Below are 57,671 nucleotides of genomic sequence, written 5' to 3'. Positions count from 1 at the left end.
TCGCCCCCGCGATCGAGCCGCTCCCGCCGCTGCGCGGCTTCGAATCCGCCCGCCCGGCCTCCACGCCCGTCCCCGCCGCCGAGCCCGAAGGCGAGCCCAGCGCCCGCAGCAGCGACCCCGACAGGGCCGCGAGCTAGTTCCGCCTCGGGGCTCCGCCCCGAACCCCGCGTCCGCTTCGCGGCCGCCCCACCGCCCGAGCCCCCTCCCCGGGGCCGATCGGCTCGTCCGTCCGCCTCCGCTGGCCGCTCCCCCGCAAGCCGGCTATGAGACCCCGCGCCCCGCGCAGGAAATCAGCTCCACGACCTCGATGAAGACCCCCGGCAAACCCACCCCGAAGAAGCAGAGCCCCAAGCAGCAGCGCGAGCAGGCCATCGCCGCCCTCCGCAGCGGAAAGCCCGCGGCCGACCCGCTCTCCCAGCTGAACCCGCGCTCGCTCGCCATCCGCGTCGGCATCCCGGCGCTCATCGTCTGGGCCATCGCCCTGGCCATCCCGGGGGTCTGGCCGAAGGCGGCCGCCGGCGTCCTGACGGTCATCGTCGGCGGCGTCATCGTGTGGGCGCTGCGCTTCGCGACCCGGACGCGCGCCGTCGCGCAGATCGTGCAGACCGCCGACTCCGCCGAGGCCCGCAAGGACGCGATCGCCAAGCTCGACACCGAGTTCAAGAAGGACGACGCGGCCGCGACCTTCGCGAAGGCGCAGCTCCAGATGCAGGAGGACCCGCGGGCCGCGCTCCGGACGCTGGAGACCATCAACCTCGACAAGGTGATGGCCCCGATGGCCGACGAGGCGCGCGCCCAGCGCGGCATGATCCACCTCATCCTGAGCGAGACGGACGAGGCGCGGGCGCTCGTCGACAAGATCGACATGACCCGCCACAAGGAGCCGAGGATCCGCGCCATGATGGCCGCCATCGTCGGCGAGGCGTGGGCCCGGACCGGCCAGGCCGGGAAGGCGGTCGAGCTGCTCGAGACCTTCGATCCGAACGACGAGGCGTTCGCCGAGCTCAAGCCGCAGCTGCTCCGCTCGCGCGCGTTCGCCTATGCGTGGGCGAACAACACGAAGCAGATGAAGACCACGCTGCGGAGCCTGAGCGCGCTCAACCCGCAGTACCTGAGCGGCTTCGTCACGAAGAAGAAGAGCCCCATGGGCGTCCCGCCGCGCGGCGTCCACCCGATGCTCGAGAAGGAGGCGTTCGAGATGCTGATGCGCTCGGGCGCCATCCCTCGCAAGATGCAGCAGGTGCGGCGCGGCTGACGCGCGGCGCGTGGTCGACCAACGAGCGGCCGAGGCCGACCGGCGCCGCGCCTCGCAGGTCGACGCGCCGAGCTCGCCCGCCGAGAGCGGCCCCTTGACGCGAGGCGCGGCGAGCGGCTCAGATGCGCGCCCTCATGAGAGGGACCGCGCTGCTCTACAGCTCCCATAACCGCTGCAACTTCATCCACGACCACTACATCGCGCAGCGGGCGCTCTCGGGGCGGGACAACAAGCGCATCCTGTTCCTGCCGATGTCCGAGGCGCCCCGCGACGGCAACGAGCGCGAGCGGCAGGAGTTCGCGTACGGCAACTTCAGCTGGTTCTTCCGGTTCTACGAGCGGTTCGGCCTCGAGCACGTGCCGTTCTACTGGACCAGCAACCTGCGCAGGGAGGACGTGGACGTCCTGTGGCGCTACCTCGCGTCGTCCGAGGTGGTGATCCTCGGCGGCGGCTACAGCACGACGGGGCTCTGGCGCTACAAGCAGCTCGGCGCGATGTTCGACGGAGAGCCCGGCAAGTTCGGGCGCCTCCTGCACGAGCGCCGGCAGCGGGGCCTGCTCACCGTCGGGTTCTCCGCCGGGGCCGATCAGCTCTGCCAGCACCTCTTCCGCCGGGTGTGGGACAGCCCCGGCGACAACGACGCGTTCGGCCTCGCGCGCGACACGCTCGTCACGCTCCACCACGAGCAGAGCCGCAACGGCGATCTCTGGCACGCGGCGCGGCGCATGCCCCGCTGCTTCGTCTTCGGGCTCCCGAACGACTCCGGGGTCCAGGTGGACTGGGGAGTGCTGCCGTCCGGCAACATCTGGCAGGTCTACGAGCTCATCATCGACACCTCGTGGGACGATCCCTCCGACGCGCTCCACGTCAAGACGCGGCAGGGCGCGCTCATCGACCACTTCGACCACACGGGCCGCCACTGGGCGTTCCACGGCGGCGACCACGTCGTGCGCGTCACGTCGCAGGACGGCGGCTTCGACAGGGCCTGGATGACGGCCGGCGGCCTTCTCCTGGACTACTGGACGCGCGAACCTGCCACCTACGGCTCGATCGACGCCATCCTGGCCAGCCACTGATGGCCGCGGGCCCCCAGCGCAGCAGCGCGCGCCCAGCGTGGCCACGGCCGCGCGCGCACTGCGTGGCCGTGGCCGCGGGCGCGCGCCGCTGCCCGCGCGGCCGGCATTGACGCCAGGCAGGCCGCGCGGCATCGAAGAGCGCGAGGCTCACCATGCCGTCCCGCCCCTGCGTGTTCTGCAGCATCGCCCGGGGCGAAACGCCGGCCCACGTCGTGCTCGACGAGCCGGAGGTCCTGGCGTTCCTGGATCACCGCCCGCTCTTCCCCGGCCACTGCCTGCTCATCCCGCGCGCCCATCACGAGGTGCTCACCGATGTTCCCGCGTCGCTCGTCGGTCCGCTCTTCGCGACCGCCCAGCGCCTCGCGCGCGCCGTCGAGTCCGCATGCTCCGCAGATGGCTCCTTCGTCGCCATCAACAACCGCGTCAGTCAGAGCGTCCCCCACGTGCACATCCACGTGGTCCCGCGCCGTCGGCGGGACGGTCTCAAGGGCTTCTTCTGGCCTCGTTATAAATATGCGGGTGAGCACGAGATGCGCGGCTTCCGCGACGCCATCGTGACGGCATTGACGGCGGGTTGAATTCTGTCGCTGGTACGGGTATTTGGACGTGACGCCGTGCTGGCTCAGGCGCGAGACGTCCGCCCCAGATCGGGACATTCTGCCCCACACGATCTGCACCTCGTTGTGTCTTGCGACGAACCGAGACCGCTGCCAGGTTAGGGAATAGACAGGGCGCGTCCCTGGTTCCCGCGGCCGACAGCCTGTCACTCCTCGAACGATGCTGGCCCTCCGGTCATTTTTCCCTCGGATCGCGCTGCTCTTCCTGCTGATCCTCGCCCCCGCTGCGCTGGGACGGACGAATATCAGCAGCATCGAAGCCGGCAACTCCGATGTTTCGGGATCGTTTCGTACCGGGGCCAGCGAGAACGACGGTGTGCTCGAGGCCTTGCAGCCGCCGGCCCGCGACGGGGCCCGTCGTTCCGTCGCCTCCCGATCGGCGCCGCGCGCCGGCGCGGCGCCGCCGCGCGCAGTTCTCGTCGCCGATCTCCGGCCCGTCCGCGTCCCGTCCCCCGTCCCCCACCCTCCCCTCCGTCATCCTCCACCACGCTTCCTGAACTGATAGGCTAGCTCCGTGGCCGAGGCCGCTCGCGGTCCGGCTCGGAGTCGCTGGAATCGGAGGTGTTCACGACGGCTGCCGCGCCGGATCGGCGCGGCCAACGAGAGGGTTTATTCCATGCAGAAGCTCGCTGACGGGTTGCACAAGTTCCATGCCGAGGTGTGCGGTACACATCAGGACCTCTTCCGCCACCTGGCGAGGGGTCAGCGGCCCGAGGCGCTGTTCATCACGTGCTCGGACAGCCGCATCAACCCGAACCTCATCACGCAGACCCAGCCGGGCGACATCTTCATCGTGCGCAACGTCGGCAACATCGTGCCGCCGTACGGCGCCAGCAACGGCAGCGAGGCCGCCGCTATCGAGTTCGCTGTCGCGCACCTCGGGATCAAGCACATCATCGTCTGCGGCCACACGCTCTGCGGCGCGATGCGCGGGCTGCTCGATCCCTCGGGCCTCGACGAGCTGCCGGCGGTCAAAGCGTGGCTCCAGCACGCGGAGCTGACGCGCCGCCTGGTGCAGGAGAACTACCCGCACATCGAGGGGGCGGATCGGCTGACGATCACGGTGGAGGAGAACGTGCTCGCCCAGGTCGAGAACCTCCGGACGCACCCGACGATCCGCGCGCGGCTCGCGCGCGGCGAGCTCTCTCTCTACGCCTGGGTCTTCAAGATCGAGACCGGACAGGTCTTCCAATTCGAGGCTTCGACCGGCCAGTTCGGGCCGATCGGTGACGCGGCGCCCCCGTCGGCGCTGCCGGAGACAGCGGTCTACCGGCGGGCCATCTGAGCGCCTGTTCGACACCGATCCACATCTTAACTCGAATCGAGAGGGCCCGTTCGATGCAGCTTCCGAATCCTATCCATGCAGGCGCGGGGGTGAATCCCGCCGGCGCCGTGGCGCTTAGTTCCGAGAGCCCGGGTGCGAGCCGGGAATCGCCGCCCGCGGAGAGCGCGCCGCCGCTCGATCCGCGCCTCACCGCGAACCTCAAGTACGACATCCCGGCCGGCCTCGTCGTCTTCCTCGTCGCCCTGCCGCTCTGCCTGGGCATCGCGCTCGCGTCGGGGGCCCCGCTCCTCTCCGGCATCGTGGCCGGCATCGTGGGCGGGCTCGTCATCCCGCTCGTGAGCCGCGCTCAGCTCAGCGTGAGCGGCCCGGCGGCGGGGCTCGCCGCCATCGTGCTCGCGGGCATCACCAGCCTGCAGAGCTTCCAGGCGTTCGCGATGGCCGTGGTGATCGGCGGCGTCCTTCAGCTCGGGCTCGGCCTGCTGAGGGCCGGCGCGATCAGCCATTTCTTCCCCTCCTCGGTCATCAAGGGGATGCTCGCGGCCATCGGCGTCCTGCTCATCCTGAAGCAGCTCCCCCACGCCGTCGGCTTCGACAAGGACAACTTCGCCTCCGAGTCGTTCAAGGCCGACGGCGGCAACACCTTCACGATGATCGGCCAGGCGGCGCAGGCCATCGAGTGGGGCGCGTTCCTCCTCAGCGCCGTCTGCCTCGCCATCCTTGTCGGGTGGGAGAAGTCGCGCCTCGCGAAGATCTCCTGGCTCCCCGCGCCCCTCGTCGCCGTGCTCGTCGCGACGTTCGGCAACGAGCTGTTCAAGGCGGCGATCCCGTCCCTCGCCCTCGAGCAGAAGCACCTCGTGACGCTGCCCACGGGCGACCTGGTCAGCGCGCTCCAGCTCCCGGACTGGTCGGCGATGCTGCGGCCCGAGGTGTGGGTGCTGGGCGTGACGCTCGCGATCGTGGCGAGCCTCGAGACGCTGCTCAACCTCGAGGCGGTGGATCGGATCGATCCGTGGCACCGCAAGTCGCCGCCGAACCGGGAGCTCGTCGCGCAGGGGCTCGCCAACATGCTCTCCGGGTTCGCCGGCGGTCTCCCGGTCACGTCGGTCATCGTCCGCAGCAGCGCCAACACGAACGCCGGCGCGCGGACGCGGCTCTCCGCCTTCACGCACGGCGCGCTCCTGCTGCTCGCGGTGGTCTTCGCCGCGGGGCTGCTCTCGCGCATCCCGCTCGCGTGCCTCGCGACGATCCTGCTCGTGACCGGCTACAAGCTGGCCAAGCCCAAGATCTTCGCCGAGATGCGCCAGCTCGGCTGGAACCACTTCATCCCGTTCGTGGTGACGATCGTGGCCATCGTGCTGACCGATCTCCTGAAGGGCATCGCGATCGGCCTGGCGGTCGGCGTCCTCTTCGTGCTGAGGACCCAGATGTCCCGGGTCTTCGACGTGATCCACGAGGGGGCCCGGGTGACCATCCGGTTCAACAAGGCGGCTTACTTCTTCACCCAGGGCAAGCTCGTCACGCTGCTCGAGCGGCTGCCGAGCGACACCCACGTGGTCGTGGATGCCCAGGGGGTTTCCTACATCGACCATGACGTCGCAGAGCTCCTCCGGCGCTTCCAGCAGTCGGCGCACCGGCGCAACATCCACGTCGAGCTCCGCGGCTTTTAAGCGATACTCAGACACCTGCCCGTCGGCGCCCCGCGTAAGAGCCCCCTCCCCGGGGGCTCTTACGCGTTAACCAACGCTTCGCGCCGCGTTCTCCTACATCTCAACGTTTACGTTGGTACGAGCTTGGTTAACGCCGCTGCCCCGGGGATCTACGGCTGAAACGCGAAAACAGCGGCTAATTTGGCCCTCCGAGCCGCCACGAGCGAAGCTGGTGGGATGCGCGCTGCTCCCGATTGGGCCAGGACGACGGGCGAGGTTCATTTCTGCCAGCCGTCGGGTTGAACATGGTCGCTCGATTCATCGGCGGGTCGCCCTCGGGCTCCCCTCGCGAAGACGAACGCGGCGGCGCCGGGCTCGCCCACGTCGGGGAGGCGCCGCTGGCGCCACGGATCGACGAGATCCGACGGAGACCTCTCTTCTCGCTCCAGGGCTACAGCGGGCTGCAACGATCGTGCGGAGACGTGTACTTTCCGGCGTCGGTCGAGGAGCTCAGGGTGCTCTTCCGCATGGCGAGGCGGACAGGGCGCAGGGTCACGTTCCGCGCCGGAGGCCAGTCGTTCGACGGCCAGGCGCTGAACGACGACATCGTGATCTCGATGCACCACTTCAGATCCATCGAGATCGACACGCAAGGAGCACGGATGACCGTGGGCGCCGGCGCCACCTGGGGAGCCATCGCCCGCGAGCTCGCCGCCCGCGGCTTCGTGCCCTACACGGTCGTCTCGACGAGCCACGCCACCGCGGGAGGCACGGTCTCGGGGGACTGCCTCTCGCGCTTCTCGGGCATCGCCAGCAAAGAGGGACACTACGTCGAGCGGCTCTCCCTCCTCCGCCTCGACGGACAGCTGCTCTCCCTCAGCCGCGATGACGCGACGAGCGCGCTGTTCCACGCGGTGATCGGCGGGCTCGGCTACCTCGGCGCGGTGATCGATGTCACGTACCGCATCGCGCGCGTCGCCCCGGCAGGGACGCCGATCCGGGTCGTCACCCAGGCGACGCGCTGCACCTCGCTCGAGGAGCTCGCGACGGCGCTCCTCCCACGCCCGGAGCAGCTCCTGCAGTCCGAGGGGGGCACCGCGGTCGAGGACGGGTGGATCCCGGAGGCGCTCTTCTCCATCGCCTTCCATACCCTGGACGGGAGCAAGGGCATGGTCCTCCGGTCGCGGTACGTCCCGGGGACCTCGCACGAGCTCCGCCCGCTGCTGATCCATCGCCCCCGGCACGTGCTCCGCGTCCCGATCGAGTGGCTGATGCGCGCGTCCGTGGTGAGCCGGGGCCTCTGGACCCTCATCGACCGCTTCCTCTTCGATGTCTCACGCCCGTACGTCGATGAGCTCATGGGCTACCTGTTCTTCATGGACGGCAACGTCCGCGCGAAGCGCATCGCGCAGACCTTCGGGATGCCCATGCTCACGGTGCAGCAAGCGTTCATGATCCCCTACGACCCGAGCGCCCCGGAGGACAGCCTGCGCCGGCTCGTCGATTTCCTTGGCAAGGTGGATGAGATCGCTACCCGAGACGGAATACCGCCGCTCCTCCTCGACGTGCTCCACATCCAGGGCGACCAGTTCCTCCTCTCGGCGAACCACGGGACCGACGGGTTCGCGGTGACGCTCGCGTTCGAGGTCTCGGAGGAAGAGAGCGCCCACCGGCTCCGCCTCCGCCTCAGCGAGCTCAGCGCGCGTGCGCTCGAGCTCGGCGGCCGCGTCTACCTGGTGAAGAACGTCCACGCGACAGCGGAGCACCTCCATGCGATGTACGCGCACGCGCTCCCGGAGTTCGTCCGCCTGAAGCGGCTCGTCGATCCCGACGGGCTCCTGCGCAACGAGTTCCTCGAGCGGGTGTTCCCCGCGCACTTCGGCCCGGCGCCACGGCCCCCCAGTCCATGAGCGCGACGCGCCAGGGATGGACACCCTCCCTGCTTTCCGGTGAGTTCAAGGCGCAAGGACGCCGCTCGGGCTCGCGAGAGACGGAATTGCGAGGCGCAGCGAGATAGAGAGAAGAACGCCCTCCGCGCCCGCCTCGCCCCGGTCATCGCCGCGCGCCGAACAACGGCCCGGACAGCGGCGGGGAATCGGTGGTTGGGATCTTGCAGCTCTCGGCGTGAGCGACGTGAACTGACGTGAACTGACGTGAACTGACGTGAACTGACGTGAACTGACGTGAGCCACGTGAGCACGCGTGGTGAACGCGCAGAGGACACGCGGAGGACGCCGGGGCCATGCATGGCAGTCAACAGCGGGATCAGCCCCTCCGGACGCGCGGCGCGTACGGGTGGGCTCGACGCCTCTCAGGGGTGCTCACGCCGCTCGTCCCGCTGGCGGTCAGCGCGTGCCGCGGCGACTGCCCGCGCGTCGAGGCCTCGCAGCAGCGCGCCGAGGACATGCAGCAGCGCGCCGAGGACACGCAGCAGCGCACCGGCGCGCCGGCGAGCCCGGCGGCGATCACAAGGCCAGAGAAGCGCGACAAGCGGTCGAGCCGCGCGCCGACGGCCACCTCCGTCCCGGCGCCCTGGCTGCTCACCATCCAGCCGACCACCGGGGAGGGCGCGAGGATCGCGAGCATGGATATCCGCAGCTTCACATCCCCGCTGCTGGAGCCGGGCGACGTCATCCTCGCTGTCGATGGGCAGCCAGTCCACTCGCTCGCAGGCCTGGAGAGCTACCTGCGCGCCCGCGTGCCCGGCGACATGGTGGTGGTCACCGTGCTGCGCAACGAGACAACGATCAACTATGCGATGCTCCAGGTGCCGGCCGGCGACCCTCCGGTGCCCCCGTCGGCCGCGGCGACCGGGGCCAGAGGCGGCGGCTGACCGCCTCGCGCCCCGCCCGCGGACGCGGCCCGGCGCGTGGTCATCAGGGCGGCGGCGCGCGGTCGATGACGAGCGCCTCGATGCGCGCCGCGAGCGCCTCGATGTCCCCGTCCGTCGTCTGCGGGTTCATGATGACGAGGCGCAGCCACGACTCGCCGCGCAGCGTGGTGCGCGTGATGTAGAAGCTCCCCTCCTCCACGATCTGCCGCCGGACGCGATCCTGCGCGGCCGAGTCGCGGCCGACCCGGAAGCAGAGGATGTTGGCCTGCGGGGCGCCGAAGCACTCGAACGCCGGCCGGCGCGCGAGGAGGCCGTGGAAGCGCCGGGCGGCGTCGAAGAGGCGCTCGACGTGCGCGGACATGCCCGCCTCGCCGACGAGGGCGAGGTTGAAGAACAGCTTGAGCGACAGCTGCGCCTTCGTGCACTCGAACGTGAGCTTGGACAGATCGACGCCCTGCCGCTCGTCGTCGCCGTGCAGGTACGGCGCGTACTGCTCGTAGGTGCCGGCGAGCGCGGCGGGATCCTTGACGAGGACCGCGCAGGCCAGCGTCGATGTGCCGAGCATCTTGTGCATGTCGCAGACCAGCGAGTCGGCGAGCTCGACGCCGTCGAGGAGGTCCCGGTAGCGCTCGGTGAAGCGCGCCGCCGCGCCGTGGGCGCCGTCGACGTGGAGCCAGAGCCCCTCCCGCCGGCAGAACGCGCCGATCTCCCGCAGCGGGTCGAAGGCCCCGTTCGGCGTCGCGCCCGCGTTGGCCACCACGGCGAGCACCCGCTTGCCCGCCCGCTTCACCTCCTCGTACGCCCGCGAGAGCGCCCCCGGGACGATCCGCAGCGCGTCGTCCACCGCGACCTTCACGACGGCATCGCCGCCGAGGCCCATGATGGCAGCGGCGCGCGCGACGGAATAATGCGCCGCCTCGGAGGCGAGCAGGACGAGGCCGGGCGGGACGCCCGCCTTGAAGCTCCCCGGGGCGACGCGCTCCCTGCACGCGAGCAGCGCGCTCAGGTTGCCCAGGCTCCCGCCGTGGGTGATGACGCCGTCGCCCTCGGCGCCCCAGCCGATCTTGCCCCGCATCCAGCGGAGGAGCCCGCGCTCGATCGCGGTCCCGGCCGGCCCCATCTCGTAGACGGCCATGCCGTTGTTCAGGACGCCGTGCACGAGGTCGGCGAGCGACGACGACAGCATCGGCACGGCCACCTGGTGACCGAAGTAGCGGGGATGGTGCAGCCGGTTGCTGTTGTCGAGGACGGTGGCGACGAGGGCGGCGAGATCCGCGCCGCCGTGCGCGACCGTGCGATCGCAGTCGAGCGCGGCGAGGATCTCCTCGATCGATCGCTGCACCAGCACCGGCCCTTCCCGGCGCTGCGCCCTGCGCACGTGATCCGCGAGCAGCGCGCCCAGGCGGGCCGCCTCGCGCTCGAGGAAATCGGGGGAGAGCGCGGTCGTCAGCGCGTCCTTCATCGCGATCCAGCTCCGCGCCCTCTGCCGGGCGCCTTGTCGCCGCCTCGCCTGCCGCTCAGGAACGCGAACGCCTTGTCGACCTGCTCGTCGGTCATCGCGTGCCCCGCGCGCGGCTTGCCGAGCGACCTCGAGGGCCACTTCAGCCTGCGGAGCATCTTCGCGAGCGCCACCTGGTCCTGGTGCGCCGGGTCCTTCCCGCCCCAGCCGACGAAGACCGGCGCGCGCAGCTTCGTCTGCGCGCCCGCCCGCTGCAGGTAGCGCGCGCCCGATCCGCCAGCGAACGCCGCGTAGCCGTCGACCGGCAGCCGCCCGCGCATCGCCAGCGACGTCGCGTAGTACGCCCCGTTCGAGAAGCCGAACACGAGCACCCGCTCGAAGCGCCCGCCCGCGCGCCGCTCGAGCTCCGCGCGCGCCGCGTCCCACTCGGCGATCAGGGCGTCCTCGTGGGCCGCCTGCGCGGCGGAGGCGGTGGGCCAGCACCACCAGTCTTCCATGGCCTTCGGACCGATCCCGCGCCGGCCGCGCGGCATCATCACGGCGACCCCGTGCCGGGCGCCGGCCCGCGCCGCGCCCCGCTGCTGCGCCCACTGCCACCCTGAATCGGGCTGAACGACGCCGTGCAGGAAGATCACGAGCACCCGGGGGCCAGGCGCCTCCCTGGCCGGCAGGAACGCGCAGACCTCACCGGGCAGCGACGCGAGCTCCGGCGCACACCAGCGGGCCGCCGCCGCGTCCTGCGGGGACGCGGGCGCGCTCGCCGTGGGCGCGGCCGCAGGAGGAGCGCTCGCCGCGGGCGCGGCCGCAGGGGGCGGGCTGGTCCCGTCGCCGTTGGCCGAGGCGGATGCGCCCGCGGCCAGGAGCGCGGCCAGGGACAGCACCGTCACGAGCGAGCGCATGGGCGCGCAGTACCATGTCCTCGCTTCCGCCGGGAAGTTCCCTCGCCGCCTCTCTTTCGCGTCTTTTCCCGCGTCCTGGCGTCGAGCGCTCGCCGCCGCGGTGGGCTCGGCGCGGGCCGCGCGGCCTCAGAGCCGCACCTCGATGCCCGCGCCGGACGCGCTCAGCCATGGCGTCACGGAGCCCGTCTTGGGCGTGCTCGGCGCGGGCTGCTTCAGCAGCAGGTAGAGCCCGACGCCCACGGTCGCGATACCGGTGACGCCGAGGACGTCGCCGGCGATCCCCTTGGCCCGCGCGGCGCCCGCGTCCGCGCCCGAGCTCGAGCGGGCATCGCCTGCCTGCTTCACGCCGGAGAGCCCGAGGATGGCTCCGCCGGCGAAGAGCGCGCCGCCCGCGCCCAGAACGACGAACGGGAGCGTCCGGCTCGGCGATGCATCGGCAGCGCCGGCCACAGGAGGCAGCGCGCCCCCGGCAGCCGAGGCATGCCTCGCCTCGGTCGTGGCTCGCGCCAGGGCGATCGGGACCTCGACCGAGCTGCCCGCGCCGACGCTGAACCGGGCGACCGCAGCGCGGAACCCTGGAGCGCTCGCCGAGATCTCGTGAGCGCCCGGCTCCAGCTCGATGACCTGACCAGGCGCCGCGCGAAGCGGCCGCCCGTCCACGGCCAGCGCAAGCCCGTCGATCTCGGCAGGCTTGAGGGCGATCGTCGCTCGGCCGATGCGCCCTTCGAGCGCTGCGACCGCCTCGCGCGCCGGCCCGACGTAGGGCGTGGTCGTCGGCGTCGGCGGCTCGGCCAGGAATGTGCGAAAGCTGGCGAGCGCCTCGACGAGGTGCCCGGTCTCCCTCTGCGCGACGCCGAGGCTGTAGCGCGTGAGGGGAGCCGCCTTGATCTGGAGCGATCGGGCGTACAGCGCGCGCGCCTCCTCCCAGCGCCCCTGCTTCGCCAGCTTGGCCCCCTGGACGAACAGCGCGCGCGCGGACTCCACGTCGCCAGCGTCGTGCGCCGACGCGGGGAGCGGGGCCGCGGCCATGAGCAAGGCCGCGGCGAGCGCGACGCCGAGCCGTGCGGATCGCGCTGCGGGGCGCGCGCTCATGAGCACTCTCCTTGCCGGCACTTCGTGCGGGCGGGGCATCTGTTGTCGCAGGCGCCGCAATGAGCGTCGTTGTTCCACAGGTTGGTCTCGCAATGGTGCGCTGGGTCCCCGTCGCAATCGGCGTAATGGCCATTGCAGGTCGCCTCGCTGCCAGGGCCGCTGCTCGCTCCAGCGCCTCCGGCGCCGCTCCCGCCGCTCCCGCTGCTCGCGCCTTCCTCGCCGCTCGGGCCAGCACCGCCTCCGCTGCCCTCGCCTCCCTCGCCGCTCGCGCCAGCACCACCTCCGCTGCCCTCGCCGGTCCAGCTGCCTTCGCCTCCCTCGCCGTTCCCGCTGCTCGCGGCAACGCCGCTTCCGCCGGTGGGGCCAGCACCGCTTCCGCCAGTGGGGCCAGCACCGCTCCCGCTGGTCGGCCCAGCGCCGCTCCCGCTGCTCGCGGCAACGCCGCTTCCGCCGGTGGGGCCAGCGCCGCTTCCGCCGGTCGGCCCAGCGCCGCTCCCGCTGGTCGGCCCAGCGCCGCTCCCGCTGGTCGGCCCAGCGCCGCTCCCGCTGGTCGGCCCAGCGCCGCTTCCGCTGGTCGGCCCAGCGCCGCTTCCGCTGCTCGGGTCAGCGCCGCTCCCGCTGCTCGGGTCAGCGCCGCTCCCGCTGCTCGGGTCAGCGCCGCTTCCGCTGGTCGGGTCAGCGCCGCTTCCGCTGCTCGGGTCAGCGCCGCTCCCGCTGCTCGGACCAGCGCCGCTTCCGCTGGTCGGGTCAGCGCCGCTTCCGCTGCTCGGGTCAGCGCCGCTCCCGCTGCCTCCGCTGCCTCCATTGCTCGCGGCGGTGCTGCTCGTGCTCGCGCCGCTGCTGCCGTTGAGGTCGCCCCCGCCACGCCCGTCGCTGGCCTGGCCCTCGAGCCCTCCGGCGCCCTCCGTTTCGTCGGCCTTGTCGGACAGCTCCTCGCTGATGAGAACGGAGCAGCCTCCCGGCCCGAGCGCCGCCGCGGCGAGCGTGACCAGGAGGAGCAGCAGATCGCCAGAACCACGAAGGAAACGGAGCTTCACCCCGGGAGTGCGCATGACCACCTCAGAAGTCGGGCGCCGCCGGCAGCGGCATGGACGTGGAGACAGGCCGCGGACGCGGCGACGCAGCTCGCTGGGCGCGCGGCTCGGTCCGCTGAGCGCGTGGCTCGGCCACCTGAGCGCGCGGCTCGGCCACCTGAGCGCGCGGCTCGGCCACCCGAGCGCGCGGCTCCACCGGGGCCGGCAACAGCTCGTCCCATGGGTCGCTCGGCCCTTCCCGCGGATCGCTCTGCTCGTCCCGCTCCGCAGGCGCGCTGTCCACCGGCGCGCCCCTCACGGCCGTCTCGGGAGCAGCCGCGCGCCGCGCGCCGGCATCGGGGGGCGCGACGCCGATGGAGGGCGCGGCCGACGCCGTCCCCCGCAGCGCTTCCGACGCGCCCAGGCCGACGGCAGGAGCAGCCGCAACAACGACCGCCGGCTGAGCAGTGCCTGCGCTCGCCCTTCCACCCCGCGCGTCCAGCCCCAGGACGACGACAAGAGGCGCGGCGAAGGCCAGAACCCCGGCAACGAGCGCCTTCTGGAGCCACGGCGGGGGCGTGAGCCCGAGCGGAGCTCCGCGCCATGCTTTGGGCATCTCGATGGTGCCGCCCCGGCGCGCGATGGGCATGGCCGCCGGCGTCGGCGGCGCGCCCGGCGCCTCCCGGACGACGGCCGGGCGCTGCGCCGCCACCTCCGCCCCGGAGATCGCGCCCGCAGGCGCGGCGATCGTGGCCGCCGTCCCCGCCGCCAGCGGCGGCTCCGCCCCTCGCGCGAGCCACTGGTGAGCGAGCGACGTGCCCGCCACGTCCGCGGTGACCCCGCGCTCGACCGCCCAGGCGGCCAGGGCGCGGCCGAGCGCGCGCATGCTGGGCCATCGATCGGCCGGCGCCTTGGCCAGCCCGCGCCGGAGGATCGCCCACAGCGCCTCGTCGCCGGCGCCGAGCTCCGTCGTCGGCACCGGCTCCTTGCTGAAGATCGACACGATCACGGCGCTGAGCGTCTCCCCGCTGAACGGCCGCCGCCCGGTGATGAGCTCGTACATCACAACGCTGAACGCCCAGACGTCGGTCTGCTCCCCGACGTCCAGCTGACCGTCGGCCTGCTCCGGCGACATGTACTCCGGGCTGCCGACGATCATCCCTCGCTGCGTGATCGCAGGGCTCGCCGCGTTGGCGAGCTTGGCGATGCCGAAGTCGACGACCTTCGGGACATGGCCGCCCGCGCCGTCGGGCACGATGAGGATGTTGGCAGGCTTGATGTCGCGATGGACGATGCGCTGCGCGTGGGCCGTCGCGAGCGCACACGCGACAGGCAAGAGCATCTGGACCGCCTGCTCCGCCGGCACCCGGCCCCTCGCCTCCAGCCAGCTCGAGAGCGGCGTGCCCTCGAGCAGCTCCATCACAAGGAACGGCTCGCCCGCGTCGGTCTCGCCGAAATCGAACACGCGCACGATCGCCGGATGGCCGAGCTTCGCCGTCGCGCGCGCCTCCCGGAGCAACCGCTCGGCGGCGTGGGCGTCGAGCTGCTCCTCGTGGAGCACCTTGATCGCCACGTCGACGTCGAGCCAAAGGCTGCGCGCCCGCCACACCGTGCCCATGCCCCCGGCACCCAGCCGACCCACGATCTGGTACTTGCCCGCGAGGACCTCGCCCACGGCGCGCTCCCGCTGCGATCCACGGACGCTCGACGAAACGCCGCCCGTGCTCTCATCGCCTCTCCCGGCGAGCGCGAGCCATCCGCTCTGGCCGGGGACATGGTGCTCGTCCATCATGGGTCGCCCTCCAGGAAAGCAAGCGGCGAACCAGGAGCCGTCTCCTCACCTCCAGGGGCGCCTGCGCGGCGAAACACAGAGCCCACGTCCTGTCGCGCGCGCAAACGCCGGCGAGCTCGACGCTCGCCCGCGCGCCCTCACGACAAGACCAGCACGGACTCGCCTTTTCGGCGGGGAATCGGCCGCGCGCATCGGTCACGCTGGGGCAATTTGCACCAAGGCATGGCGAGGGGGAGCGAGGCGCCCGCCATGATCATCGGCGAAGCCTCGCTCCGGGCTCATCGACTCGATCCGGGGATCGCCGGATCGCTCCCGGCGAGCGCGCGCAGCGCCGGGGCCGCGCAGCTGCGCTCTCAGTCGTGCAGGTGCACCGTGGTCTGTCTCGTCAGGACGGCGGCCGAGTGTCCCGCATGCAGCGTGTACGCGCCGGGCTCCACCTGCCATCGGCCCGCCGCCCAGTGGGCGAAGGCCCGCGGCTCGACGGTGACGGCGACGTCGACGGTCTGATCGGGCTCGGCCTCGACGGACGCGAAGCCGGCCAGCCAGAGCGCGGGGCGCTCGACCCCGGAGTCCGGCCGCGACAGGTAGAGCTGGACCACGTGGCGCCCGCGGCGCGCCCCGGCGTTGCGCACGCGCACCCGCGCCTCGACCGCCGCGCCGGCGGCGACGCTCGGCGCTTCCACGTCGAGGATCTCCCAGCGCGTGTAGCCCAGGCCGTGCCCGAACGGGTAGGCCGGGGCGACGCCGGCGCGCGCCCAGGCGCGGTACCCGATGTGCAGGCCCTCGGCATAGACCAGCTTGCCGTTCTCGGGCTTCGTCGAGAGCACGGGCACGTCCTCCACGCGCGCGGGCCAGGTCGTGGGCAGGCGGCCGCCGGGCTCCACGGCGCCGAGCAGCACGTCGGCGACGGCGGCGCCGAACTCCTGGCCCGGGAACCACGTGAGGAGCACAGCGGCCACCTCGTCGCGCCAGGGCATGGTCACCGGCCCGCCGGAGTTCACCAGCACGATCGTCCGGGGGCTCACGGCCGCGACGGCGCTGATCAGCTCGTCCTGGCGGCCGGGGAGCCCGAGCGTGGTCCGGTCGAAGCCCTCGCTCTCGATCGCCTCGGTGGTGCCGACGACCACGATCGCGACGTCGGCGGAGCGCGCGAGCTCCACGGCGCGCGCCAGCTCCTCCTCGTCGGAGGCCGCAGGGACCTCGGCGCCCAGGGAGAACGCCACCGCGAGCGTGCCCACGGGCACGGTGTGCGTCAGGGCGAGATCGACCTCCTGGCCGGCGGCCAGGGACAGCTCGGCCGCCCGCTGCGGCGGGGCGAGCAAGGCCGCGGCGATGTCTTCCTTGTCCGGCAAGATGGCCTCGTCGAAGAGGACCTGCCCGCCGGCGGTGAGGCGGTAGAGGCCCACGCCGGCCACGCCGATCCGGTGGAGCCCCGCCTCGGCTGCGCGGAACCGCGCCGTCACCTCGATCACCGCGGCCTCGTTCGCGCGCTGATCCCCGATGAACGTGAGGCGCCCGACGTCGCGGTGCTCCTCGTGCAGGACGCCGCCCTTCGCGTCGAGGAGCCGCACGTGGACGCCGTGCTGGCCGCTCACGGGGTCGACGACCTGGTCTCCGGACACGGGCACGAGCCCTTCGTGGATGCGGGTGCCGACGGCGTGGAGCACGTCGGCGCGCCGGCCGAGCGCGGCGCGCAGCCCGTCGAGCGGCGAGACCGCGTAGTGCGGGTGGACGCTGGCGCTGCCGCCGCCCTGGATCCGCCCGGCCGCGGCGTTGGGGCCGATCACGGCGATGCGCCGCAAGCTGGCCGCGTCGAGGGGGAGCGCGTCGCCCTGGTTGCGCACGAGCACCATCCCGGCCGCGGCGGCCTCGCGGGCGAGCGTCCCGGCCTCGGCGCCGGAGAGCGGGGCCGGGACGGGGGCGGCCGGCGCGACGCCCTCGAGGGCGCCGACCCGGGCGGCGAGGCGCAGCAGGCGGCGGACCTTGTCGTCGATGGCCTTCTCGGGCACCGCGCCGCGGCGGACGGCGGCGACGAGCGCCTGGCCCCACGGCCCTCCCGGGCCCGGCATGGCGAGGTCCAGCGCCGCGCGCGCCGCGGCCTCGGTGGAGCGGGTCGCGGTCCAGTCGGAGACCACGACGCCATCGAAGCCCCACTCGTCCTCGAGCGGCGACGCGAGCAGCGCGCTCTCGGTCAGGGTCACCCCGTTGACGGCGTTGTACGAGGCCATCACGAGCCACGCGCCCGCGCCGGTGATCATCCGCTCGAAGGGCGCGAGGTAGAGCTCGCGCAGCGTGCGCTCATCGACCCGGACGTCGACAGTGAACCGCTCGGTCTCCGAGTCGTTGGCGACGTAGTGCTTGGGCGTGGCGCCGACGCCGTGGGCCTGCAGCCCTCGGACGTAGGCGGCGCCGAGCCGGCCGGTCAGCAGGGGATCTTCCGAGAAGCACTCGAAGTGCCTGCCGCCGAGCGGGCTGCGGTGCAGGTTGACGGTCGGCCCCAGGACGACGTCGACGCCCTTGCGCCGCGCCTCCGACGCCAGCGCGGCGCCGACGCGCTCCAGCAAGCCCTCGTCCCATGTGGCCGCGAGGGCGGTGGAGGAAGGGAGGCACACCGAGGGATCGCGCTCGTCCCAGCGCTCGCCGCGCACGCCGACCGGGCCATCCGAGACGACCATGCGGCGCAGGCCGATCGCGGGCTCGGGGTGCGTGCTCCAGAAGTCGGCGCCCGTGAGCAGGCGGACCTTCTGCTCGAGCGACAGCGCGGCGAGGGCGTCCGCCACCCGCCGTTCGACGGCCTCGGGCAGGTGATCGGTCTTCTGGGGACGAGCAGCGTGCGAGTCGGCGACGGCCATGGACCCTCCTGGATGCGCGGAGGCGCCGCCGACGGAGGCGGCGCCGAGCACAGTGCTACCACGGTCGAGGAAACACCGGGTTCACAGGAGAGCGTCACGGCCGCCGGTGAGCTCGCGCTCCGCCGGAGGTGTGGCGACCAACACCCTTGTGCTGCAAACATGGCTCCTTCCCGGGGTCTCCGATGGCGGCCGGCATCGCCGTCGATGCCGGCCGGTCCAGCTGCACGGAGCCCGGGCTCCCCACCGGGGGCGCTATCCCTTCGCGGGCGCGGGGACCGCCGCCTCGGGCGCCGTCGAGCGCTGGTAGCGGCGGATCGCCGATTCCCCGATCGCCCGGGAGACGGCCGCCGCGGCGAGCGCGCCCGTCGCCACGGCGAAGGCCGGGTTCAAGCTCACCGCGAGGACGGCCACCGGCGCGGCGGCGCTGGCGGCACAAGCCGCCACCACGGCCACGAGCTCCTTGACGCGCTCGGATTCGTCGATGTCCTTCCCGAAGAGCAGGGCTATCTCGAGGACCAGGTAAAGGTGCATCCTGGTAAGGATGGATGTGCCTGCAACGAACCCCACGCCTTCGTACACGATGCCGAACCCAGGGATGATGGAGGGCACATGGACGACGCCGCCCGCGGCGAAAGAGATCGCCTTGGTCGATGCGATCAGCCGGCGCGCCTGCTGCTCCGGCGACTCGTCTGGATACATGCGCCGCACGCGGGCCACCACGGACTGGATACGGGATTTTCGAAGCCTCAGGATGAAGTAGAAAAAATCATCGGTGAACAGGCTTTGCTGACTCGCTTGCTGCTGCCCGACGGCCATATGTACCCCACTTGCAGGAATGCCTCGCGCGGATTCTGCCCTGATCAAGAGATCATCGGCGAAGCGCCATGATTATACACGCTGGCGACCACGGCTGCCGCGGGAGCGGCCAGGCGCTGGCAAGGCAAGGCCGTGCAGCCGGCCGGGACGTCGCAGGCCACGGCCCGAACTCCGTACACGTCGCGCCAGCTGCCGTCCTCGACACGCGTGATGTCAATGAGGTCGAGCTCCGCGAGCCCACGGTCGCGCATGTCCCGAAGTTCGGGCCCATCCTTGCTTCGTGGCCGGGTTCGTTCCATGGCGTCCCGATGGTTGAGCTCGGCGGGCCTATTCGAGGTCGATACGGGCCGCCGCGCGCGGGAGACACGTGCCAGGATGGATCGAATGGCCGCCAGGGATCGATTCGCAGCCGGTCAGGCCCATGCTCTGCGGCGGGCGCTCGGCGTGCGCGTCATCATCGTCTACAAGCTCGCCAAATCGGTGTTGCAGATCGTGCTGGCGATCGCGATCTTCCTCCTGGCCTCGTCCGGGCTCGCCGCCAGGGCTCACGCGTTCGCGGTCACGCTGGGCAGGGAGAGCGCGAGCGCCTGGAGCGCCGCGCTGATGGACGTGCTCTCGAAGGCGACGACGCCGCACGGCGCCCACGTCGTGAGCGCCGCGCTCGCGGCGGACTCCCTGCTCAGCTTCATCGAGGGTTCGTCGCTCCGCCATGGCTACAGGTGGGCCCCCTGGCTGGTCGTCGGAACGACAGCCTCGCTCGTCCCCTTCGAGATCATGGACCTCGTCCGCCATGGATGGCGACTGACGCGCATCGTCATCCTGGTGATCAACATCATCATCGTGGCCTATCTGAGCCGGCGCGCTCGGCGCGAGCACCGGAGCTGCTCGGCAACCCCAGGCGACGACACGACGCTCCCCCCTGGCGCCGGCGAGCGGACGACCGAAGGTTGACCATCCCGCCAGCTCCGTCGCGCGCGCGCCGACCGTTGCGCAGGGATGGCAACGGCGCGATGCTCACCGTCCCTCGAACGAGGCCGCTGCCATGAGCCTCTCCACCGTGCTCCGCGTCCTCGGCCGCAACGACGGCGAGGTCCACAGCGTCTTCCGCGCCGGATCGCGCGTGTACGCCACCGCGTCCGCGACGTCCGACGAGGATTTCGTCGCCGTCCTCGCGCGGCGCGACGCGCGGCAGGATCTCGCCTTTGCGCCGGGCGTCAACGTCGTCGTCCACGGCCTCGACACCTTCCGCGGCGCCATCGCCGAGCACAGCGTCTTCGCGCTCGAGTGCCTGTTCCTGCCGCCCGAGCACCGGCTCAAGGAAGGCAGGCCGCCCTTCCCGTTCAAGCTCGACAGGAAGAAGCTCGCCGCGTCGGCCGCGAGCCGCTCCGCGTCCGACTTCAAGAAGGCCGGCGCCCGCTTCGACGACGAGCCGGAGGCCTCCAAGAAGAAGCTCTTCCACGCCCTCCGGGTGCCGCTCTTCGCCGTGCAGATCGCCGAGACGGGCGTCCTCCACGATTACGGCGCCGCGAACCCGTACTGGCGCGACATCCTCGCGGACGAGCGCCTCGACTGGGAGGAGTACCGCAAGGCGTACGGCCCGATCCGCGAAGGCCTCTGCGATCGGCTCGCGGCGCTGGCCTCACGGCGGTGACGCGTCAACTGGCGCCGGCGCCGGCCCCGGCGCGAGCCGCTGGGGCCGGATCTCCTGGTGCATCCAGTGCTCGTCCGTTTGCACGTGCCCGCGCCGCACCCACTTGGCGAGCCGCCGCTGGAACGCCGCGTCCGGGAACTCGCCGGCGGCCCGCACCACCACGCCCTCGCGCGGGCCGCCGAACGCGGAGGGCTCGCGCGCGAGCGCGGTCGTCAGCGCCTCGAGCTCGCGCTCGCCCTCCACGGTGCCCCGGAACAGGACAGGCACCGTGGGGAGCCCCAGATCGTTCGCCTGGGCCACGACCATGTCCCACTCCCAGAAGAGGCCCCGCACGTCGTCCCGCACGCCGAAGACGAGCGAATACCCCGGGAGCGCCTCGTACTCGATGGAGTGGACCGCATAGCAGTACTCGCAGAAGAGCGACATGCCCTCGGAGAGCAGGTGCGCGATGCTCGCGTGCGTGGCCTTCGCGAGGTCGAAGCTCGGGTGGGACGGAGGGCCCGAGTGCGAGCGGGAGAAGACGCTCGCCCGCGTGTACGTGAGGTTGCTCCCGTCGCACTTCTCGGTGATGACGATCTCGACGCCGAGCAGCCCCGACACGTCCGCCATCCTCTTGTCGTCGGACGTTCCGCCCGGGGACCACGGCAGGTGGAACGAGCGAGGGTATTTGGCGGACATGGCGGCGTCAGGGTAGCACCGGCGTCCTTTCGCGGACATGCTACGGCCCTCACGCGCGCTGCGCGGCGCGCGGCGTTGACTGCGGAGCCGACCGCGCGCTCGCCAGGGGTCCTCCGTCATGTCCTCCGCGTCCTCGCTCCTCGACCTGCTCACGCCCGATCCGGGGCGTGTCCCCTGGAATGAGCTCCAGGTCTTCGACTGGGTCCGCGCGCTCGAGGCTTGCCCGCAGGACCCGATCCACCACGCCGAGGGCAACGTCTGGATCCACACCCGCATGGTGCTGGAGACGCTCCTCGGGCTGCCCGAATGGCAGGCGCTGCCGGCCGAGGAGCAGCGCGTCGTGTACCTCGCGTGCCTCCTCCACGACGTGGCGAAGCCGGCGACCACCCGCGAGGAGGACGGGCGGATCACGGCCAAGGGCCACTCACGCGCGGGGGAGCTCCTCGCGCGCCGCCTGCTCTGGGAGCTCGGCGCGCCGTTCGCGCTGCGCGAGCAGGTGTGCGCGCTCGTGCGCTATCACCAGATCCCGTTCTATCTCATCGAGCGCGACGACGCGCGGCGCGTCGCCGCCGAGATCAGCCTCCAGGCGCGCTGCGACCTGCTCGCGCTCGTGGCCGAGGCCGACATCCGGGGGCGCGTCTGCGCGGACATGGGGCGCGTCGTCGACAACATCGAGCTCTTCCGCGAGTTCTGCCGCGAGGAGGGGTGTTACACCGCGCCGCGGTCCTTCGCCTCGGATCACACGCGCTTCGTGTACTTTCGCTCCGATCTCGCTGGCGGCCGCCACCCGGACATCGAGGTCTACGACGACACGCGCTCCGAGGTGGTGGTGATGAGCGGACTCCCGGGCGCCGGGAAGGATACCTATGTTCGCCACCACCTCGCCGACTGGCCGGTCGTCTCCCTGGACGCGCTGCGGAGCGAGCTGGAGATCGATCCGGCGGACACGCAGGGACAGGTGGTCCAGGCCGCGCGCGAGAGGGCGAAGGAATACCTGCGGCGCGGCGAGCGGTTCGTGTGGAACGGGACGAACCTCTCGCGGCAGCGGCGCGGCCCGCTATTGCAGATGGCGGCCGACTACGGGGCGAGGATCCGCGTCGTCTACGTGGAGGTGCCAGCATCCACGCTGTTCGCGCAGAACCGGGCGCGGGAGGCGGCGGTGCCGGAGGCGGTCATCCGCCGGATGATCGAGCGCTGGGAGATCCCGGCGAGGACCGAGGCCCACGAGGTGGTGCTGGCGGTGCGCTGACGCGCAGCCCCGGTCGGCCGGCTGCGCCAGCGCGCGGCATGGGGTACGCTGCGCCTGGAGCGACGTATGCCCTTCCAGAGCGAGAATTCTTTCATCCCGATTCCCCCGCCCGGCGAGGACGAGCTCCCGTACGACGATGGAGAGCCGATGGAATCCGAGCGCCACCTCGCGCAGATGGGCCTGCTCATCGAGGCACTGCAGCTGTTCTGGCGCGACCGGGACGACGTGTACGTCGCCGGCAACATGGCCATCTATTTCAGCGAGCTGCAGGCGAAGAAGAACGACTTCCGAGGCCCCGACGTGTTCGTGGTGCTCGACACCAACAGGCGCGAGCGCAAGTCCTGGGTCGTCTGGCAGGAGGACGGGAGGACGCCCGACGTGGTGATCGAGCTGCTCTCCGAGAGCACCCAGGCCGTCGATCGCGGCGACAAGATGCGGATCTACGCGAAGCTCCTGCACGTGCCGGAGTATTACCTGTTCGATCCGTTCTCGGGCGAGCTCGAGGCCTATGCGCTCGATCGAGCCACGCGGTCCTACCTACCGATGCCGCCCGAGGCGAACGGCGAGGTCGTGAGCGCGTGCCTCGGCCTGCGCCTCGGGGTGCGCCACGGCACGTACCGCGGCCTCGCGGTCGACTGGCTGCGCTGGATCGATACCCACGGGCGCGTGCTGCCGACCGGCGAGGAGCAGGCTCGCGCCGCCGAGGAGCAGGCCCGCGCCGCCGAAGAGCAGGCCCGCGCCGCCGGCGATGAGGCGAAGCGGCTCGCCGCCCGGCTCGCGGCCTACGAGAAGCAATTCGGCCCGCTGCCCGGCGGCGGCTCGGGCTAGCGGCTCCCCGACCGCCAGACGCCATGGGTCAGCCCCAGCCGACCCGCTCGCCCCGCCCGAACCCCGGCGCCAGCATCGCCGCCCACCGCGCCGGGCTCTTGATCCGCTCCCGCGCCATCACCGCGTCCGCCACGAGGAGCCGCTGGAGCCCCTTCTCCCCTCCGAGCAGCTCGCCCGCCTGGCGCCGCGCCGCCGCCGCATAGAGCGGCATGTCCGCCGCGTCGAACCCGGCCGCCGCCGCCTCCAGCTGCGCGATCGCCGCCTCCCTGTCGCCCCGTAGCTCGGCCGCGCCCGCGCGGATCAGCGGCACGAACGGGTCCGACCACGCCGTCTTCTCCCGGGCGAGCGCCGCGGCGTCCCGGAGCGCCGCCTGGATCAGCGCCTCCGGATCGGGCGCCGCCTCGGCCACGGCGAGCGCCGTGCACGCGCGCTCGACGTGGGCCATCACCCGGCTGTTCTGCATCATCAGCAGCATCGAGCCCTCGATCCTCGGCCAGGCGTCCGTGAGGCGCTTCATCGCGGCGCCGGCGCGGCCAGCGTACCGGTCGACGTAGGTCTCGCCGAGCAGCCCGACGAAATGCTCGAGGTGGAACCCCGACGTCGTCCACCTCGACAGCGCCCCCGCGATCGCGCCGCGCGCGCCCGCCACGTCGTCCGACGCGAGCGCCACCCACGTCGCCTGCGCGCTGAAGATCGCCACCGCGTAGAGATCCCCCCGCTGCTCGGCGGCGCGGAGCACCGCCGGCGTCGTCCGCGCGAGCGCGTCGATCTGCCCGCGGTAGTACCGCGCCCACGACGCCATCAGCTGCGTCGTCGCGAGCTCCCAGGACACGCCGGCGCAGCGGTCGCGCAGGAGCTCGTCGGCGACCTCGTACCACGCGGACGCGGCCTTCCAGCGCCCGGCCGTGAACGCCTCGAGCATGCCCGACACCATCATCGACAGGCCGAGGAGGTGCGGGCTGGCGAGCCGCTCCGAGAGCGCCCGCACCGCGGCGACGAGCTCCTCCGCGCGCGCCCGGCCCGGCGCCCCCATCATGCACGCGGACGAGGCCTCGAACGCGAGCGCGCGGCCGATGCGGTACGGCTCGCCGGCCCGCAGCGCGAGCAGCAGGGCGCGCGCCGAGAACTCGGCGGAGCGGACCATGTCGACGCCGGACAGCCCCACCGTCACCGTCCAGCAGGCGTCGATGCGCGCGAGCTCCTCCGGTGGCACCTCCGCCTCGGAGCGCTCGCGGAACCGGAGGCCCCGCAGGCGCAGCTCCGCCCGGTGCAGGAGCAGCGCCACCAGCGCGCGCCGCGGCGTCTCCGGGAACGACAGGCCGACCGCCCGGAGGACGGCGCGGACGAGCTCGATCCCCTCATCGATGTGCCCGCTCCGCAGGTACTGCTCGGCGGCCCGCCGGCGGAGCTCCAGCGAGAGCGCGCCGTCCGCCCCCTCCGCCGCCGCCGCGTAGATCCTCGCCGCCTCGGCGCTCTTGCCCGCGTTGACCATGGCGTCGGCGCACCGCACGCCGAGCGCGCGCCGCTCCGCCTCGGGGACATCCGCCTCGCGCGAGCGCAGGCGGAGCGCGAGCTCGTACAGCCGCGCCGCGCGCTCGAACGCGAGCGCCTCCGCCGCCTCCTCCGCCGCGCGCTCGGCGAGCCGCCCCGCCCGCGCCGCGTCCCCCGCGCCGAGCCAGTGCCGCGAGAGCGCCTCCGCGTCCGCCGTCCCCAGCGCCTCGAGCGCCCGCCCCAGCCTCCGGTGCCGCGCCGCGAGCTGCTCCGGGCCGAGCCGGCCGACCACGGCCGCGCGTACCCTGTCGTGCGACGCCTCGACGAGCTCGCCCTCGCCGGCGCGCCGCGCGGAGATCAGGTCCTCCATGAGCAGCAGCGTCGTCGCCGAGGCGAGCTCGTCGTCGCGGAGCTTCGCCGCGCGCGCCACGACCGCCGCGTCGATCGGCTCCCCGGCGACCGCGATCACCTCCAGCAGCCGGAGCGCCTGCCCCGGCAGGCGGCGGAGCCGCGCGTCGAGCGCCCTGCTCCACGCGGCGTCGCCCCGGGCGGCGTCCTCGCCCGAGAGCTCCTGCGCGTCGCGGGCGAGCTCGCCGAGCAGCCGCGGGTTGCCCCGCGAGGCGCGGGCGATGGCGTCCGCCCGCGCGCGGGTGACGTCGTCGCGCGCGAAGAGGAGCGCGAGCGAGAGCTCCTCGGCCTCGAGCGGCGAGAGCGGGCCGACCGCGATCTCGCCCAGCTCGCCGTCCCGGCGCGCCGACTCGATCCGCCCGCGCGCGCCGGCGGTCCCGGCCTCGGCGTCCGGGCGCTCGAGCCCCATCCCGTCGAGCAGCGCGCGGAGCGGCGCGCTCGTGGCGACGTCCTCGTCCCGGAAGCTGCCGAGGAACATCATCGCGGGCGCGTCGGGGGGCCGCGTGAGCTCGAGCAGGAGCGCCACGCTGTCGATGTCGCTCCACTGCAGGTCCTCGATCGCCACGACGAGCGGGCTGCGCTCGGCGATCCGCCAGAGCAGCTGGCGGAGCGCGGCGAAGCTGCGCTGCCGCAGCTCCTGCGCGTCGGGCGACTCGCTCGCGCGCGGCGCCGACGCGACGGCCGGCACGCGCGAGAGCACCGGGAACACCCGGGCGAGCGCGTGGACGTCGCGCGGCAGCAGGCGCTCCACCTCGTCGCCCGAGACCCGCCGGAGGAAGCGGCTCAGCGCCTCCATCACGCCCCCGAACGCCTTGTAGGACTCGCCCGCCGCGAGGGCGCAGCGCCCCCGCAGGACGACCGGCCCCCTGTCGCGGCGGAGCCCCATCAAGAAGTGGTGGATGAGCGCGCTCTTGCCCATGCCCGCGGCGCCGTGGACGAACACGGCGACGGGCCGCTCCAGCACGAGGGCCTCGGCGGCGCGCTGGAGCGCGCGCAGGTGCGGCCGGCGGCCGATGAAGTGCTCTATCGCCGGCGGCACGGGCGGGAGCAGCGCGCTCGCCGGCGCCGCCTCGGCGCTCGCCGGCGCGGCCTCGGCGCTCGCCGGCGCGGCCTCGGCGCTCGCCGGCGCGGCCCCGACGCTCGCCGAGGCAGCCTCGGCGCTCGCCGGCGCGGGCTCCGCGCCCTCCAGCGGGGGCTCGGCGCCCTCAGGGTCCTGCCGCTCCGCGCCCTCCACGCCGCGCCACCGTCACTTCTTGCTCAGGAACGTATCCATCGCGCGCCGGTGCTCCGGGCCGTTCCACTGCTCGGCGAACGCCCGTCGCTCGACCTCCGCGGCGGAGGCGCGCAGCGCCTCGCGCACCTCGCGCAAGGACCGCTTCATGGCCGCGACCGACGCGCGCGGGCCCTCGGCGATGCGGCCGACCTGCGCGATCGCCCGGCTCCGCGCGGCGCCGGTGGGGACGACCTCGCTCACGAGGCCGACGCGGAGCGCCTCTGCGGCGTCGATCCTCTCCGCTGTCAGGAGCAGCCGCGCCGCCGCGAGCGGCCCCACCCGCTCGCAGAGCCGCGTCAGCCCGCCCCAGGCCGGGGACAGGCCCATCTTGACGTGGCGGAACGAGAGCGCGGCGTGCTCCTCGACGATGACGAAATCGCAGAGCAGCAACAGCTCGCAGCCGCCTCCCAGCGCGTCGCCCTGCACCGCGGCGACGATCGGCACCTCGCTCTCCTCGAAGGCCGTGAGGCCCTCGAACAGCCGGAGGACCTCGCCCCCCTCCGCGCCGCCGGCGGAGAGCGCGTGGAGCTCGCGGATGTCGCCGCCCGCCACGAAGACGTCGCTGCTCGTCGCGGTGAGCACGACGCCGCGCACGCGCGGGTCGGCGCTGGCGCGGCGGATCACCTCGCCGAGGCGGCTCGCGAGGTCGCTGTCGATGGCGTTCCTGCGCTCGGGACGATCGATGGTCAGGACGACCGCATCGCCGGCCGCCTCGACCCGCAGGGTCACGAGAGGGCCCTCCGCGCGCCCCTCCCGCCGGTGAGCGCCGTGGCCTTCCGGCGGCTCGCGCCCGCCCCGTTCTCCGCCGCCGCGCGGCTGAGCCGCCGCGGCGCCGGCATGCGCTCGTCGTGGATCACCTCGGCGATCCGCGCCTCGAGCGTGCGGCGGCTGAGGCCGCGCTGCTCCGCCGCGTACCGCTCGGCGTAGGTGATGATCGCGCCCGCGACGTCGACGCCGCTCGCGCGCTCGATCCCCTCCAGGCCGGGCGAGCTGTTGATCTCGAGGATCTTCGGCCCGGAGCGCGCCTCGAGCATGTCGACGCCGGCGACCTCGAGGCCCATCGCCTTGGCGGCGCGGATCGCGACGCTCCGGTAGGCGCGCGGCAGCTTCACCCGATCGCCCTTGCCGCCGCGGTGGAGGTTCGAGCGGAACTCGCCCGGCTTGGCGACGCGGCGCATCGAGGCGACCACGCGGCCGCCGACGACGATGACCCGGATGTCGCGCCCCTTCGACTCGCGCACGTACTCCTGGAGCACGATGTCCTGGCCCATGGCCCAGAACGTCTCGAGCAGCGCGTGCACGGCGTGGGGCGTCTCGGCGAGCATGGTGCCGATGCCCTGGGTCCCCTGCTGGAGCTTCACGATCGCGGGGCAGCCGCCGACGAGCGAGAGCGCCGCCTCGACGCCGGCCGGGCTCCGGGCGCACACGGTGATCGGCACGTTGAGCTTGCGGCGCGTGAGCAGCTGGAGCGCGCGCAGTTTGTCGCGGCTCCTCGCGATCGAGACGGCGCCGTTCAGGACGGGGACGCCCATGAGATCGAACTGGCGGACGACGGCGAGGCCGTAGTTCGTGATGCTGGCGCCGATGCGCGGGATCACGATGTCGAAGCGGGGCACGGCCGAACCACCGACGAGCAACGACGGGCGACCGCGCGACACGACGATCTGGAAATCGAGCGGATCGATGACGCTGACGTCGTGACCACGCGCGCGCCCCGCGAGCACGATCCGGCTCGTCGAATAGAGGGACGCATTGCGGGACAGGACGAGGAGTCGCATGTGGCCCGGAGGCTAGCAGAGCCGGCAGACTGCGTGGATGGATGCGCGTGCCGATTCATTTTTCGCTCTTCGGCGGTTCTTCTGCCGCTCGCACCGCTCGCGCCGCTCGCGCCGCGGCCCGCACGGTCGCGCGCCGCGCCGTCGGCCCTCGTTTTCCATCGGGCTCCACGCGGCCCGTTCGGCGCCGCGTGGAGCCCGCGTGGCGCCGCGCGGCCCCGTGAGGTTCCCTGCGCGGCCCGCGCGGCGGACCAGGCGCGGCAGACGCGCGGAGATGCGGCGCTTGCGCTGGAAAATGTTTCGTGTACGAATCATCTCGGTCGTGCCGGCGAGGAGGGGTTCGCGATGTGGCAGCCGTTCACGGAAGAACATCAGCAGTTCAGGAAGACGGTGCGGGCCTTCGCAGAGAAGGAGCTCGCTCCTCATGTGGAGGAGTGGGAGGCGTCGGAGTGCTTTCCCAACTGGGTGTTCAAGCGCGCCGGCGAGCTCGGGATCCTGGGCGCGCACTTCCCGGAGGAGCACGGCGGCGCCGGGCTCGACTACTGGTTCTCGGCGGCCAAGGCCGAGGAGCTCGTGCGCTGCACGATGGCGGGCGTCTCGATGGGGCTGCTCGTGCAGAGCGACATGGCGACCCCGGTGATCAGCGACATCGGCACGAGGGAGCAGATCGAGGAGTTCCTCAAGCCGGCGCTCGCGGGCGACAAGATCGCCGCGCTCGGCGTCTCCGAGCCGGCGGCCGGCAGCGACGTGGCCGGGATCCGGACGATCGCGCGCAAGGACGGCGATGATTACGTGCTGAACGGGCAGAAGACCTTCATCACGAACGGGACGCGCGCCGATTTCGTGACGTTGCTCGCCAAGACGTCGCCGGACAAGGGCGCCCACGGCTGCTCGTTCTTCCTCGTGCCGACGGCGCTCCGCGGCTTCAACGTCGCGAAGAAGCTGAAGAAGATCGGCAACAAGTCCTCGGACACCGCGGAGCTCTTCCTGGAGGACGTGCGGGTGCCGGGGCGCTACCTGCTCGGCGAGCCCGATCAGGGCTTCGCGTACCTGATGCAGAACTTCCAGACCGAGCGGCTGGTCGCTGCGGTGAGCGCGATCGCGAGCTCGTTCATGACGCTCGACGGCACGGTCGAGTACGGGCGCGAGCGGGTGGCGTTCGGCAAGCCGATCATCAAGCGCGAGTCGTGGCAGCACAAGCTCGTGGACCTGTACACGCGCTGCGAGGCGGCGCGCGCGTTCGCGTACAAGTGCGTCGACCACTACAACGACGAGCGGTACGTGCGGAAGGTGCCGATCAGCTTCGACACGGTGAAGCTCATCTCGATGGCGAAGATCCTGGCCGGCGACGTGGCGAACGACGTCGTGGACACCTGCCTGCAGTTCCACGGCGGCTGGGGCTACATCGAGGACTTCCCGATCGCGCGCGCCTGGCGCGATCAGCGGCTCCTCCGCATCGGCGGCGGGACGACCGAGACGATGAAGTACTACCTGGCAAAGCTGATGAACTTCTGAGGGCCCCCGCGGCCCGGCGGCCGCATCGCCTCCAGGCCGCGCGCCCCCCTCCGCTGGGCACACCCACCAGGCGACGAGCGCAAACGGAAGCGAACGCACGCAAACGGAAGCAAACACACGCGAGCAGCCGCGAACCGACGCCCTTGGACACAAAAACGCGCCGGTCGAAAAAAAGTAGAGACAAGCGGCGCGAGAGGCTGTAGATATGCCGCTCCCAACGACCGGGGCTGTAGCTCAGCTGGGAGAGCGCATGACTGGCAGTCATGAGGTCAGGGGTTCGATCCCCCTCAGCTCCACCGATAGGACCGAAGGACTCCTGTTTCCGTAAGGAGTCCGCAGCGCCGTGCCCGCTTGCCGGCGTGTCGGAGTAGAGAACCCGGACATGGCTCTCTCGCCTCACTGGGTCTTTCCGGAGCTCGACGCGAGCGCGGTGGGCGCGGCGCGCGCGCGGCAGGACACGCTGACCAAGCCGCGCGGCAGCCTCGGCGTGCTCGAGGATCTCGCCGTGGCGCTCGCCGGCATCCAGGGCGGGCCGCCCGCGAGCCGGCCTGCGGCGGCGGTGCTCTTCGCCGCCGATCACCCTGTCGTCCGGCACGGCGTGTCGGCGTACCCGCCGGAGGTCACGGCGGCGATGGTGGCGAACTTCGTGCGCGGCGGCGCCGCCGCCAGCGTCCTCTGCCGGAACCTCGGTGTCGAGCTGCGGGTCGTGGACGTCGGCGTCGCCCACCCGTACGAGCGCGTCGACGGCGGCGATGGAGCGCGGCTGCGGCGCGATCCGGTCGCCGACGATCCCATCGGCGACCTGCGGATCGAGGACGCGCTCTCGGAGGCCGTCTACGAGCGCGCGCTCCGCGCGGGCGCCGCGGAGATCGACGCGCTCGGGGGCGACACGCGCGTCGTCCTGCTCGGCGACATGGGCATCGGCAACACGACGGCGGCGGCGGCCATGACGGCGCTGCTCCTCGGGGTCGCGCCGGAGGACGTCGTCGGGGCGGGGACCGGCGTCTCTGGCGACGCGCTGGCGCGCAAGATCGAGGTCGTTCGCGACGCGACGCGGCGCGCGCAGGGGGCCTCGGGCGTCCAGCGCACCGATCCGCACCGCGTCGTGCAGGCGGTCGGCGGGAAGGAGATCGCCGCGCTGGTCGGCGCCATGGCGCGGGCGATCGAGCGGCGGATGGCGGTGCTCGTCGACGGCTTCATCGTCTCGACGGCGGCGCTCGCGCTCGTCCGGATGTGCGCCGGGGCGCGATCGGGCATGCTCTTCGCCCACCGCTCGGCCGAGCGCGGCCACGCCCACGTCCTCGCGGCGCTCGACGCGCGCCCCTTGCTGGACCTCGGGATGCGGCTCGGCGAGGCGAGCGCGGCGCTGGCCGCGCTGCCCCTCCTCGACGCGGCCTGCGCCCTCCACGCCGGCATGGCGACGTTCGCGAGCGCGAGCGTGCCCGATCGCGCGCGGCCCGGGACGCGATGACGATGCCGCCGGTGCTGCGCGGCGCCCGCGCAGCGGCGACCTTCCTCACGCGCGTCCCGGTCGGCGGCTTCCCCTACGCCGAGGCGGACTGGCGCTGGGCCTCGGCCTGGTTCCCGTTCGTGGGCGCCGCGCTCGGCGCCGTCCAGGCCGCGGTGTGGCTGCTCGTCGACCGGGGCGGCGCGCTCGTCGCGGCGAGCGTCACCGTGGCCCTCGGGCTGCTGCTGACCGGGGCGTTCCACGAGGACGGCCTCGCGGACACGGCCGACGCGCTCGGCGGCGCGCTCGATCGCGCGCGGATCTTCGAGATCCTCAAGGACAGCCGCATCGGCGCGTTCGGCGCGGCCGCGCTGATCGTGGTCCTCGTGCTGCGCGTCGCCCTGCTCGCGCGGCTCGACGCAGCGGCGCCCGTCGCCCTCGTGCTGACGCAGTGCCTCTCGCGCACCCCGCCGATCTGGCTGATGGTCGCGCTGCCTTATGTCACCCAGAGCGGCTCGCGCAGCCGCCCGGTGGCGCAGGCGGCGCTCCCGCAGGCGCTGCTCGGCTCGCTCTGGCCGGCGCTCGCGCTCGCCGCGGCGCACGCCGCAGGGGCCCTCACGGCGGCCGAGGCGGCGGGCATGCTCGTCGCGGCCGCCGCCGCCGCGACGATCTGCGGCCTCCGCTTCCGCGCCCGCGCCGGCGGGCTCACGGGCGACTTCCTGGGCGCGACGCAGCAGATCGCCGAGTGCGCCGCGCTGCTCGCCCTCGCGCTCGTGCGGGGCGGCTGAGCCGCGGGCGCGCGCGTGGATCCCCTCGCCCACGGCCTCATCGCCTTCCGCCACGCCCCCGTCGCGCTCTCCGGCGTCTGCTACGGCCGCCTCGACGTCGCCGCGGAGCTCCCCCCGGAGGCTGCCGCGGCCGCGATCGAGCGCGCGCTCCACGAGCTCTGCGTCTGCCCCGGCGAGGTCTGGTCGTCGCGGCTCTCCCGCTGCGCGCTCCCGGCCGCCGAGCTCGCGGAGCGCCTCGGGGTGCCGCACACCCTCGACGATCGCCTCGCCGAGATCTCCTGTGGCGCCTGGGAGGGGCGCGCCTTCTCGGACATCGAGCGCGACGACCCGATCGCATACGCCGCGTGGCTCGACGGCTGGGAGCGCGTCGGGCCGCCCGGGGGCGAATCGGCGCTCGAGGTCGAGTCCAGGGTGCGGTCGTTCTGGCGCGAGCTCGGCGCCCCGCGCGCGCCGCGCGGCGTGGACGGCGTGGACGTCGCGTCCGACGCGGACGTCGCGTCCCGCGCGCGCCCGCACCTCCTTGTCGCGCACGCGGGCGTGCTGCGCGCGCTCCGGGTCGTCGCGTGCGGCGCCAGCTGGCCCGCGGCGATGAGCGCGCCGGTCCCCCACCTCACGGCCGAGCGCTTCCCTCTGCCCGCGTCCGCCCTTTCGCTGGCGGCCCCCTGAGGGGGGCGTACCCTCGTCGGGCATGACCCCGCAAGAAGAGCTCGCGCTCCTGCTGCGTCCGGCGGCCGGAGGCCTCTACCTCGTCTCGACCGGCCGCGCGCAGCAGCTCGAGGTCCAGCGGAGGCTCTACGGCGCCGCGACCGAGGAGGAGGTCCTCGCGCGGTTCCGCGCGTCGCTCGACCGCATCGCCGGCGCGCGCGCCGTCTTGCTCGGCGTGCCCTCCGACGTCGGCGCGGGGTTCCTCCGCGGCTCCAACATGGGCCCGCAGGCCATCCGGACCGCGCTCCTCGACGCCTTCCCGGACTTCCCCGAGCGGGAGCGCGAGGTCGGGCTCGTCGACATCGGCGACGTGTTCGTCGTCCCCCAGCTCCTGCACGACGACATGCTCTCGGAGGCGCAGAAGGCCGCGTCGCGCCGCGCGCTCTACCCTGGTGTGCCCGAGCCCGCGGCGTCGCGGCTGCCGGTCTCGCCGCTCTCCATCGCGGAGCGCGCGCTCGATCTCGTCTTCTCGATCAACCCGGGCGTCGCCCCCATCGTGCTCGGCGGCGATCACTCCACCGCCTTGCCGGTCGCGCGCGCGCTCGCCCGCGCGCGGAAGCGGCCGTGGGGCATCGTCCAGCCGGACGCGCACACCGATCTCCTCGAGGAGCGGCTCGGCATCGCGTACTGCTTCGCCACGTGGTCGTACCACGCGAACGAGCTTGTCGGGCGGGGCGGCCGGCTGACGCAGGTGGGGGTCCGCGCGTCGCAGAAGCCGCGCGAGCACTGGGAGAGCCGCTACGGCGTGCGCCAGTTCTGGGCGGCCGAGTGCCGCGCCGATCCGGCGGCGGCGCTCGACGCCATCGTGGCCCACGTGAAGAGCACCGGCGTCGAGGGCGTGTATTTCTCGAACGACATCGACGGCACGGACGCCGCGTACGCCGACGCCACGGGGACGCCGGAGCCGGACGGCCTGTCGCCCGAGTTCGTCGTGGCGCTCATCCGCCGGCTCGGGCGCGAGGTCGGCCTGATCGGCGGCGACGTCATGGAGGTCGCGCCCGCGCTCCAGCCGACGCCGGAGAGCGCGGCGCGCACGGTCACGCTGGCGGTGCGCTACCTGCGCGAGACGATCGAGGCCACGGTCGGCCGCGCGCTCGCCTGACGTCGCTCAGGGCTCGGGGCCTCTGGCTGCGGGCAGGGCGGCGTCGCGGGCCCAATCGCTCCAGGACCCCTCGTAGAGGATCGCGTCCTCGCGGCCGAGCGTCGCCAGGGCGAGGAGGTCGTGGCAGGCGGTGACGCCGGAGCCGCAGTAGCAGACCACGGTGGCTGCATCGAGCGCGCCGAGGTCGCGATAGCGCCGCTCGAGCTCGGCGCGCTCGCGGAAGGCGCCCCCGGGGGCGATGAGGTTCTCGACGAACGGGGCGGAGCGGGCGCCGGGGATGTGGCCCGGGCGGGCATCGACGGGCTCGGTCTGCCCCTCGTAGCGCTCGCGGGCGCGCGCATCGAGGATCACCGCCGCGGAGTCGCGGCGCAGCCTGTCGACAGCGGCCTTGTCCGCGACCGGGGCGCCGCCGGCGGCGAGATCCATGGTGGGCGCTGGCGCGAACGTGGGTGCCTCGGTCGAGAGGGGGTGTCCCGCGGAGGTCCACGCCTGGAGTCCGCCGTCGAGCACGCGCCCGCCGGGATGACCGAAGTAGCGCAGCAGCCACCAGAGCCGGGCGGCGATGGCCCCACCGGCGTCGTCATAGCCGACGACCACCGAGCCTGGGGCCACCCCGATCCGGCCGAGCACGCGCGCGAACGCCGCCGCGTCGGGGAGCGGGTGGCGGCCTGGTCCTCCGTGCGCCGGGCTGGAGAGATCGGCATCGACGTCGAGGTGGATGGCGCCAGGGATGTGGCCGCGGGCGTACTCGTCGACGCCGCGGCGACCGCCGAGGTACCAGCGGCAGTCGACGACGCGGACCCGGGGATCGCCCGCGTGCGCTGCGAGCCAGGCGGCATCGACGAGCGGACCGGGGGGCACGAGGAAGGGATCGCTCATGGGCGAAGGGTACCCACCCTGCTCGCGCCGGGCCACATCGCGTCCTCGCCACGCTCGACGTGCTCGGCTGTGCCCGACGGCGCCGAGCAGCCGCCCGCGACTCCAGCGCTCGAGGACGCGCCCCGAAGCGACGGCATTTGCAAGCACTTCTGACAGTCGAGACCGGCTTGAGGGATCAAGCATGTACGTCAATCGGCGCGTACAGCATCGCTGGATGCGAGGAGTGCCACGACAAAGCGCTTGATTTTCAAACGCTCTTGCTCGTCCTGCCCTTCAGGACGGCACCCCTGGCCTCGCTCAGCGCTCCACCGAGCGAGCCGCCGGGGCACGCGCGACGTGCTCACAAAAGTTTGGCTTCATCAGATCCATTCATCGATCGTGCTTCGCCTTGAAGGCCCGACGGTTCGAAGCCTCTCCTTTGGTCCCAGCCAGTGAGAGAGAACTATACTTTTCTCTCCAACCACTTTAATCACGATCCATGAAACTTCGATTCTCAAATTACGCCGCCGCAGCGATCGTCACCCTCCTCTCCCCTCTTTCAGGCTGCTCCGACGATGGGAGCACCGGCACCTCGGAAGCCGGCACGACCGGTGGAGGGTCCAGCTCGAGTGCATCCGCGTCCGGCGTGGAGGGCTCGGGCGGGGATGGCGCCGGAGGGGCCACGGCCTCCAGCTCGACCTCCGCTGGAACCGGCGGTGGCGGCTCAGCGGTCGACCCGACCTTTGAGACGGTCCGGGCGGTCGTCGCGCAAGCTGGCTGCTCCACTGCGAGTTGCCACAACGGCGAGGCGAAGCCGACGCTCGTGGACGACAACACCCTTTACACGACCCTGACGACGCACATCTCCGAGGCGTGCGGAGACATTCCGCTCGTCACCCCCGGCGAGCCAGAACAGAGCGCCCTCGTCAAGATCCTCAAAGGCCCCTGCGGGGATATCGCCCGCATGCCCAACGGATGCGTCGGCGTGCCCGGCCCGGAATACACTTGCTTGCTCCAGGAATACATCGACGCGATCGAGCAATGGGTCGCGAACGGCGCGCCGCAGTGAGCGGCCGATGACGACGACGCGGGCTCCGCCCCGGAGCTCCGCGTCGTCGTGCTGATGCAAGAAGTCCGCTCCCTTCAGGAGGGGCCTTTTTGCATCTCGCTCACGCGGGTCGACCCGGCACCAGCGACGATCAGCCGTTCGCGCGAAGCATCTTGAACTCACCAGGATTCTTGATGGACACCGGGTTGTTCTCGCTGACGAAGAGCTTTGTGTCGTCGTGCTTGCCGAAGCAGGTCACCTCTGCCGAGCCGCCGATCGCCGGGAAGCCGTCCGCGCCAGCCTTCACCCCGATGGCGTTCAGCAGGTTGCAGAAGTATTTGTTGATCGGCTGCGTGGCGACGTCCGGCGGAGTCCCTGTGCCATCGATCGCGGCGAAGTCGAGCTTCGTCTGGCCCGGTCCGCAGGCAGCCTCGCTGCTGCCGACGGCCAGGTCGGCCTTGCCCCCTTCGACGTTCACGGCCTGGCCCACCTTGAAGTAGCCGCCGCAGTCCCCCGCCTGGAGGATCGGGAGGTTGTTGAGGTTGTGGCTGTTGCCGTCGGAGTCTTCCTGGAACCAGACGGTCGCGGTGTTGTCGAGGAGCTTCCGGTCGCCCTCATCGATGCTGTCCAGCCGACCGACGAGGTAGGCGAACTTCTTGGCGTACCAGTCGTCGATCTCCTGAATCATCTCGATGACACCAGGAACGCAGTCCCCGCCCATGTTGGCGTCGCCGACGCGGTGGGAAATGCCATGGGAGTCCTTCGAGTGATTGATTCCATCCCATTTGAACGTGACGCCCCCGGGGAACTTCATGAAGATGACGCGGTTCTGGTCGCAGATGGCCGAGAGCACCGCGAGGTCCATCATGACGTTCGTCGACTTCGACAGGTCGACGCCGAGGCCACCCCCCTGCGAGGCCGCCTGCACGGACTGGGCCGTCAAACCGAGCGCCTCTGCCTGGGCGGCGCTGCACTGGGCCCTGACCGTGTTCGTCGTCTGGTGGAGGAGGTCCTTCCAGTCGGAGAGTCGCTGCTTGTCCGCCTTGCTCATCCTGACCCTCTCGAAGGACTCCAGATCCTCCCGCACGACGTCGATCACGCTCTTGCCGCGGGCCACCTTGTACGTATCCTGCGACACGGGGCCCTGACCGAAGAGGCCCGTGAGGTTGTTGTAGATCGTCGTCGGAGACCCGATGCCAGGGAAGATCTGCTTGGGCTGGTCGTACGAGAAATTGGAGAAAGAATCCTGCCGCACCCCGCCGATCTGCATCACGAGGGGGGCCGCGCCATTGGGGTTGACCTGCTCCGCGGCGATGTGGTCGAGCGACCGCCCGGTCGACTTCGCGTTGAACTTGTCGCTCTCAGGCGTCACCGGGTAGCAGGTGAAATACGACCCCATGACCTGACCGTGGGGGTCGTTGTTCTGGCCGTGGGTCCGCCCGAAGCTCCACTCGTTCATCGCCCGGATGCCACGGGGCATCAGGAGCTTCTTTGCAAAGGGAGCGAGGTGCTTGAGCGTCGTCGCCTCGTAATCGGCGGCGGTCAATTCGCCATGGGACTTCTTCGGGAACCACCGGTTCGTCAGGCAGCCATAGTGCGTGAAGAGCACGATCAGCCGCTTCGGAGCGCCGCCGCCGGCCGACTGCGCCTCCGCGTCACGCTCGGCGACAGAGCCCAGGAAAGGTGCAGCGACGACGGCTCCACCCAGGCCTCGGAGGAATACTCTTCGGTTGAGGTTCTTCATCATGGTCGTATTCCTTCTCAGTTCCCGACGATGGTGCGCAGGCGGAACGAATCGGCCTGGGTAAGATCGGTGAGCAGATTGATGATTGTGTAGCCGTCGTTGGACAGCTTGTCGCTGAGCTCGTTGACGGTGCAGGCGTCGTTCGTGTTCGGCACCCTCCGGCGAGCCCAGGAGACCCACTGCTCGGCATAGTGACGCTTGGCGATCTCCCCCGCACCGAGCTCGGTCATCATCTCGAGGGGCGTCGTGATCGCCCTGGTGTTGGTGTCGCTGAAGTAGACGTCGCCCGTCGCGTCGATGTCGCCGCCGAGCAGATCCTTTGTCTGCACCTTGCCAAGGGAGTCGAACCTCTCGAGCACGAAGCCCGGCGGGTTGACGAACTTGCTGTGGCATTCGACGCACCCCGCAGGGGAGGTCAGCGCCTCGATGGCCTCACGCTCCGTGGAGAACGGGCCCGGCGGCCGCGGCGTCTGGTCCGCGCCGGGCGTCGGCTTCAGGGTGAGCCCGAGCAGCCTGTTGGAGACGAACGCGCCCCGCAGGATCGGGCTCGTGGCGCCGAAGGACGAGTAGGAGCTCAAGAACCCAACGCGGGTCAAGAACCCCGGCCGCTCGGTCGGGTCGAGCTCCACCCGCGTCAGCTCCGCGCCGTAGTCCGCGGCGTTGAGCCCGTAGATCGGAGCGGTGTCCTTGTTGACGTACGCGACGTTGCTCAGGAAGATGTCCTTGAACGACCCCCCGTCGAACGCCACCTCCTCGAAGAAGGCGTCGATCTCGGCCAGCATCGGAGCAACGATGTCCGGGGAGTAGTCGGGGAACCGGGTCGTGTCGTGCTCGACCGTTCCCCAGTGCGACCCCTGACGGATGTCCGCATAAGCACGATGAAACAGGGCCACGATCGGCGCCGTCTTGGCGCGGTCCTGGACCATCCGCCCCGCCTGCGCGAGGATCTGCTCCTTGGTGGTGAGCTGACCGGCGTCTGCGGCCGTGTTCAAGGCGTCATCTGGAATGGAGCCCCAGAGCAGGAACGCGAGCCTCGTCGCCACCTCGTGGCTGGAGAGCTTGATGGCGCCGCTCTCCGCGTCGTCCGTCAGCTCGGGGACCGTGATGAACGAGGGCGAAGCGAGCATGGCGAAGAGGATGGCCTCGGCGACCTCCGCGGGCGTGCCCTTGGGCTCCAGCGTGTTGAAGCGCATGTAGCGCTGCACCTCTTCGTCCGTCACAGGGCGGCGGAAAGCCTTGCGGCCGAAAGCGCGGATCGTCGACTCGAGGCACCCGGCCGCGGCCGGATCGCAGGCGATGAACTTGGACTTGCTCGCCCCGGCCATCACCTCGGCGGCAATGCTCTCGGCTGCCACGAGGTAGGAGTTCCAGGCGATATCCGTCATGCTGCCCTCGAAGTCGGCCACGAGGAGAGAGGACGGGTTGCCCGTGGGGGCGTTCGGCAGGCTCGTCACGCCGAGCAGATCCCTCACCACCGCGTCGTACTCCCGGTTCAAGAGCCGCGAGACCTGGGATGTCGCCCAGATGCCGGGGGTGCAGACATCCGGGTCGCCGGGGTCCGGCTCCTCCGCTCCGCCCCCCGTACCGGCGCCAGAAGTCTCCCCACCGCTGGAGGAGACTCCCGGTTCACCGGGCGCGATCTCGCCAGTGCAACCAGCGAGAAAAGTTGATGACGTCAAAAGTGTCGCCGTACCGATGTACGCCAGTTGCCGCAGCGTTCGCATAACGACACTATCCCCGACCCGCACCGAACTGATCCCCTGGCGCAGGATTCCAACGCGGCCCAACCAGCAATACCCGATTCGGTGAGTTGGCGCCCGCAAGCGCTCTTGAGACCGCTCGCGCGGCAGAATCTTCGCGCATGGCTTTAAGAGGACGTGTCATGAGCGCGGAGCGCCGGAGCACCGGGCCCACGCGGCGCATTCATCACTCGAGCGCGCGACAGGCTCGGGAACGAAACCGCTCAGGCGTTCGCCCTGAGCGCCGTGAACTCGCCTGGATCGTGGAGGGTGGAAGGATTGGTCCCGCCACCGATGAAGTCTTCCGTCCGGTCGTACCTGCCGAAGTGGGTCACGGGCTCCGAACCGCCCTTTGCCGGGAAACCATCCGTGCCTGCCTTGACGCCGAGGGCGTTCATCAAGTTGCAGAAGTACTTGTTGATCGGCGCGTTGGCGAGCGACGGATCGGTCCCCGTTTCCTGGGAGACCCCGTCGACCTGGTCCGACGTGCCAGGGGCACACGTGATCTCGCTGTTGCCGGTCGTGAGATCGGGCGAGCCGTCGTCGACGTTCACGGCCCAGCCGGTCTTGAAATAGCCGCCGGCGCTGCCGGCCTGGAGGATCGGCATGTTGTTGAGGTTGCGGGCGCAGCCGTCCGACACGTCCTGGAACCAGACGGCCGCGCAGTTGTCGAGGAGCGTCCCGTCCCCCTCGTCGATACGGTTCAGCTGGCCGACGAGGTGGGCGAACTTCCTCGCATAGTAGTCGTCGATCTTGAGCAGCATGTCGAGCACCCCCGGGACGCAGGTCCCCGTGATGTTCGCGCTGTCCAGGCGACCCGAGATACTGGCGCTCTCGTACGCCAGGCCGAGCCCCTTGAACAGGAAGGTCCCGGGGTACTTCAGGAAGATGACAGGGTTCGCGTTGCACGCCGCCGCGAGCACGGCGAGGTTCGAATGGAGGTCCGCTCCGTCCAGACCATCCGAGATTCGCCGCGTCAGCCGGTCGTCGACGCTCGGAGTCGTGCTCGCCAGGTCGACGTTCTCCTGCGTCGCGCCGAGCGCCATGGCGAGGGACGTGTCGCACTGCGAAGAAGCCACCACGCTTCCTGTCGCGTCGAGGAGCTCCTTCCAGGCAGCGAGCTTCTGCTTGTCGGCACGGCTCATGTCGAGCCGCTCGAGCCTCTGCAGATCATCCTTCACGATGTCGAGGACGCTCTTGCCGCGCATCGCCGCGTAGGTGTCCGGAGACGTCGGCTTCCCCGGTTCGAAGATGCCCGTGAGGCTGCTGAAGGCCTGCGACGCGTTAAGGCCCTTGAAGAGGGTCTCGGCGGCGGAGTAGGAGATCGCCGAGAAAGCGCCGTCATTCTGACCAGCGGTGTTCAAGAGCAACGGAATGCCTTGCGGGCTGAGCTGTCGCGCGATGACGTGGTCCAGCGAGGGACCGGTCGGCTTGGCGTTGAACTTCGTCGCTTGGTCGAAGCTGAACGGGTCGTCGCTGTTGGGAGTGACCGGGTGGCAAGTGAAGTACGACCCGTTCACCTGCAAGTGGCGATCGTTCCCCTGCCCCCGCTCCAGCCCCACCGTCCACTCGTTCATCGCGCGGATGCCTCGGGGCATGAGGAGCTTGTCGACGTACGGCGCCAGGTGCTTGAGCGTCGTCGACTGGAGGTCCGCGGCGGTGAGCGGGCCGTGCGACTTCCTCGGGAACCACCGCGTCGTGATGCAGCCATAGTGGGTGTACATCACGATCAGCCGCTTCGGCGGCGTGACCGGCTGCGCCATCACGGTGCGGTCGGTGAGCGAGCCGAGGAAGGGCGCTGCAACGCAAGCTCCGCCCAGCCCCCGGAGGAAGATTCTTCGGTTCACGCGCTTTGCCATGATCGTACTTTTCTCGCTTCAATGGAAGCAGCCGCCCGGCCGCCACCCGGAACGCCCTCCGGATGCCCGCGCGTGCCACCTCTCCATCGCCCCTACAATCCCCGCGGGCCCGCGAACGTATTTGTAATTCGTCCGGCCGGGTGCGTTCGTCGAGCGGCCTTCGCCTCAGGCTCGAGCGCAGAAACGGCGCCAGACGTCGCGGTAGATCGACTCGAGGTTGCGGGCGAAGCGCGGGCCGTCCATGAGCGGCGACCGCTTCATGCGATCGCGCAGCGTTCGGCGAAGCTCGCCCAGGTGCTCGAGGTCCTCGGCGAGCGAGCAGGCGACCCGAACGTATTGCTCCGGAGTCGTCGCGATGAGCTCCGGCAGGCCCAGGTTCATCGCCTGGCAGACGCCGGCGCGGCCGACCACGGTCTCACCTGCGAGGGTCACCATCGGTACGCCCATCCACAGCGCGTCCAGGCTCGTGGTATGGCCGTTGGAAGGAAAGGTATCGAGACAGACGTCGATCTCGCGGTACCTTCGCAGGTAGTCGAGCCGCCCGCACCGATCGACGAACTCGATCCGATCGAGCTGGACGCCTCCTTCCGCGAGGATCGAGCGCACCCGGTCCCGCGCCCTTCCCTGAGGCGCCATGAGCGTGAGCCGCGACCTGGGCACCGCGGCCAGAACCCTCGCCCAGACGCGAAGCACCCCTTCATTCACTTTCCTGAAGTGGTTCAGGCAGCCGAAGGTGACTCTCCCCTCCGTGAGAGCGGGGAGAGAGCTCACGTCGGGGACGTCGGTGAGCGGGTCGTAACACCAGAAGGAGTCGGGGAGCCGGATGGTCTCCTCCGAGTAGACGTCCGTGTTTGCGTCGAGGGGATCGAGGAAGGGATCGGACAGGCGATAGTCCATCGATTCGAGGCCCGTCGTCCCGGGGTACGCCAGCCAGCACACCTGAACGGGCGCGGGCCGGCGGGCGAAGACCAGGACGCGGCGGTCGGTCATGTGCATGGTGAGATCGACAAGGATATCGATCTGATCGCGTCGAACGACCTCGGACAGGGCAGCGTCGTCCAGGGCGGCGACCTCGCGAAAGACATCGGCGTATCCGCGGATGCGCTCGGTCAGGTTATCCGGCCTGTCCGCGCTCGAGTAGCAAAAGATCTCGAACTGCCGGTGATCATGGTTCTGGAACAGGGGGATCGTGAAGAGAGACTGGACGTGGGTTCGGAAGTCGGGTGACACGTAACCGATGCGGAGCCGCCGGTCGGGGGAGCGATCGATTTTGTGTTGGGGAGCCTGCGCGGCGAGGGGGCGGGCATGCCGGGCATTCCACGCACGCGCCTCGGCGAGGATGTCGCTCTCGGTGACGTTCGGCCAAAACGGCATGTTGAAGAGAAGAGCGCTGTGAGCAGCGGGATCGTCGGGACACAGGGCGACGGCTTCGCGGTACATCGCCTGGGAGTCGTCGAGGAGCCCCGACTCGCCGAGCGCGGTGGCGAGGTACTCCCGAGCGACATGGAAGTTTCGGTCGATCTCGAGCGCTCGACGCAGATCGTCGATCGCCTCGTCGAAGCGGCCGGCGTCCGCGTGAATCGCGCCGAGCGCAGTGTACGCGTTCGCCATCCGCGGATTCAGCCGCAGCGCCACGCGGTACCAGACCGCGGCGTCGTCCGGCCGGCCGCCGAGGCGCAGCGTCTCGCCGAGGGCCGCCAGGGCGTCGGACGCGCTCAAGCTCGATTCGGGGCTGCGCGCCGCTGCCGGACCGACCCCGGCGGCAGACCCGTCCCGTTTGCCCTTCAGGCTCGCGAGGCGCTCACCCGCCTGCAATAAACCGGGTTCGAGATCGCGGGCGCGCTCGTAGCACGCCGCCGCCGCATCGAGGTCCCCTTGCTCCTCGAACGTGAGAGCGAGGTTGAACACCGCCTCGGCGAAGTCGGGCTTTCGAGCGACGGCCATGAGCAGCACGGCGGCCGCCTGGGGTCTCCGGCCGAGACAGCGGTATACGTCGCCGAGATGCGACAGGTAGAGGGCGTTGTTCGGGGCGACGCGGACGGCTCGCTCGAGGAGCCCGCCAGCCTCCGCGAGCCGACCGGCTTGGACGGCGAGCACGCTGAGGAGAAACAGCGCATCGCCATGCCCGGGCGCTTGCTCGAGCACGCCGCGATAGAGGAGCTCTGCTCGATCGACTTGCCCGGCTCGATGAAACTGCACTGCCAAATCGAAGAGCGAAGCGGCGGTCACGGGGAGCTCCTTGTCGGAGGAGTGCGAGTCGTCGCTGCGAAGGATGGCTGCGCCCGGGCGCTGGGCGCAAGGCGGTTTGTAGTTCAACCAGCGCGTCCAGCATGGCTGTACGATGGGACGGCCACTCCGAGGCGCTTGACATCCGGATCGCGTCTGGATTTCCTCCCCCCGACGCGGCTCGTGCCGGACCCAGCCAAGCAGCCGAGCACGGGCGCAGCGCGACGCGCGGCGACGAGCCCTGCTGAGATGGTGCGACGAGGAGCAACGACGCGATGCGCACGACCCCGGCTATCTGGTAACCTGGTCACGCGTGGTTTTGAGAGGCGCTCTTGGACACGTGAGACCGGCTGGAGCGCACAAGGCACGAATGTCAATCGACGCGTACAGCAGGGCTGTACACGAGCATGGGCCCCACGAACCGCTTGATTTTCGGCTCGCGTTTGCTCATTCTATCCGTACAAGAGGACGTTTCTCGCCTCGCGCAGCTCTTGCCCACGGGCGACGCGGTCAGAGATCGCACGTCGCCTCTGCAATCCGAAGCTCGAAGCCTTTTGCTTCGATCCAACGGGAACGAGAGCTAAACCTTCTCTCTCACCATCCTCGTCGTGAACCATGAAACTTCGAATCTCAAGCTTCATCGCGGTAGCATTCGTCGCCGTCCTGTCACCGCTTCCAGGCTGCTCCGACGACCCTGACGATACCGGCGCTGGAGGCGCCGGCGGCACGGATGCCAGCAGCACGAGCGCCAGTGTGTCTACCTCGAGCGCGGTCGGGTCCGGCGGTTCGGGCGGGGCTGGCTCGACCAGCGCGAGCACCGGTGGCGACGGCGGCTCGACCGGCAGCGGCAGCGAGATCGAACCGACCTTCGAGACGCTGCAGTTCGTCATACAAAACGCCTGTTTCGGGGCGGGTTGCCATAACGACGACATGAACCCCCTGAACTTGATGCTCGACGAAGAGCTTCACACGAGGGTGAGCTCTCACACAACCAAGAATTGCGGCGATCTCATCAATCCCGGTAATCCGGAAGAGAGCGGGCTCATCAAGATCCTGAAGGGGCCGTGCGGCGCAACTCCGCGAATGCCCCTTGAATGCGTGAACGAGGGGGATTCCAAGTGCATACCCCCCGACTACATCCAGGCGCTCACGCAATGGATCGCCGACGGCGCTCAGGAGTAGCAGTGCCTGGCGAGTAGCCGCCGACGGGTTGCGGCGCCTACAGGCGCAGCGTGAAGGAAGCCGCCTCCGACGGCAGCTTCCTTCACCGCGCGTGACGCGTCTCCGCACACGTGCGCCCTGGGTTGCACGCGCGCAGGCGCCGGCTGCTCTTCGGAAACGCCTCGTGTCAGGGTTAGCCGAGCGGCTCATGGGATGGTCTACTGCTTTGCCATCGCGCCTGCCGGATATGCGGCTTGATCAGCTCCGGGCGTTTCCACGGTGTTCGTCTCGAAGGCCCAGCTGCCGCCCGGCGGCACCTGGACTGCGCCGCTGGCGATCGCTACGCCGAGCGGACGCCCGACGCGAGTAACCGAGAAGACCGTGGCGGAGGGATCGCTCACCGCGACGTCGAGTCCGTTGAAGAGCGTGCCCGCGTACGCCGTGCCGGCGCCACCCGTCACGGCCTTCACGTCGCTGATGGTGAGGCCATCGATGGGAACGACGTCGAGGGCAAAGTAGGGGCACCGGTAGACGACGTATCCCACGTCTTCGATCACGATGTCCGAGGGCAGATCCGTCACCGCGGTCATGGTCACGTCACCTGGACCCACGCACGCGGCGATCGCGTCCGAGCCGTCCGTGACTCGATAGAAATGCTGAGTCAGCAGCCCGTTGATCCCGGATGCCAGGGACTGCTGGGCCTTGTTGTAGAGCTCGACGGAGAGGGCAGCGCTGCAAGCAGGGGTATCCCCGTCGTTCCTCAAGGCGGCGTAGAGCTCGGTGTTGGTCGGCCCTCTGCGAAGAGTCAGCGCGATCACGTTGAGCACGCCGTTTCCGCCGGGGAGCGCCATGATCGTGAGGTCTTCCGGGACAACGAGCGCGTCGTCACCAGCGTCCCCGCCCCCGCCTGCACCTTCGCTCACCTCGCTCGAGCAGGCCAGCGGGAGGAGCAACGCAGCCGGGATGAGGAGACGCTTCGCCAGCATGAACATGAGAAGAGATGTCCAGCTTATCGCCGTCCGCCGTCGTCGGGCAGAACAAAGTCGCGACATGAGCCACGCCACATAGAGCGGCAATTTTTCGATGCCCGTGGTCACCGACGGCACACAAACGCAAAGACCCCTTCGGGAAGAAGGGGTCTTTGGACCCGAGCTCGTCGGGGTGCTCAGGGCCTGGCTCCGAGCGTGCTCAGGCCTTGAGCTCCGTGAACCCGCCCGGATTCTTGATCGAGGCGCCGGCGACCGCTCCCTTGCCGCCGATGAACTCTTCCGTCTTGTCGGAATAGCCGAACTTGGTCACCTCCGCGGAGCCACCCTTCGCAGGGAAGCCGTCCGCGCCCGCCTTCACGCCCATGGCGTTCATGATGTTGCAGAAGTACTTGTTGATCGGCGCGTTGCCGACCTTCGCATCGGTCCCGGTGCCCTGGTTGATACCGTTGACCTGGCCGGACCCGTTGGCGCACTGCGACAGGCTGTTGCCCTGCGTCGGGGTCGACGAGGGGTCGACGTTGATGATCTGACCCTGCTTGAAGTACCCGCCGCCGCTGCCGGCCTGAATGATCGGAGCGTTGTTGAGGTTGTGCGCATTACCGTCCGACATCTCGTTGAACCAGATGGCGACGCTGGTGTCGAGGACCGTCTGCCCATTCCCCTGGGGAATGCTGTCGAGCATTCCGACGAGCTTCGCGAACTTCTGCGCGTAATACGTGTCCACCTTGACGAGCCACTCGAGCGCGTTGGGCAGGCAGCTGCCCGTCATGCCTGCATTGTCGAGGCGGTGCGAGAGGGAGTGCGACTCCATGGTGATGCCGAGCCCCTTGAAATTGTAATTTCCCGGGTACTTCAGGAAAATGACGGGGTTGGCGTTGCAGGCGGCCGCGAGCGCCGCGATGGCCGAATAGACATCCGCTCCATCCAGATCGCCGGAGACCTTGGTCGTGAGGACGTCGACGCCCAGGCCACCGCCCGCCGCCTTGGAGGCGTTCGCGGACGTCGCACCGAGCATCACGCCGAGCTCCTCGCTGCACTGCGCGGAAGCCACGACGGTACCTGTCTGGTTGAGGAGCTCCTTCCAGGCTGCGAGCTTGCGCTTGTCGGCCTGGCTCATATCGAACCGCTCGAGCGTCTGCAGATCATCCTTGACGAGGTCGAGGATGCTCTTGCCGCGGAGCGTCGCGTAGGTGTCCGGATTCATCGGCTGCCCCGCCTGGAAGAGACCCGTGAGGCTGCTGAATGCCTGCGACGCGTTGAGGCCCCTGTAGATGGTCTCGGCGGCGGAGTAGGAGATCGCCGACTGAGCGTTGTCGTTCTGGCCAGCCGTGGCCATGAGCAGCGGCGTGCCCTGCGGGCTGAGCTGCTGGGCCATGACGTGATCCAGCGAAGGACCGACAGGCTTCGCGTTGAACTTCGTCGCCTGGTTGAAGCTGAACGGGTCGTTGCTGTTCGGCGTGACCGGCTGGCAGGTGAAGAACGACCCCACGATCTGCGTGTGGGAGTCGTTCCCCTGTCCACGCTTCATGTTGGAGGTCCACTCGTTCATCGAGCGGATGCCGCGCGGCATGAGGAGCTTCTTCGCGTAGGGAGCGAGGGCCGCGAGGCTCGTCGACTCGAGATCGGCGGCCGTCAGCTCACCCTGGGTCTTCGTGGGGAACCACTTGTTCGTGACGCACCCGTAGTGGGTGAACATCACGATGAACGCCTTCCCACCGGAAGCGCTCTGGGCCTTGGCGTCGCGCTCCCACACGGAGCTGAGGAACGGCGCAGCCAGGGCGGCTCCGCCCAGGCCACGAAGGAAGATTCTGCGGTTCAGTTGCTTGCTCATGGTCAAGTTTCCTCAGCTTTCACGGCGTTTCGCGGACGCGCACGCGGAAGGAATCCGCTTGAGTGAGATCGGCCAGCAGGTTGAGGATGCTGTAGCCACCCTCAGACAGCTTGGTGTCGATCTGGTCGACGACGCACTTATCTTTCCCGTTCGGATCCCGCCCAAAGGCGTACGAGACCCACGCCTCGGCGTAGAGCTGCTTGGCCTTCTTGAGCTGAGCGATCTCCTGCATGAGCTGCAACGGAGAGGAGATCTCCTTCACATTACCGTCGCCGAAGTCGATGGTGTTCGTCGTGACGCTCGCGTCGATCGCACCACCGAGCGGATCGGTCGTCTGCAACTTTCCGATGCCGTCGAAGCCCTCCATCACGAATCCCGGCGGATTGATGATCGAGTGGCAGCCGTTGCAGGTCGCAGGCTCCGTCAGCTTCTCGACGCGCGCGCGCTGCGTCGCGAAGTCGCCCTGAACCGTCTGCATGGTGGCGCCGGGGATGGGCGGCCCCGGATTGACACCGAGCAGGTACACCGAGATGAACGCGCCGCGCAGGATCGGGCTCGTGGCGTCGTAGCCCGCGTAGGAGCTCAAGAACCCGACGCGCGTCAGGAAGCCCGGCCGCACGTTGGCGTCCAGCTCCACCTTGGTCAGCTCGGTGCCGTAGCTCGCAGGATCGAGCCCGTAGATCGCCGCGTTGTCCTTGTTGACGAAGGCGACATTGCTGAGGAGGAGGTCGTCGAACGAACCGCCCTCGAACGCGACGTCCTCGAAGAAGGAGTCGAGCTCCGCCTGCCAGCTGGGCTTGGCGGCGTCGGAGTACAGCGGATACGTCTCGGTGTCGTGATCCATCTTCCACCAGTGGGCGTTTCCGTTGTTCATCTGCGCCCAGTTGCGGTGGAACGACGTCACGAGCGGCCCGGTCTTCTCGCGCACGGCGATCATTCGCTGCGCCTGGGCCAGAATCTGCTCCTTGGTCTGGAGCTCGTTGTTGTCCGCCGCCGCGCTCAGCACCTCATCCGGAGCGGAGCCCCAGAGCAGGTACGAAAGCTTCGTCGCCACTTCGTAGCTGGACAGCTTGATGCCCTGACCCGACGCGTCCGGGTCGGTCGCCAGCTCGGGGAGCATGAGGAACGAGGGCGACACGAGGAAGCCGACCAGCGTTGCCTCGGCGACCTCGGCCGGCGTTCCTGCCGGCGTAATCTGGCCCAGCTTCTGGAATCGCGCCACCTCCAGATCGGTCAGCGGGCGACGGAACGCCTTGCGGCCGAAGGTCTTGATGGTCTGCTCCAAGCAGCCGGCCGCCGAAGGGTCGCAGCTGATGAACTTGGATTTGTTCGGCCCAGCCATCACTGCCTTGGCGATCTTCTCGGCGACCTCTTGATAGAGGCGCCACGCGTCCGGGGTCATCGGGCCGTCGAAGTCGTCGACGAGCTGCTCGGACGGCAGCTTGCTGTCGACGGTGGTGACGCCAAGGAGATCCCGCACCGTGTTGTCGTACTGCCGGTTCAGGAGCCGCGGGATCTGGGTGGTCACCGGGATGCCGGGGATGCAGACCTCGGGGGGACCGTTGTCGGGTTCGTCCGTGCCCCCCGAACCGGTGCTGCCGCTGCCGCTGCCGCCGGTGGTATTCCCGCCGCCGGTGACCTCATCCTCACCGGATGCGATCTCGCCAGTGCAGCCAGCGAGGAAGGTTAATGACGCCAAAAATGTTGTCGTACCAATGTACGATAGTTGACGCAACGTTCGCATGACCTCACTATTCCCGGTCCGCGCCGGAGTGATCATGGGAGCGGATCAAAAGTTATGGGTCGGCCCGGAGGTCGCCATCCGCTAGATCACGCGCGCCTGACCGACGGCTTCTCTTGGAGACGTGATAGTGAAACGCCGGCGTACGAGCGGCGCGCTGATGCCGCTTCGACCACGACGAGCTGCCCGAGAGGCGCGCGAACGCCGAGTTCCCTGCGGAACAGCGACGCCCGCGAGCCACTGTAGGGGCCGTCAGGCGCGTCATTGCGACGCGGCGCGGCGGCGTGATCGGAGCCATAAGCATGCTCTGCTCGGCCGCTTCGGCGAGCGCGGCCGCCACGGAGTGGAGAGACCTCACGAATCCAGTAGCTCCCCAAATGTGCAACCATGGCATTCTGAGCCTCATTCGTGGACAACGCGCCGCATCACCGGACGTGAGGGCCACCACGCCAATCGGGTCATCTGCGGTCAGGGCGGTCATTTCTGGCCCGGATAGCCGGGTTGGCTCGCGACGTCGTCGACGCGGTTCATGGGAAGGGCGCGGATGCAATCGAAGTCCTTGGTCGTCATCGGGGCTGTCGCTCTTGCCCTCTCTCTCGCATGCTCGGGGAGCGCCCTCGATGATGGGGCGAGCACTGCCGGCAGCGGCGGGGATACTGCCAGTGGCGGCTCGTCGGGGAGCGGTGGAGTCCGCCTGCCAGCCGGCGAAACCGCGAGCAGCGGAGGCGTGGGCGGCGGCGAGGCGGGAGCTGGCTCGAGCGGCTCGGGGACGGGCGGGGGCGGAAAAGACGGGGACCCCGGCGGGGGCCTGCATTTCGTGCCGGAGGGCTTGTCCAGCACCGAGATGGACGAGGAAGGAGCCGGGCTCAAGCTGGTTGCCTTCACCCTGGTGCAGGGGGCGACGGGTCCCGAGCTCTACGCCGCTGTCAGAAACGACGGAGAGAGCCCGTCCTGCGACGCCGGCCTGATGTTTTATTTCATCGACAAGGCCGATCAGCTCGTGACGACCTGGGGCGGTAGCTTGCTCAGCGGCCGGCTCTATCGGATAGACGACGGCTCTGGCGTGATGATTCCCTGCATCGCTCCGGGCGAGATTGCGATGACTGGATCAACGGATCTCCCCGGCGAGCTCGTGATAGAGGAGCTCGGGTATCTGCAGCACAGGTTTCCGGCCTTCACCGTGGACGTGGTCCCTGTCGATGCCGTCACCGCCAGCGAGGTGAAGACCGTCCGCAGGGGCGCCGGGAGCGCCTACACGGGCACGCTCGAGAACCGACTCGATGTGGCCGTGAGTGACCCCAAGATAACGGTATTCCCGGTGAATCGCGTCGGACGGCCGCTGGGCATGGCGACGAGCAGCGCGGCTGACGACATTCCGCCCGGCGGGACCTGGAGCTTCGAGACGACACCTGTGGACGACGTCGGCGTCGATCACGTCGCCTATCCGACGGTCTCGGTTCCTCCGTGAAGCGGGGTGCAGGTTCGTGGGGTCCGGGCGCAGCCGCTGGGCAGGCGAGCGAGACGCAGGAAATACGCCGCTGCGAGCCGAACGACGCGGATGATCCCGTGGGGCGCGTCGGACCCGATGGCAGAGAGGCTCGGCGTGCCCCGTGGCCTTCGACTCCGCCGCGACGCTGCCCTCGCCTCCCGCCCGGTCGCGCGCTCGCCTACAGTCTTCCACCGAGCGCGCCGATCCCACCCCCGGCCCGAGGCGACCCAGTGAGCCCGATCTTCTCCCTCTGCGACGGCTTCCAGCTCGACCTCTCCGACTACGCGCGCACCGGGCTGCGCGTCGGCATCTGGGCCTCCTCCGGCCGGGGCAAGAGCTTCGGCGTCGGGGTGCTCTGCGAGGAGCTGCTCGCGGCCGGCATCCCCATCGTCGCGATCGATCCCGAGGGGGAGCTCTACACGCTGCGCGAGCGGTTCCGCGTCCTCGTCCTCGGCGGCGCCCACGCGGACCTGCCGCTGCCCTCCGGCGAGCGCGCGGCGGAGACCGCGCTCGCGAGGGTGCTCGACGAAGGGCTCGGCCTCATCGTCGATCTGTCGGATCAACCGACGAACCGCTCCCAGCAAGAGGCCGCGCTCCCGTTCCTCGAGCGGCTTTGGGTCCTCCTGTCGGAGCGCCGCGCCCCGGCGGCCCTCGTGATCGAGGAGGTGCACGTCTTCGCGCCTCAATCGGGGGCGTCGCTCACCTCCGAACTCCTGCACCGGTTCGCCAAGCAGGGCCGCAAGCGCGGCGTCCTCCTCGTCGTCGCCAGCCAGCGCACACAGGCGGTCTCGAAGGAGCTCATGAGCCAGCTCAACTTCCCCGCCATCGGCGGCTTCGAGATCGAGCGCGACTACGACGCAGTGAAGGCGCTCGTGGACGGGCACACGTTCGAGGAGTTCCGCGCGCTCCCGGCCGGCGAGTTCTTCCTGCCCGCCGCCGGGCGATTCGAGCGCTGGCGCGCCCGCCACACCGCCCACGGCGGCGAGGCGCCGAGCTGGACCGGCGAGCCCGGCGGCCCGCCGCGCGTCGCGGACGCCACGCTGAGCACGCTCATCGACGAGCTGCGCGAGGCGCTCGCGGCCGAGAGCGCGAGCCAGCACGGCCCGGATCCGAGCGCCGCGCTGCGGGCCGAGATCCGCCGCCTCCAGCAGCAGCTCGCCCGGGCCGACGAGGCGCGCAGAGCCGCCGAGGCCGAGGCCGAGCGGCTGCGCACCGCGCTCCAGGTGGCCGGCGTCGTCAAGGTGGTGATCCAGAGCGAGATCGTGGCGCGCGTCGGCCATGACGGGGTCGCGCAGGCGCCGGCGGCTGCCGCTCCGCGCGCCCCCGCGGCTGCCGCTCCGCGCGCCCCCGCGGCTCCCGCGCTCGGCGCGCCCGTGGACCGCGTCCTCGGGGCGCCCGCGCTGCCGCCCGCTGCGGCGTCGGGCGGCGCGGCCGTGAAGATCATCGCGAAGCCGGCCGCTCCGTCGCTCCGGGATCTCGCGATGCCGGCGAACACGATGCTCGAGGTGCGCGGCGTCAAGCAGATGGTGAGCGCCGCGAGGAGCCACGCGCGGCGCCGATCCCCCCGGTCCGTGCCGCACGTCGCCCTGGCCGCGAAGCTGCTCGCCCGCGGCGCGGCGCTGACCGCGGAGGAGCTCGCCGCCCGCGGCGGCTCGCGCAGCCAGGTCGAGATCCGGCGCGCCGCGCACGCGCTTGCCGCGCTCACGCGCGCGGGCTTCGCCTCGCTCCAGGGCGGCCGTCACGCGCTCAACGAGGCGGCCGTTCTCCGCGCGATCCAGAGCGGCTGACGAGAGGCGGCTCCGAGGCGAGCCCTGACGGGGTCGCCCATGCGCTCGCGGCGCGCAGCTCGATCTGCGCTAGCAGTAGGAAACGAAGATCAGGCGGATCGTCGCGAGCGTCCCGAGCACGAACAGCCCTGCATAGAAGATCGTCCGCTTGCGCCGCAGCTGCTCGGCGCTGAGCCCGGTAGACGCGGGCTCCTCCCCAGGCGCCACCTCCCCGCCATTGTGCACCGCCGGCGCCGCGATCGGCTCGCTGCCTACGGGCGGCGTGTTCGCTCCAGGCGGCCTGCTCGCGATGGGCGGCGTGCTCGCGACGGGCGGCCTGCTCGCTCCGGGCGGCCTGCTCGCTCCGGGCGGCCTGCTCGCTCCGGGCGGCCTGCTCATCGTGGAAGCCACGCCGTCTGCAGACTCGACCGCGCCCAGCCCTCGCTGGAGCTCCCCCTCCGGCGTCGTCGACATCGCGTGCAGGAGCGGGCGCTGCGGCACGTCGTCCGGGCCGTCGAAATCGAGGTACTGCACCGAGAGCGAGCCCATCGCGGCGCCGAGAGGGAGCGGGGCATCGCTCCGGCCCGCCGCAGGCACGCTGCGCCGTCCATCGGGCGATGACGGGCGGACCGACCCACGGTCAGCGGAGGTGGTCGCGACCGCCGGCGCCTTTCGCCCGACGCCCGGCGAGCTCTGTCTCGGCGCGCTCTCCGGAGGGAGCGACGGTGAGGCGCGGTAACCGGCGCCGCTCAGCGAGCCCGTCCTCGCGATGTAAGCCTCGACGTGCTCCTTCAGCTCGCTCCGGGCGTCTTGCTCGGCGCCGTGGCCCATCTCGCGGAGCACTTGCTCCAGATCGCCGGCCAGCTTGCCCGCGCTGGCGGTCCGCTTGTCGACGGAGAACTCGGTCGCCGCGTCGAGCGCAGCCGAGAGCCGCGCGCTCAGGTCGGGCAGGAGCTCGCGCGCGCGGGGGATCGGCATCGACGCGACGCCCATGATCAGCTGCCGCTGCGTCTCGGCCTTGCGCACCCGGCTGCCGAGCAGCGCCTCCAGGAGCGTGATTCCCAGGGAGAACACGTCCGCGCGCCCGTCGAACGGCTCCCCGCGCGCCTGCTCCGGAGGCATGTACGGGAGCTTCCCCTTGAACACGCTGCTGTCGGACTGCTCGTCCGCGAGGCCCGGTATCCGCGCGACCCCGAAGTCGGTCAGGCAAACACGGCCGTCCCGCCCGATCAGGATGTTGGACGGCGAGACGTCGCGGTGGACGACCGCGTAGCTCTGCCCTTCGTCCTCGCACAGGCCGTGCACCGCCTCGAGCGCCCTCGCCATCTCCCGGCCGATGTACGCCACGGCGCGCGGCGAGAACGCGCCCGCCTTCTTGAGCACGCGATCGAGGGCGGGGCCGTCGATGTAGTCGAGCGCGAGGTACACCGAGCCCTCGAATTCCCCGAACTCGACGAGCCGGACGACGTTCGGGTGATCGAGCCGCGCGATCACCAGCGCCTCGGCGAAGAACGACTCCCTCGCGCTCTCGCCGAGCCCTGGCCTCGGGACCAGCCGCTTCAGCGCGACGTGGCGCCGGGCGTCGGGAGGCCCCTCCTCGGCGAGCCATACCTCCCCCATCCCGCCCTTGCCCAGCATCCGGATGAGCCGGTACTTGCCGGCGAACAGCTCCGGCGGCGGATCGGACTCGGCGTTCTTGCGGCGCGGGCGGGAGGCGGGCATCTCGTGGTGTGCAGCGCTCGATCTCGACTCCGTCGAGGCTAGCCCTCCTGCTCGGGGTGGAGAGGGTGCAAGCAAGGCATGCCCGATCCTACCGCCGCCCGCGCGCCGCCGGAATCACCGCGTCGATGCCCGGCGCAGATACAGCCTGCGTGGACTGGGTCCCGCCTCACCGAGAGGGCGCGGCTCACTCCTCGCTCACTCCTGCGTGTGCTCCTCGCGGATGGGCTCCCGCATGGTCGTCGCCGGGAACCACTCGAAGAAGCGGTGGATGAGCTGGCGCCGCTCGGGCTCGATGTACTCGAACACGGCGCCCCGGTCGTTGATCTCCCAGAACTCGTTGCTCGTCACGGCCAGGAGCTCCGCGCGGATGGAGCGCAGCCTGTCGGGCCGCTCGTCGCGCATGTCGCGGTAGATCTTCCGCGCGAGCCCCTCCTCGCCCTTCTGCAGGTAGTACGTGGCGAGCTTGACCTGCGCCTTGCGGACGCCGCGGAGCGACGGCTCCTGCTGATCGAGCTCCGCTTCCTTGTCCACTTCGAGGAAGAGCTGGAGCAGCTCGTCCCGGGCAGGTGCGTGCAGGTCGTACGCGCGCTCGTTGACCACGCAGAGATCGAACGCGACGGTCTCGGTGAGGAACGCGAGCCCCATCGCGTGCGCCGTCTGCGCGTAGTACTTGAAATGACGCGCGATCTCGAGGACCTCATCCCCCCAGCCCGCCTTGAGCAGCTCCTCCGCGAGGTAGCGGTACTGGTTCAGGCTGTTGTAGGCCGCGGCGATGTCCTTCGCGTTGAGCGACCTGCGCATGTAGGTGTTGAAGAACTTCACCACGACCGCGACGGCCGCCCGGTCTCCAGCGGCGATGGCGGTCTGCCCGATGTAGCGCGTGTCGATGGCGATGCGCGTGATGAGGTCGGGCATCGCCGTGAGCGCCTCGCGATAGACCATCAAGAACTGGCGGAGCGCCTTGTACTCGAGCCAGGTCCGCGCGGTCGACAGCTTGCCGAGCGCCTCGGCGTTCATGCTCACGAAGTCGGTGTCCTTCGCGAGGCGATCGCGGATCTGGAACCAGCGCGCGTCGAGCGTCGCCTTGTGGGGCAGGTACGCGACGACGAGCTCCGACAGCGAGTCGATCGTCTTCGACGCGATCCCCTTGTCCTTCTGGTCGATCGCGTTGAGCGCCACGTCGGCGAGCTGCTCCAGCGACGAGAGCGCCGTCACCCGCCGCTCGTCGACCTCGCCGTCGCTCTCCCCGCCCTCGGGGCGCAGCGCCTGCTCGACGCCGCTCGTCTTGATCCGCCGTACCACGTTGTCGGGCTCGACGAAGTCGAACACGTACCCGAAGTACGGCGCCATCATGAGCAGGCTCGCGGTGAGCAGCGCCATCGTGACGAGGACGCCGTAGGCGGGGACGAAGACGTCCTCGGTCGGGCCGCCCCCGCCGACGCGGATCGAGAAGTTGACCCAGAGCGAGAACACCGCGCTGACGACGAAGAAGCCCATCACGACCATGTTCGTCCGGTCGCGGAAGAACATCTCGGTGATCCGCGGCGTGTAGCGGTTCGCGGCGAGCTGCACGATGATCGACGCGACCGTGATGACGATGCCGAGGATGGCGGCGATGACCTCGCCGATGCCGCTCATGATGTGCTCGGCGTCGCCCGGCGACATGCGCGCGAACACCTCCCAGAGCGAGAGGTGCGCGTTCTCGAGCCGCGCGACGTCGAGTAAATGGACGACGGCGAGGGTCGCGACGCTGACGCCCAGGAGATACGACATCGGCCGCAGCCAGATGCGGGCCACGGTCGCGCCCCTGCGACGCTTTCCATCGGCGTCGTCTGCGGTCCGATCCGGTCTCATCAGGTGACCACCGCCTGGTCGACCTGCTTGCCGACCCGCCTGCCCACCCGCGCCACGCTGTCCCCCACGCACCTGCTCCACGCGTCCGCCACGCCAGGCGGCAGCCCGGCTATTTCTTCTCCGGGGGGCTGTCGAGATCTTCCGCGAGGTAGCTGAGGATCACCTCGTCGAGCGATTTCTCGCTGATCAGGTCCTCACCGAAGATCGATGCGCCTTCCGCCGGCCGGTTCGTCGCGAAGATGCTGGCCGGGCGCGAGGCCGCGTAGCGGCCGGAGCCAGGGCCACCCGAGAAATGCTCGACCGCGACCTGGGGCGCGGGCGGCGCGACGGGCTGCTCGGGATGGACGTTGCTGTAGACCCCGGCGCCGGAGGCCGCGGACTCCGCCCGCCGCCCGATCACCGACGCAGGCGGCGGCGGGAGGTCCTGGATCTGCTGAAAGAACGGCGTCTGTGCCTCGGCTGCGGCGCGCTCCAGCGCGTCGAGATCGAGATCGATGGACGGTTCGGGCTTGATCTCTGGGGGCGACGCCGGGCGTACGGCCCTGCCGGCGAGCGGGCTGGCCGCGCGCCCGCTGCCGAGCGCCTGGAGCGCGACGGGATCGAGCTCGAGCCGGGGGCGCCCGCTGGCCGAAGCGGGCGCCGGCTCGGCCGCCGGGGGGCGCGGCGCTGCGGCGACGGGCGCGGCCGCTGGCCTCGCGGGCTGCGCGGCGGGCCTGGGCGCCGGCGTGGGCGCGGCTGCCGGCTTCGGGCGCGGCGACGCCTCAGGCACGACGGGCGGCACCACGGGCTGCGCGAGGGGCCGGGAAGGCGGGGGCGGCTTCGGCGCGCCCGTCACCTCGGGCGACGACGGCGACGACGCCCGCGCGGGCTTGCTCGCCTCGGGGTGCGACGGGGCGGCGACGGCGCCCGCGGACACGGGCGGGGCGGCCGCGTCATCGAAGAGGTAGTCGAAGTGACCGTCGCGCAGGGCGATGAACATCGCCTTGTGCTGCTCCTTCATGAGGCCGCGAACCGTCTCCGCGAGCGAGGCCTGACCGACGTGCTCCGCGTACGAGGTCTTCGTGGTCTTGAGGATGCGCCCGCCGTCGGCGAAGAGGTGCGTGATGATGTGAGGATGGCGAATGCCCGAGTCCTCAGTCTGTATGTGGAACAACCGCCCCTTATGCCGGACGTTGTTGTTGAAGCCGAGCAAGGGCGACGGGGCTTTCACGACAGGCAATCCGAGGGTGGGGAGGTGAGGAGATCGCGCCAGCGGGGAGCGCTCGCCACGGCCGAGACTATCACAGCGCGGCGCGCCCGGAACGATTCGCAGCGCGCCGGCGTCCCTTCACGTTCCTCCGCCGCTCCTCCGCCGTTCCTCCGCGGTAGGGGAGCATGTCGGGGCTGGTCCTCCGCGGGCCGCACGCTGGTCGCGTCAGGGCAGACAGCGCTCCAGGTCGTCCGCAGTTCCCGCCTGGAGGGCGCACGCCACCTCCGCCTGCGTGAGGTCGGCCTCGCAGCGGACGAAGCCGCGCTCGCCGGCGGCCTCGCGCGCCATTGCGGTCCTCTCGGCCACCTGGGACGCAGCGGGCTCGGGGTTGGCCGCGCGCAGGACGAGCTCGACGTACCGATCGAGGAGCGCGGCGCACGCCTCGGCGGACGGGCGGGGAGCGGCGCGGCGGAGCGCGGCGCGCCCCACGAGGATACCGAACACCAGCAGGACGATCGCCAGGGTTGCCAGGACATCGGCGCGGGTCGCGGGGCGCGTCACTCCAGGCACTTATCGACCTGCTCCGGGGTCGTTGCCTGCCGGACGCACACCATCGCAGCGTCCGTGATGCGGCGCCCGACGCACCTGTCGATGAGCTCCTTGCCGCGGGCGTCCCGCACCGCCGCCGTGCGCTCCTCGACGATCTTCGGATCGACGACGTTCTGCGCCCGGAGCTCGATCTCGGCGCTCCTCCGGAAGATCGCCTCGCACTCGTCGCGGCTCGCCGGGTGCCCGCACCCGGCCAGAAGCAGAAGGCCGGCGAGCAAGGCCAAGCATGGCGCGGGCCAGGAGGGGATGGGGAGGACCCAACCCAGGTTGAGGACCCGACCCAGGTTGAGGACCCGACCCA

General features: G+C 70.9%; 45 protein-coding genes and 1 tRNA gene (2 of these 46 cut by a window edge). 22 read left to right on the top strand and 24 right to left on the bottom strand.

Annotated features, from left to right (window positions below; all coding sequences use genetic code 11):
* The 8 genes from WMF19_RS41335 to WMF19_RS41300 all read left to right on the top strand — a co-directional run.
* A protein-coding gene (locus tag WMF19_RS41335) for an AI-2E family transporter (protein ID WP_437895398.1) crosses the window boundary here: on the top strand, positions 1 to 137 show its 3' portion. 1,297 nt of this gene lie to the left of the window's left edge; only the last 137 of its 1,434 coding nucleotides appear in the window; its start codon lies off the left edge, out of view; the stop codon is at positions 135 to 137.
* Positions 138 to 307: 170 nt separating this feature from the next.
* Complete coding sequence (locus WMF19_RS41330) at positions 308 to 1,255, top strand: hypothetical protein (protein WP_437794026.1); 948 nt, start codon at positions 308 to 310, stop codon at positions 1,253 to 1,255.
* Positions 1,256 to 1,389: 134 nt separating this feature from the next.
* A complete protein-coding gene (locus WMF19_RS41325) occupies positions 1,390 to 2,331 on the top strand; it encodes a hypothetical protein (protein ID WP_437324732.1) in 942 nt (313 codons plus the stop codon).
* Between the two features lie 152 nt (positions 2,332 to 2,483).
* Positions 2,484 to 2,909, top strand: a complete 426-nt coding sequence (locus WMF19_RS41320; RefSeq protein ID WP_437895397.1) for an HIT family protein — start codon at positions 2,484 to 2,486, stop codon at positions 2,907 to 2,909.
* A 655-nt stretch (positions 2,910 to 3,564) separates the two neighbouring features.
* The gene (locus WMF19_RS41315) at positions 3,565 to 4,233 is read left to right on the top strand and encodes a carbonic anhydrase (protein WP_437895396.1); all 669 of its coding nucleotides are present in this window, start codon (positions 3,565 to 3,567) and stop codon (positions 4,231 to 4,233) included.
* A gap of 107 nt (positions 4,234 to 4,340) precedes the next feature.
* Positions 4,341 to 5,900, top strand: a complete 1,560-nt coding sequence (locus tag WMF19_RS41310) for a SulP family inorganic anion transporter (RefSeq protein WP_437895395.1) — start codon at positions 4,341 to 4,343, stop codon at positions 5,898 to 5,900.
* A gap of 284 nt (positions 5,901 to 6,184) precedes the next feature.
* Positions 6,185 to 7,789, top strand: a complete 1,605-nt coding sequence (locus WMF19_RS41305) for an FAD-binding oxidoreductase (RefSeq protein ID WP_437895394.1) — start codon at positions 6,185 to 6,187, stop codon at positions 7,787 to 7,789.
* Positions 7,790 to 8,121: 332 nt separating this feature from the next.
* Positions 8,122 to 8,712, top strand: a complete 591-nt coding sequence (locus WMF19_RS41300; RefSeq protein ID WP_437895393.1) for a PDZ domain-containing protein — start codon at positions 8,122 to 8,124, stop codon at positions 8,710 to 8,712.
* Positions 8,713 to 8,755: 43 nt separating this feature from the next.
* Here the strand turns inward: WMF19_RS41300 and WMF19_RS41295 are convergent, their stop codons facing one another.
* From WMF19_RS41295 to WMF19_RS41265, 7 genes are all read right to left on the bottom strand, one after another.
* On the bottom strand, positions 8,756 to 10,174 hold the full coding sequence (locus WMF19_RS41295) for a pyridoxal phosphate-dependent decarboxylase family protein (RefSeq protein WP_437895392.1): 1,419 nt from the start codon (positions 10,172 to 10,174) through the stop codon (positions 8,756 to 8,758).
* Positions 10,171 to 11,070 carry an alpha/beta hydrolase gene (locus WMF19_RS41290; protein WP_437895391.1) on the bottom strand — a complete coding sequence of 300 codons (900 nt, stop codon included), beginning with the start codon at positions 11,068 to 11,070 and terminating at the stop codon, positions 10,171 to 10,173. Before WMF19_RS41290 ends, WMF19_RS41295 begins: the two co-directional genes overlap by 4 nt.
* 126 nt (positions 11,071 to 11,196) lie before the next feature.
* The gene (locus WMF19_RS41285) at positions 11,197 to 12,162 is read right to left on the bottom strand and encodes a hypothetical protein (RefSeq protein ID WP_437895390.1); all 966 of its coding nucleotides are present in this window, start codon (positions 12,160 to 12,162) and stop codon (positions 11,197 to 11,199) included.
* Positions 12,159 to 13,214: a hypothetical protein gene (locus tag WMF19_RS41280; protein ID WP_437895389.1), complete on the bottom strand. Its 1,056-nt coding sequence runs from the start codon at positions 13,212 to 13,214 to the stop codon at positions 12,159 to 12,161. The genes WMF19_RS41285 and WMF19_RS41280 overlap by 4 nt, the downstream gene beginning before the upstream one ends.
* 7 nt (positions 13,215 to 13,221) lie before the next feature.
* The gene (locus tag WMF19_RS41275; RefSeq protein WP_437895388.1) at positions 13,222 to 14,967 is read right to left on the bottom strand and encodes a protein kinase domain-containing protein; all 1,746 of its coding nucleotides are present in this window, start codon (positions 14,965 to 14,967) and stop codon (positions 13,222 to 13,224) included.
* 353 nt (positions 14,968 to 15,320) lie between these two features.
* A complete protein-coding gene (locus WMF19_RS41270) occupies positions 15,321 to 17,819 on the bottom strand; it encodes a beta-glucosidase (RefSeq protein ID WP_437895387.1) in 2,499 nt (832 codons plus the stop codon).
* 252 nt (positions 17,820 to 18,071) lie between these two features.
* Positions 18,072 to 18,635 (bottom strand): hypothetical protein, encoded by a 564-nt coding sequence (locus WMF19_RS41265; RefSeq protein WP_437895386.1) that lies wholly within the window; start codon positions 18,633 to 18,635, stop codon positions 18,072 to 18,074.
* A 384-nt stretch (positions 18,636 to 19,019) separates the two neighbouring features.
* Between WMF19_RS41265 and WMF19_RS41260 the strand changes: the two genes are divergently transcribed.
* Together WMF19_RS41260 and WMF19_RS41255 are read left to right on the top strand one after the other, a co-directional pair.
* A complete protein-coding gene (locus WMF19_RS41260) occupies positions 19,020 to 19,586 on the top strand; it encodes a DUF2127 domain-containing protein (protein WP_437895385.1) in 567 nt (188 codons plus the stop codon).
* A gap of 91 nt (positions 19,587 to 19,677) precedes the next feature.
* On the top strand, positions 19,678 to 20,286 hold the full coding sequence (locus tag WMF19_RS41255; protein ID WP_437895384.1) for a hypothetical protein: 609 nt from the start codon (positions 19,678 to 19,680) through the stop codon (positions 20,284 to 20,286).
* Here the strand turns inward: WMF19_RS41255 and WMF19_RS41250 are convergent.
* Positions 20,275 to 20,964 (bottom strand): RNA ligase family protein, encoded by a 690-nt coding sequence (locus WMF19_RS41250; protein WP_437794062.1) that lies wholly within the window; start codon positions 20,962 to 20,964, stop codon positions 20,275 to 20,277. The genes WMF19_RS41255 and WMF19_RS41250 overlap by 12 nt on opposite strands.
* 118 nt (positions 20,965 to 21,082) lie before the next feature.
* On the opposite strand from WMF19_RS41250, the gene WMF19_RS41245 reads away from it, so the two are divergent.
* Positions 21,083 to 22,213 carry an AAA family ATPase gene (locus tag WMF19_RS41245; RefSeq protein WP_437895383.1) on the top strand — a complete coding sequence of 377 codons (1,131 nt, stop codon included), beginning with the start codon at positions 21,083 to 21,085 and terminating at the stop codon, positions 22,211 to 22,213.
* A gap of 66 nt (positions 22,214 to 22,279) precedes the next feature.
* Entirely contained in the window at positions 22,280 to 23,041 is a 762-nt protein-coding gene (locus WMF19_RS41240) for a Uma2 family endonuclease (RefSeq protein WP_437895382.1), read from the top strand.
* A gap of 28 nt (positions 23,042 to 23,069) precedes the next feature.
* Here WMF19_RS41240 and WMF19_RS41235 read toward each other — a convergent pair whose 3' ends face one another.
* The 3 genes from WMF19_RS41235 to WMF19_RS41225 are packed head-to-tail and all read right to left on the bottom strand — an operon-like array spanning position 23,070 to position 27,991.
* Positions 23,070 to 26,174, bottom strand: coding sequence for an ATP-binding protein (locus WMF19_RS41235; protein WP_437895381.1), 3,105 nt, complete (start codon positions 26,172 to 26,174; stop codon positions 23,070 to 23,072).
* 12 nt (positions 26,175 to 26,186) lie between these two features.
* Complete coding sequence (locus tag WMF19_RS41230; RefSeq protein ID WP_437895380.1) at positions 26,187 to 26,942, bottom strand: enoyl-CoA hydratase/isomerase family protein; 756 nt, start codon at positions 26,940 to 26,942, stop codon at positions 26,187 to 26,189.
* The gene (locus WMF19_RS41225) at positions 26,939 to 27,991 is read right to left on the bottom strand and encodes a RimK family alpha-L-glutamate ligase (RefSeq protein WP_272104427.1); all 1,053 of its coding nucleotides are present in this window, start codon (positions 27,989 to 27,991) and stop codon (positions 26,939 to 26,941) included. Before WMF19_RS41225 ends, WMF19_RS41230 begins: the two co-directional genes overlap by 4 nt.
* A gap of 342 nt (positions 27,992 to 28,333) precedes the next feature.
* Between WMF19_RS41225 and WMF19_RS41220 the strand changes: the two genes are divergently transcribed.
* The 6 genes from WMF19_RS41220 (at position 28,334) to WMF19_RS41195 (ending at position 33,545) form a co-directional block, all read left to right on the top strand.
* Positions 28,334 to 29,503 (top strand): acyl-CoA dehydrogenase family protein, encoded by a 1,170-nt coding sequence (locus WMF19_RS41220; RefSeq protein WP_437895379.1) that lies wholly within the window; start codon positions 28,334 to 28,336, stop codon positions 29,501 to 29,503.
* A 223-nt stretch (positions 29,504 to 29,726) separates the two neighbouring features.
* Positions 29,727 to 29,799, top strand: a tRNA-Ala gene (locus tag WMF19_RS41215).
* A gap of 86 nt (positions 29,800 to 29,885) precedes the next feature.
* On the top strand, positions 29,886 to 30,974 hold the full coding sequence (gene cobT, locus WMF19_RS41210) for a nicotinate-nucleotide--dimethylbenzimidazole phosphoribosyltransferase (RefSeq protein WP_437895378.1): 1,089 nt from the start codon (positions 29,886 to 29,888) through the stop codon (positions 30,972 to 30,974).
* Positions 30,971 to 31,738: an adenosylcobinamide-GDP ribazoletransferase gene (locus WMF19_RS41205; RefSeq protein ID WP_437895377.1), complete on the top strand. Its 768-nt coding sequence runs from the start codon at positions 30,971 to 30,973 to the stop codon at positions 31,736 to 31,738. The genes cobT and WMF19_RS41205 overlap by 4 nt, the downstream gene beginning before the upstream one ends.
* 15 nt (positions 31,739 to 31,753) lie before the next feature.
* Positions 31,754 to 32,404, top strand: a complete 651-nt coding sequence (locus WMF19_RS41200) for a histidine phosphatase family protein (RefSeq protein ID WP_437895376.1) — start codon at positions 31,754 to 31,756, stop codon at positions 32,402 to 32,404.
* Between the two features lie 22 nt (positions 32,405 to 32,426).
* Positions 32,427 to 33,545 carry an arginase family protein gene (locus WMF19_RS41195; RefSeq protein WP_437895375.1) on the top strand — a complete coding sequence of 373 codons (1,119 nt, stop codon included), beginning with the start codon at positions 32,427 to 32,429 and terminating at the stop codon, positions 33,543 to 33,545.
* Positions 33,546 to 33,551: 6 nt separating this feature from the next.
* Here the strand turns inward: WMF19_RS41195 and WMF19_RS41190 are convergent, their stop codons facing one another.
* Complete coding sequence (locus WMF19_RS41190; RefSeq protein ID WP_437895374.1) at positions 33,552 to 34,424, bottom strand: sulfurtransferase; 873 nt, start codon at positions 34,422 to 34,424, stop codon at positions 33,552 to 33,554.
* A gap of 802 nt (positions 34,425 to 35,226) precedes the next feature.
* Here WMF19_RS41190 and WMF19_RS41185 point away from each other — a divergent pair.
* Positions 35,227 to 35,472, top strand: a complete 246-nt coding sequence (locus tag WMF19_RS41185; protein WP_437895373.1) for a hypothetical protein — start codon at positions 35,227 to 35,229, stop codon at positions 35,470 to 35,472.
* Positions 35,473 to 35,602: 130 nt separating this feature from the next.
* Here the strand turns inward: WMF19_RS41185 and WMF19_RS41180 are convergent, their stop codons facing one another.
* The 4 genes from WMF19_RS41180 to WMF19_RS41165 form a co-directional block, all read right to left on the bottom strand.
* On the bottom strand, positions 35,603 to 37,198 hold the full coding sequence (locus WMF19_RS41180; protein WP_437895372.1) for a DUF1552 domain-containing protein: 1,596 nt from the start codon (positions 37,196 to 37,198) through the stop codon (positions 35,603 to 35,605).
* Between the two features lie 14 nt (positions 37,199 to 37,212).
* Positions 37,213 to 38,691 (bottom strand): DUF1592 domain-containing protein, encoded by a 1,479-nt coding sequence (locus tag WMF19_RS41175; protein ID WP_437895371.1) that lies wholly within the window; start codon positions 38,689 to 38,691, stop codon positions 37,213 to 37,215.
* 467 nt (positions 38,692 to 39,158) lie between these two features.
* Entirely contained in the window at positions 39,159 to 40,781 is a 1,623-nt protein-coding gene (locus WMF19_RS41170) for a DUF1552 domain-containing protein (protein ID WP_437895370.1), read from the bottom strand.
* A 177-nt stretch (positions 40,782 to 40,958) separates the two neighbouring features.
* A complete protein-coding gene (locus WMF19_RS41165) occupies positions 40,959 to 43,022 on the bottom strand; it encodes an O-linked N-acetylglucosamine transferase family protein (protein WP_437895369.1) in 2,064 nt (687 codons plus the stop codon).
* A 612-nt stretch (positions 43,023 to 43,634) separates the two neighbouring features.
* Here WMF19_RS41165 and WMF19_RS41160 point away from each other — a divergent pair.
* The gene (locus WMF19_RS41160; RefSeq protein WP_437895368.1) at positions 43,635 to 44,201 is read left to right on the top strand and encodes a hypothetical protein; all 567 of its coding nucleotides are present in this window, start codon (positions 43,635 to 43,637) and stop codon (positions 44,199 to 44,201) included.
* Between the two features lie 197 nt (positions 44,202 to 44,398).
* Here WMF19_RS41160 and WMF19_RS41155 read toward each other — a convergent pair whose 3' ends face one another.
* The 3 genes from WMF19_RS41155 to WMF19_RS41145 all read right to left on the bottom strand — a co-directional run bounded on the left by WMF19_RS41155 (position 44,399) and on the right by WMF19_RS41145 (position 48,780).
* Positions 44,399 to 45,166 carry a hypothetical protein gene (locus WMF19_RS41155; RefSeq protein ID WP_437895367.1) on the bottom strand — a complete coding sequence of 256 codons (768 nt, stop codon included), beginning with the start codon at positions 45,164 to 45,166 and terminating at the stop codon, positions 44,399 to 44,401.
* 202 nt (positions 45,167 to 45,368) lie between these two features.
* Complete coding sequence (locus WMF19_RS41150; RefSeq protein ID WP_437895366.1) at positions 45,369 to 47,000, bottom strand: DUF1552 domain-containing protein; 1,632 nt, start codon at positions 46,998 to 47,000, stop codon at positions 45,369 to 45,371.
* A gap of 19 nt (positions 47,001 to 47,019) precedes the next feature.
* The gene (locus WMF19_RS41145) at positions 47,020 to 48,780 is read right to left on the bottom strand and encodes a DUF1592 domain-containing protein (RefSeq protein ID WP_437895365.1); all 1,761 of its coding nucleotides are present in this window, start codon (positions 48,778 to 48,780) and stop codon (positions 47,020 to 47,022) included.
* 505 nt (positions 48,781 to 49,285) lie between these two features.
* On the opposite strand from WMF19_RS41145, the gene WMF19_RS41140 reads away from it, so the two are divergent.
* Together WMF19_RS41140 and WMF19_RS41135 are read left to right on the top strand one after the other, a co-directional pair.
* Positions 49,286 to 50,209 (top strand): FxLYD domain-containing protein, encoded by a 924-nt coding sequence (locus tag WMF19_RS41140; RefSeq protein WP_437895364.1) that lies wholly within the window; start codon positions 49,286 to 49,288, stop codon positions 50,207 to 50,209.
* A 251-nt stretch (positions 50,210 to 50,460) separates the two neighbouring features.
* The gene (locus WMF19_RS41135; RefSeq protein ID WP_437895363.1) at positions 50,461 to 52,017 is read left to right on the top strand and encodes a helicase HerA domain-containing protein; all 1,557 of its coding nucleotides are present in this window, start codon (positions 50,461 to 50,463) and stop codon (positions 52,015 to 52,017) included.
* Between the two features lie 69 nt (positions 52,018 to 52,086).
* Here the strand turns inward: WMF19_RS41135 and WMF19_RS41130 are convergent, their stop codons facing one another.
* The 5 genes from WMF19_RS41130 to WMF19_RS41110 all read right to left on the bottom strand — a co-directional run.
* Entirely contained in the window at positions 52,087 to 53,718 is a 1,632-nt protein-coding gene (locus tag WMF19_RS41130) for a serine/threonine protein kinase (protein WP_437895362.1), read from the bottom strand.
* A 195-nt stretch (positions 53,719 to 53,913) separates the two neighbouring features.
* Complete coding sequence (locus WMF19_RS41125; protein WP_437895361.1) at positions 53,914 to 55,572, bottom strand: DUF2254 family protein; 1,659 nt, start codon at positions 55,570 to 55,572, stop codon at positions 53,914 to 53,916.
* 109 nt (positions 55,573 to 55,681) lie between these two features.
* On the bottom strand, positions 55,682 to 56,782 hold the full coding sequence (locus tag WMF19_RS41120; protein ID WP_437895360.1) for a hypothetical protein: 1,101 nt from the start codon (positions 56,780 to 56,782) through the stop codon (positions 55,682 to 55,684).
* Positions 56,783 to 56,986: 204 nt separating this feature from the next.
* Positions 56,987 to 57,322: a hypothetical protein gene (locus WMF19_RS41115; RefSeq protein ID WP_272104391.1), complete on the bottom strand. Its 336-nt coding sequence runs from the start codon at positions 57,320 to 57,322 to the stop codon at positions 56,987 to 56,989.
* Positions 57,319 to 57,671: the 3' portion of a hypothetical protein gene (locus tag WMF19_RS41110; RefSeq protein ID WP_437895359.1), read on the bottom strand. The gene runs 160 nt beyond the window's last position; the window shows 353 of its 513 coding nt (coding positions 161-513); its start codon lies off the right edge, out of view — the gene reads right to left on this strand; it ends in the stop codon at positions 57,319 to 57,321. The genes WMF19_RS41115 and WMF19_RS41110 overlap by 4 nt, the downstream gene beginning before the upstream one ends.

It is taken from the genome of Sorangium sp. So ce124 (assembly GCF_051525235.1).
Lineage (GTDB): Bacteria > Myxococcota_A > Polyangia > Polyangiales > Polyangiaceae > Sorangium > Sorangium atrum.
Note: the sequence above shows the minus strand (reverse complement) of the source record. Positions and strands in the feature narration are given on the sequence as shown.

Excerpts from the sequence above, each read along its gene's own strand:
- WMF19_RS41305 (WP_437895394.1), top strand. The coding sequence starts at position 6,185 with ATGGTCGCTCGATTCATCGGCGGGTCGCCCTCGGGCTCCCCTCGCGAA.
- WMF19_RS41245 (WP_437895383.1), top strand. The coding sequence starts at position 21,083 with ATGTCCTCCGCGTCCTCGCTCCTCGACCTGCTCACGCCCGATCCGGGG.
- WMF19_RS41225 (WP_272104427.1), bottom strand. The coding sequence starts at position 27,991 with ATGCGACTCCTCGTCCTGTCCCGCAATGCGTCCCTCTATTCGACGAGC.
- WMF19_RS41295 (WP_437895392.1), bottom strand. The coding sequence starts at position 10,174 with ATGAAGGACGCGCTGACGACCGCGCTCTCCCCCGATTTCCTCGAGCGC.
- WMF19_RS41330 (WP_437794026.1), top strand. The coding sequence starts at position 308 with ATGAAGACCCCCGGCAAACCCACCCCGAAGAAGCAGAGCCCCAAGCAG.
- WMF19_RS41205 (WP_437895377.1), top strand. The coding sequence starts at position 30,971 with ATGACGATGCCGCCGGTGCTGCGCGGCGCCCGCGCAGCGGCGACCTTC.
- WMF19_RS41140 (WP_437895364.1), top strand. The coding sequence starts at position 49,286 with ATGCAATCGAAGTCCTTGGTCGTCATCGGGGCTGTCGCTCTTGCCCTC.
- WMF19_RS41275 (WP_437895388.1), bottom strand. The coding sequence starts at position 14,967 with ATGATGGACGAGCACCATGTCCCCGGCCAGAGCGGATGGCTCGCGCTC.
- WMF19_RS41320 (WP_437895397.1), top strand. The coding sequence starts at position 2,484 with ATGCCGTCCCGCCCCTGCGTGTTCTGCAGCATCGCCCGGGGCGAAACG.
- WMF19_RS41195 (WP_437895375.1), top strand. The coding sequence starts at position 32,427 with ATGACCCCGCAAGAAGAGCTCGCGCTCCTGCTGCGTCCGGCGGCCGGA.
- WMF19_RS41190 (WP_437895374.1), bottom strand. The coding sequence starts at position 34,424 with ATGAGCGATCCCTTCCTCGTGCCCCCCGGTCCGCTCGTCGATGCCGCC.
- WMF19_RS41150 (WP_437895366.1), bottom strand. The coding sequence starts at position 47,000 with ATGAGCAAGCAACTGAACCGCAGAATCTTCCTTCGTGGCCTGGGCGGA.
- WMF19_RS41145 (WP_437895365.1), bottom strand. The coding sequence starts at position 48,780 with ATGATCACTCCGGCGCGGACCGGGAATAGTGAGGTCATGCGAACGTTG.
- WMF19_RS41325 (WP_437324732.1), top strand. The coding sequence starts at position 1,390 with ATGAGAGGGACCGCGCTGCTCTACAGCTCCCATAACCGCTGCAACTTC.
- WMF19_RS41265 (WP_437895386.1), bottom strand. The coding sequence starts at position 18,635 with ATGGCCGTCGGGCAGCAGCAAGCGAGTCAGCAAAGCCTGTTCACCGAT.
- cobT (WP_437895378.1), top strand. The coding sequence starts at position 29,886 with ATGGCTCTCTCGCCTCACTGGGTCTTTCCGGAGCTCGACGCGAGCGCG.
- WMF19_RS41300 (WP_437895393.1), top strand. The coding sequence starts at position 8,122 with ATGCATGGCAGTCAACAGCGGGATCAGCCCCTCCGGACGCGCGGCGCG.
- WMF19_RS41255 (WP_437895384.1), top strand. The coding sequence starts at position 19,678 with ATGAGCCTCTCCACCGTGCTCCGCGTCCTCGGCCGCAACGACGGCGAG.
- WMF19_RS41285 (WP_437895390.1), bottom strand. The coding sequence starts at position 12,162 with ATGAGCGCGCGCCCCGCAGCGCGATCCGCACGGCTCGGCGTCGCGCTC.
- WMF19_RS41155 (WP_437895367.1), bottom strand. The coding sequence starts at position 45,166 with ATGCTGGCGAAGCGTCTCCTCATCCCGGCTGCGTTGCTCCTCCCGCTG.
- WMF19_RS41270 (WP_437895387.1), bottom strand. The coding sequence starts at position 17,819 with ATGGCCGTCGCCGACTCGCACGCTGCTCGTCCCCAGAAGACCGATCAC.
- WMF19_RS41160 (WP_437895368.1), top strand. The coding sequence starts at position 43,635 with ATGAAACTTCGAATCTCAAGCTTCATCGCGGTAGCATTCGTCGCCGTC.
- WMF19_RS41315 (WP_437895396.1), top strand. The coding sequence starts at position 3,565 with ATGCAGAAGCTCGCTGACGGGTTGCACAAGTTCCATGCCGAGGTGTGC.
- WMF19_RS41290 (WP_437895391.1), bottom strand. The coding sequence starts at position 11,070 with ATGCGCTCGCTCGTGACGGTGCTGTCCCTGGCCGCGCTCCTGGCCGCG.
- WMF19_RS41250 (WP_437794062.1), bottom strand. The coding sequence starts at position 20,964 with ATGTCCGCCAAATACCCTCGCTCGTTCCACCTGCCGTGGTCCCCGGGC.
- WMF19_RS41280 (WP_437895389.1), bottom strand. The coding sequence starts at position 13,214 with ATGCGCACTCCCGGGGTGAAGCTCCGTTTCCTTCGTGGTTCTGGCGAT.
- WMF19_RS41180 (WP_437895372.1), bottom strand. The coding sequence starts at position 37,198 with ATGATGAAGAACCTCAACCGAAGAGTATTCCTCCGAGGCCTGGGTGGA.
- WMF19_RS41130 (WP_437895362.1), bottom strand. The coding sequence starts at position 53,718 with ATGCCCGCCTCCCGCCCGCGCCGCAAGAACGCCGAGTCCGATCCGCCG.
- WMF19_RS41240 (WP_437895382.1), top strand. The coding sequence starts at position 22,280 with ATGCCCTTCCAGAGCGAGAATTCTTTCATCCCGATTCCCCCGCCCGGC.
- WMF19_RS41125 (WP_437895361.1), bottom strand. The coding sequence starts at position 55,572 with ATGAGACCGGATCGGACCGCAGACGACGCCGATGGAAAGCGTCGCAGG.
- WMF19_RS41260 (WP_437895385.1), top strand. The coding sequence starts at position 19,020 with ATGGCCGCCAGGGATCGATTCGCAGCCGGTCAGGCCCATGCTCTGCGG.
- WMF19_RS41220 (WP_437895379.1), top strand. The coding sequence starts at position 28,334 with ATGTGGCAGCCGTTCACGGAAGAACATCAGCAGTTCAGGAAGACGGTG.